The following is a 55734-nucleotide window of genomic DNA, read 5'->3' as shown; positions in this document are numbered from 1 at the left end:
GTCGACGGTTGTGGACGCTACAGACACCAGGCACTCCTAGCCTTCGGGCGAGAACAACGTGCTTCTCACTAGAACGTGTTCTAATGGTGACAGCGTTCGAACGTCAAGTCGACCGTCATCACACCAGGACACGCGGGTGTCCCGAGCGTCTGGAGGTGGGACATTACCGAGCTGTTTGCGTATCGTTTTCACCCACCGCGCTACACAAAGGAGCTGCTCGCCGCATGTCGACGCCAGCAAATCCCGGGTCCGATTCCGATTCTCGCCCCCGTGAGGTGATGACCGTGGCCGTACTTGCCGAGTCCGAACTGGGCTCAGAAGCTCAACGCGAGCGCCGTAAGCGCATCCTGGACGCTACCTTGGCCATCGCCTCGAAAGGCGGCTACGAGGCCGTCCAGATGCGAGCGGTCGCCGAGCGCGCCGATGTCGCCGTAGGCACCCTGTACCGGTACTTCCCGTCCAAGGTGCACCTACTGGTGTCGGCGCTGGGGCGCGAGTTCGAGCGGATCGAGGCCAAGACCGATCGGACCGCGATATCCGGTGGCACCCCATACCAGCGCCTGAATGCCATGGTGAGCAAGCTGAACCGCTCCATGCAGCGCAACCCGCTGCTGACCGAGGCCATGACCCGCGCGTTCGTCTTCGCCGACGCGTCGGCCGCCGGTGAGGTCGACCACGTCGGAAAGCTGATGGACTCGATGTTCGCCCGCGCCATGAGCGATGGCGAGCCGACCGAGGATCAGTACCACATTGCACGCGTCATCTCCGATGTGTGGCTGTCCAATCTGCTGGCCTGGCTGACCCGCCGGGCGTCGGCCACCGACGTCAGCAAGCGGCTGGAGCTGGCGGTGCGTCTGCTGATCGGCGAGGACGAGCAGCCTAATATCTGACCGGTGCTCCCGGCAGACCTCACCGCGGCTCTGAACACCGTCGCGGACACCGATCAACTTCTCGTGACGTCGGATTTCGACGGCACGCTGTCGCCTATCGTCAACAACCCTCTCGATGCCCGCCCGCTGCCTTCGGGGGCTGCCGCGCTGGTGGCGTTGGCAGACCTGAAGGCCACGGAGGTTGCGTTGATCTCCGGGCGCGCGCTGGCCGTCTTGCGGGAGATTTCCGGCATGCCGGCATCGGTCCATCTGGTCGGCAGTCACGGCGCTGAGTTCGACTCCGGCTTTTCACAACCCGTCGATACCGTGCTGCTGGGCCGAATCATCGCCGTACTCAACGGAATTGCTGCGCAGCATCCGGGAGTCGCGGTGGAGACCAAGCCGGCCAGTGTGGCCCTGCACGTGCGTAATGCGTCATCCGACGACGCCGCCGCGGCGCTGGCCGCGGCCTATCGCGCAGCTGACGAGTGGGATGCCGAAATCACCACGGGCAAGGCAGTTCTGGAGTTTGCGGTGATCTCTACCGACAAGGGGTCGGCCATCGATGTGTTGCGTGAGCGCGGTGCCGCGACCGCGGTGGTGTATCTCGGAGACGACGTCACCGACGAGAAAGCGTTCCTACGACTGCGAAATGGCGATGTCGGAGTGAAGGTCGGCCCTGGCCTGACCGCCGCGCAGTATCGCCTCGACTCCCCTGACGACGTCGCCGAGGCGTTGAACTATCTGGCGCAGCGCCGGGCACGTTAAGCAGCAGATCACGCGGGTGGACCCGCGGTGCGGCCGCGGTGCAGTCGGGTGTCCAGGACCTCGACAGCCGGGATGCCGGAGCGGGGCGGGTTGTTGACCAGATAACCGGCTCGTCGTCCTTTCTCAAGGCTGGGCTGGATCACCGTGGTCAGCCCGCGGGCCAGTGCGTCTGGCACCCCGTCGAATCCGGTGACCGTCATCTGGCCAGGCACATAGATGCCACGCGAGCGCAGGTGGTCCATCGCCGACAGTGCCAACACGTCTGCGGTACACATCAGGGCAGTGATCCGCGAATTGGCTTGCAGTGCAATCTCAGCTGCCGCACCACCCGAAGTCGCCAGGTGCTCATGGGTTTCCACCACGGTCAGCGAATCCGGGTTCAATCCACCATCTTTCATCGCGTCGCACACACCCAAGATGCGCTCGTGCTGCACATGGAAGTTCGGCGAGACGAGGCGCTGCTGGTCCACCACCGCCGACCTCGCGTCACCATGCGGCCAGTCGCGTCCGAGCCGCATGGTCAGCAGACCGATCTCGCGATGGCCAAGGCCGACAACGTATTCGGCAAGCTCTTGCATGGCGGCCCGGTCGTCGATACAGACGCGAGAGGCGCCGGGAAGGTCCTTCGGCTGATCGACGACCACCATCGGCAGCGCGCGTTGCTGCACCACCGCCAGATACGGATCGTCGTCGGAGGCTGCGTAGATCACGAACCCGTCGACCGCAGCAGACAGCACCGCGGCGATCCCGTCGTCCATCGACCGGTTCGGTCCGGCCGCCACCAGCAGCAGCCCCTGTCCCGCGTCCTCACACGATTCGGCAAGTCCGGCAACGAAATCCAGTGCCGCTGGGTCGCGGAACGAGTAGTTCAGCGCTTCGGTGATCATCAACCCGGCAGCCCCGGCCTTGCGAGTGCGCAGTGAGCGTGCCACCGGGTCCGGCCCGGGGTAGCCCATCTCCTTAGCCGCGGCCAGCACCTTGTCCCGCAGATCGGCGGACAACTGGTCGGGCCTGTTGTAGGCGTTGGAGATGGTGGTGCGGGAGACCTTGAGCTCGGCGGCCAATGAAGCCAGAGTGGCCCGACGCCGCGGCGTAGGACTCCTGGACATGCTCTGTGACGGTAGCCGATATCGGATTAGCGCTGATGGGTTCGGTGCACTAATGTTATTGCAAACGATTTTCATTAGTAATAAGGCTCACAGGAGACGACCATGAAATGGACCACCGCGGCCGTGCTGACCATTGCCGCCGTGCTGACCGCCTCCGCGTGCGGCTCGCATGACCAGTCCGGCACAGGTACCAAGGTCGTCGCCACCACCAGCGTGTGGGGCAGTGTCGCCTCCGCCGTCGCCGGCCAGCACGCCGACGTCAAGGCCATCCTCACCAGCCCGGTCGACGACCCGCACTCCTACGAGGCCACCCCGGCCGACGCCGCAGCCATCGCCGACGCCGCCCTGGTCATCTACAACGGCGGTGGCTACGACCATTGGGCCGACGATGTCCTGGCCGGACACAAGGACGTCACCACGGTGAACGCCTACTCCCTGCTGCCACCCCGCCCGGCCGGCGCGCCAGAGGCCAACGAGCACGTCTTCTATGACATGGCCACCACCAAGGCCGTCGCAGGCAAGATCGCCGACCAACTGGCCGCCAAGGATCCCGCCAACGCCGACTCCTACCGGGCCAACGCCGCCGACTTCGGCAAGCAGACCGATGCCATCGCCGATACCGAACGCGCCATCGGCCAGCGTCACCCCGGCGCCGCAATCGTCGCCACCGAGCCCGTCGCACACTACCTACTGGCCACCGCGGGAATCGCCGATAGCACGCCGCACGGTTTCGCCAGCGCAGCCGAGGACGGCCATGACCCGTCGCCGGCCGATCTGGCCGCGGTTCTGGACCTGATCAACGGCCACCATGTCTCAGCCCTGGTGGTCAACAAGCAGACCGAAACCCCCGTCACCAAGCAGCTACGTGAGGCCGCCGCCAAGGCTGCCCTGCCGATCGTGGAGGTCACCGAGACCCTGCCCGCCGGCCAGGACTACCTGACCTGGCAGCGGCAGACTGCCGAGGCGTTGGGCCACCAGTTGGATGGCGTCCCGGCCGCACCCCGATAATCATTAGTCGTGCGTCCAGATTCAACCGCGACCGCGATCGCGGAACTGACCGGCGCGCGGCTGGCATTCGGCGACCGCGTGCTGTGGGACAGGCTGGACCTGACTGTGCGCCGCGGTGAATTCATCGCCGTGCTCGGCCCCAATGGAACCGGTAAGACCTCACTGCTGAAGGTATTGCTGCGCCAGCAGCCACTGACTGCCGGCAGGATGACCACCACCGGTGCTATCGGCTATGTGCCACAACACCGTTCGCTGGATACCGGGCTGACGCTCCGCGGCCGGGACCTGGTCGGTCTCGGCTTCGACGGGCACCGGTGGGGTTTCGCCGGCCCACGCCAACGGGCCGCCCGGCGTGCTGTGGTGGCTCAGGCACTCGGCCAGGTCGACGGATCGGGGCTGGCCGACGTGCCGGTCTCGGTGATGTCCGGCGGCGAGTTGCAGCGGGTGCGGATCGCCCAAGCCCTGGCCTCCGACCCGACCCTGCTGCTGTGCGACGAGCCGCTGCTGAACCTCGACCCCGCCAACGCGCAACGAGTCTCCGCACTGATCGACCAGCGCCGCAAGGACACCGGCACCGCGGTGCTGTTCGTCACCCACGAGGTCAATCCGGTGCTGCCATATGTGGACCGGGTCCTGTACCTGGTCGACGGGCGGTTCCGGATCGGCGCGGTCGATGAGGTGATGACGTCGGAGACGCTGTCCGAGTTGTACCGCGCCGACATTCAGGTGGCCCGCGTCGGCGGCCAGTATGTGGTGGTCGGTGAGCACGGCACGGCCGTGGACAACTCCGAGCACGCGAGCGGACACAGCCATGACTAGGTACTCGGCCACCGCGTTCTTCGACCCCACCCTGACAGCGGACCTGTTAGGCCGCGACTTCGTCCAGCAGGCGGTTCTGGCCGCAGCTCTGCTCGCGGTGCTGGGCGGGCTGATCGGACCGTTCATCGTGATGCGGCAGATGTCGTTCGCGGTGCACGGCTCCAGTGAGCTGTCGCTGACCGGCGCCTCGTTCGCCCTGCTCACCGGGTTCAACGTCGGCCTCGGTGCCCTCGTCGGAAGTGCCCTGGCGGCAATACTTTTCGGCATCCTCGGACAGCGTTCGCGGGAACGCGACTCGGCGATCGGCGTGGTGCTGGCCTTCGGCCTGGGCCTGGCAGTGCTGTTCATCCATCTCTATCCGGGCCGTACCGGAACCAGTTTCGCGTTGCTCACCGGGCAGATCGTGGGTGTCGGATATTCCGGCCTGACGCTGCTCGCGGTGGTCACCGTGGCGGTCGTCGCGATCCTCGCGGCTTGCTACCGCCCGTTGCTGTTCTCCACCGCGGACCCGGAAGTGGCGGGCGCACACCGAGTTCCGGTACGTGCGCTGGGAATCGTGTTCGCCGCGCTGGTAGGTGTCGCGGCCGCCCAGGGCGTGCAGATCGTCGGTGCCCTGTTGGTGATGTCCCTGCTGATCACGCCAGCCGCGGCAGCCTCACGGGTGTTCAGCTCGCCGGTGACCACACTCGCCGCGTCGGTGGTGTTCGCCGAGATCGCCGCGGTCGGCGGCATCGTGCTGTCGCTGGCGCCCGGCGTGCCGGTGTCGGTGTTCGTGACATCGATATCGTTCGGCATCTACCTGGTGTGCTGGGCCGTCGGGCGTGCGCGAGGGGTCAGTCGCCGGTAGCCACCGGTCGCCCGGGTTCGTTGCTCCATTGCGACCACGAACCGGGGAACATCGCGACGTCCGTACCGGCAGCGGCCAGCGCGGCCACCGCCACCGAGGCTGTCACCCCGGAACCGCAGTACACCCCCCGCACTCCTGCAGCGTCGAGATCGTCGCGCACTGTTCCGTCGGCTGTCAGCAGGCTGGTGCTCGGCACATTCACCGCACCTGGGATGTGCCCGGCCACCGGATCCATCGGCTCGGTGTCGCCGCGAAAACGTTCCGGCGCCCGCACGTCAGCAAGGCCCGCGCCCAGCGCTGCGGCATCGTCGGCGGTCAGCGTCGCCATGGCACCGTGGTAGAGATCGTCGTGCCGGACGATCACATCGCCGGGTTCGGGGTGCACCTCGCCACGGTCCAACGGTCCGCCGTCGGCCTTCCACGTTGACAGTCCACCGTCCAGAATGCGGACATCGTCGATGCCCGCGGCCCGCAACACCCACCAGGCCCTCGCCGAGCCGGCCAGGTTCCAATCGTCGTAGACCACTGTTGGCACGTTCGCTCGCACTCCCCAGCGCCGTGCCGCGGCCTGCAGCGCGCTGCCCGAGGGCAGTGGATGCCGGCCCCTTCCGGTGACCGCATGATCCGACAGCTCGTCGTCGAGCGATACGTACACCGCATCGGGAATGTGTCCGGCCTGGTAGTCATCCCGGCCGTCGGGCTTGGCCAGTTGCCAGCGGACGTCCAGCAGAGTCACGGGACCGGCAGCGATCAGCTGTGCCAGGCTGAAAGCGGTGATCAGGATGTCGTCGCGAGTAGCCATTCTTGAAGCCTAGGCTGGCTGCCATGGCGGCGGTGGAGCGAAGCGACGGGAAAAACAGCACGGTCGACCTCAATGCGGATCTGGGTGAAGGCTTTGGGGTGTGGCGCCTCGGCGATGACGAGGCAATGCTCGATCTGGTCACCAGCGCCAACATCGCCTGCGGGTTTCACGCGGGCGACCCCGCCGGGCTGTTGCGGGTCTGCCGGGCCGCTGCCGAGAGAGGCGTGCGCATCGGTGCCCAGGTGGGCTATCGCGACCTCGCCGGCTTCGGCCGCCGCTACATCGAGGTCAGCCCTGAGGACCTGACGGCCGATGTCATCTACCAGATCGGTGCCCTGCAAGCTCTGGCGCACGCGGCCGGCACAGTGGTCAGTTACGTCAAACCCCATGGCGCCCTGTACAACACCATCGTGACCGACCACGCGCAGGCCGGAGCCGTCGCACGGGCCGTCCACGCCGTGGACCCGACGCTGCCGGTTCTCGGGCTGTCGCGGTCTTCCTTCTTCGCGGTCGCCGGCGAGCTTGGATTGCGCACAGTGCCAGAGGCTTTCGCCGACCGCTCATACCGCCCGGACGGCCAATTGGTGCCCCGCAACCAACGCAACGCCGTGCTGCACAACGTGACATCGATCGCCGACCGAGTGGCCTCCATGGTGACGGCAGGCCGAGTAGGAGCGGTCGACGGCTCGAACATCAAGATCACCGTGGAATCGGTGTGTGTACACGGTGATTCGCCAGGCGCGGTGAATATCGCCCGCGCGGTACGCGAGCGACTGGATGCCGAGAATGTGCAGATCAAGGCCTTCATCTGATGCGACTCAAACCCGGCCGGCCCGATCTGTCGACGTACGCAACCTATTTCGATGTACCCGACGCTCAGTCGCAGTCACCACTGACCGTCACCTGGGCCGGAGTCACCACCATCCTGCTCGACGACGGCGCCAGCGCCCTGATGACCGACGGGTTCTTCTCCCGCCCGAGCCTGCTGACGGTGGGCCTGGGCAAGCTGTCGCCGTCACTACCTCGCATCGACGGGTGCCTGCACCGCCTGGGCGTCGACCGCCTGGACGCGGTGCTGCCGGTGCACACCCATTACGACCATGCGATGGACTCGGCCGCGGTGGCCGCACGCACCGGCGCGCGGTTGGTTGGCGGCGCTTCTGCTGCGCATATCGGACGTGGTGGCGGACTGACCGAGGACCAGGTGCTGATTGCGACGCCCGGATCGGCAATCGCTCTGGGCGCCTTCGAGGTAACGCTGTTCGCCGGGCACCACTGCCCGCCGGACCGCTTTCCCGGGACCATCACCGCGCCGGTGACACCACCCGTGCGGGCGTCGGCCTACAAATGCGGCGAAGCCTGGTCAACGCTGATCCGACACCGCCCGACCGACCGCGGCCTGCTGGCTGTTGGCAGCGCCGGCTTCATTCCCGGCGCCCTGGCCGGCCACCGCGCCGAAGTCGTGTACCTCGGAGTCGGACAACTCGGCCTGCAACCCGAGCAATATCTGGTCGACTATTGGAACGAGACAGTCCGCACCGTCGGCGCCCGCCGCGTGGTGCTGACCCACTGGGATGATTTCTTCAGGCCGCTGGACCAGCCATTGCGCGCGCTGCCCTACGCCGGTGACGACCTGGATGTATCGATGCGGGTATTGAAGGCCCTGGCCGCTGAAGATGCTGTGCCACTGCATCTTCCGACCCTCTGGCAGCGCGCCGATCCCTGGCTGTGACGACCGCCCTACACGAGATCAACCGACTGCTTCCGGTCGTCGGGTTCCTGGCTGCTGTGCTGGTGTTGGCCAAGCTGTGCGACGACGAAGGCCTGTTCCATGCCGCCGGGGTCTACATGGCCCGGCACAGTCGCGACGCAGGGCATTGCGTGGCCCGGCGCTTGTTGACCACAGTGTTCGTCATCGCCGCGGCGACGACCGCGGTGCTGAGTCTGGATGCCACGGTCGTGCTGCTGACGCCCGTTGTGCTGGCCACCGCAGGCACGTTGGGCGTGCCGCCGCGCCCTCACGCGTATGCCTCTGCGCATCTGGCCAACACAGCCTCACTGCTGCTCCCGGTGTCGAATTTGACCAATCTGCTGGCCTTTTCGGCGGCAGGCCTGAGTTTCACCCGATTCACCGCGGCGATGACGTTGCCGTGGCTACTGGCGGTCGGCGCCGAGTATGTGTTGCTGCGCTGGGCTTTTCGACGTGAACTGCACCCGACGCCAGAGCCGCCGGAAACCCCTCCGCCACCGGAGATACCGGTGTTCGTGCTCGTCGTGCTGGTGATGACGTTGATCGGTTTCGGGGTGACCTCGCTGCTGGGTCTGGCACCTGCCTGGGCGGCATTCGCGGGCGCTGCGGTTCTTGCGGTGCGCGCGGTGGCCCGTGGTCATGAGACGGTCTTGGGCATCGTGCGGGCGGCCAACGTTCCGTTTGTGGCGTTCGTGCTGGCGCTCGGTGTGCTGGTGGCGGTCATATTGCATCTTGGTCTGGGCGACCTTTTGGCGCAGTTGCTACCCCGCGGCACGTCGCTGCCCGCGTTGCTGGGTGTCGCTGCGGTGGCCGCCCTTCTGTCCAATGTGATCAACAATCTGCCTGCGGTCCTGGTGCTGCTGCCAGTGGTTGCACCTTGGGGTCCGCTTGCAGTTCTGGCTGTACTCATCGGCGTGAACATTGGCCCCAACCTGACCTACCTGGGTTCGTTGTCGAACCTGTTGTGGCGCAGGGTCGTCCGCGGCTCCCTGGAGGCACCAGCAGGTGAGTTCACCCGGATCGGATTACTGACGACGCCGCCGACGCTGGCTATCGCAGTGCTCGGATTATGGCTGGGCGCTTCGCTTCTGGGCCTGCAGTGAGTCGGCTAGCCCGCGTCGGGATCGATCAAAGCGCGTAGTGCTGGGCTCGCCATCCGCACCAGATCATCCTGATGGAGATGGGCCAGTCCGAGTGTCGCGAGCATGGTCACTACGGTCGCTCCACGGCCGAGGAGCTTGCGGAGCGTATCGACCAACCACATCTCTGAGACAGGAGACGACCGATGGTTTCACCACCACCAATTGCGGTGCGCGTGCTATCCCTGGTGTCGGCTCGGCACAGAAGTCTTGGCACTCAATGCGTTCGTGTGCCTCATACTCATCCACATCAGAACCTATGAGGGAGAAGACACCACATGGCTGACAACTGGAATGAAAAAATCATCGCCGAATTCCGCGTCAACGGCGGCAAGGTCGGTGGCCCCTTCGAGGGCATGCCGCTACTGCTCCTGCACACCGTCGGTGCCAAGAGCGGCCAGCCGCGAATCAACCCGGTCGGCGCGTTCACCATCGACGGCAAGCTGTATGTCGTGGGATCGTTCGCCGGCGCGGACATCAGCCCGGCCTGGCTGCACAACCTGCGGGCCAACCCCGATGCGCGCATCGAAATCGGCACTGACGCCTACGACGTGACGGCCCGCGAACTGCCCCAGGCGGAACGCGACGCCGTTTACCCCCACATCGTCGAGCGGGCCCCAACGTTCGGTGAGTACCAGAAGAAGACGAACCGGGTCATCCCGGTCGTGGAGTTGCAGCGCCGCTGAAACTCAGCGCCGTTGCCGAGCAACTTCGGCCAGCACGACGCCGGCGGCCACCGACGCATTGAGCGACTCGGTGGGCCCGGCCATCGGGATCGACACGATGTGGTCGCAGTGCTCCCGCACCAAACGAGACAGCCCCTTGCCCTCGGAACCGACCACCACAACCATCGGACCGGAACCGTCGAGCTCGTCGAGCGTGGTGTCGCCGCCGGCATCCAAGCCGACGACCAACAACCCCGCGTCGGCCCAATCCTTCAATGTCCGATTGAGATTCGTCGCGCGGGCCACGGCCAGCCGGGCCGCCGCACCAGCGCTGGTACGCCACGCGACCGCAGTGACCGACGCCGAACGACGTTGCGGAATAACCACGCCGTGCCCACCGAACGCAGATACCGAACGCACAATGGCGCCCAGATTGCGTGGATCGGAGATGTTGTCCAGCGCCACCAGCAGCGCCGGGGCAGAGTCCGAGGTTGCCGACTTCAGCATGTCGTCGGGATGCGCGTACTGGTAGGGCGGGACCTGCAGGGCAATGCCCTGGTGCATCCCATTGCTGGTGATGCGGTCCAGATCGTGGCGCTGCACCTCCATGATGGCGATGCCGGAATCGGCAGCGCGCGTTACTGATTCGGTGAGCCGCTCGTCAGTGTCGGTGCCCAGCACAACGTAGAGCGCTGTGGCGGGGACCCCGGCCCGCAGACATTCCAGCACCGGGTTACGGCCGACGACAACCTCGACGTCATCGGTCTTTTTGTGCCGTCCCTGAGCTGAGCGGGCCACCTTGGCGGCCTGCTTGTAGGCCTTGTGATTGGGCCGCAGGTGCGCCGGTGGGGTGGCGCCTTTACCTTCCAGGCCGCGACGGCGCTGCCCACCTGAACCGACGGTCGGGCCCTTTTTGGTCCCTGTCTTACGAATTGCACCGCGGCGCTGCGAATTACCGGCCATCGTTAGACCCATCGGTCAGGGCCCACTGCGGGCCATCAGCGGTATCAGTGACCTCGACACCAGCGGCCTTGAGCCGATCGCGGATCGCGTCGGCGGCTGCCCAGTCCCTGTTCTCCCGAGCCTCGGTGCGGCTCTCGAGCGCCCAGTGCGCCAGCGCGTCGACGGCCGCCAATGCGGCAGTGGTCTCGTCGCGTGATGCCCAGCGCTCGTCGAGCGGGTCGCAACCCAGGATCGACATCATGGCCCGAATGGAAGATGCTGCGAGCATCGCCTTCTCGTGATCACCTGCATCGAGCGCGCGGTTTCCGTCGGCGCGGGTGGCGTGCACTTCAGCCAGCGCCATCGGCACCGCCAGGTCGTCATCGAGTGCGGCAGCGAACTTTTCGGTCCAGGTGCCAACCTCAACCGGGCCCACGCGATTGCGTACCCGGTGCAGGAAATCTTCAATCCCGGTGTAGGCCTTGGCTGCGTCCTGCAGCGACGCTTCGGAGAACTCCAGCATTGACCGGTAGTGCGCGCTGCCCAGGTAGTAGCGCAGCTCGGCAGCCCGAACTCTTCGCAGCACAGCGGGGATCGCCAGCACATTGCCCAGCGACTTGCTCATCTTCTCGCCGCCCATGGTCACCCAGCCGTTGTGCAGCCAGTACCGGGCGAATCCGTCGCCGGCGGCGTTGGCCTGGGCGATCTCGTTCTCGTGATGCGGGAAGACCAGATCCATACCGCCGGCGTGGATGTCGAAGTCGCCGCCGAGGTACTCCTCGCACATGGCCACGCATTCGGTGTGCCAGCCCGGTCGGCCTCGACCCCACGGCGTGGGCCAGGATGGCTCGCCCGGCTTGGCGGCCTTCCAGAGGGTGAAGTCGCGCGGATCGCGCTTGCCGGTTGCGACGCCCTCACCTTGGTGCACATCGTCGATGCGGTGCCCGGAAAGCCTGCCGTAGCCGGGCAGGCTCAGAACGTCGAAGTACACGTCGCCGGCCCCGGTGCCACTGCCGACATAGGCGTGCCCGCGGGATATCAGCCGCTCGATCAATTCGATGATCTGAGTGATGTGCCCGGTGGCACGCGGCTCTGCCGACGGCGGCAGCACTCCGAGCGCGTCGTAAGCCGAGGTGAAGGCTCGCTCGTAGGTCGCGGCCCATTCCCACCACGGCCGGCCGGCATCGGCGGCCTTGTTGAGGATTTTGTCGTCGATGTCCGTCACGTTGCGAATGAACGCGACGTCATAGCCTTTCGCGGTCAGCCAGCGCCGGAGCACGTCGAACGCGACGCCACTGCGGACGTGGCCGATGTGCGGCAGGCCCTGCACGGTGGCGCCACACAAGTAGATCGAAACGTGTCCAGGCCGCACCGGGATGAAATCCCGCACGGCACCGGTCATGGTGTCGTAGAGCCGCAGGCTCTCGGTGCGGAGTTCAGTCACGACGAGCCAGCTTACCGGGCTAACCCCCCGAGACCAGCAACGCCGTGGCTATCGCGGCCAAGCCCTCACCTCGTCCGGTCAAACCCAGACCGTCTGTGGTGGTCGCCGAAACCGATACCGGAGCCTCCAGCAAGGCCGACAGTACGCGCTGCGCCTCTTCGCGCCGGGGAGAGATTTTGGGCCGATTGCCGATCACCTGGACGGCGGCATTGCCGATCCGGAAACCCGCGTCGTGCACCAGTTGGTGCACATGACGAAGCATGTCGGCGCCGGTCACGCCCCGCCATTCCGGGCGGTCTGTGCCGAACACGCTGCCCAGATCACCAAGGCCCGCGGCACTGAGCAGCGCATCGCACAGCGCATGAGCGGCAACATCGCCGTCGGAGTGGCCGGCGCAGCCGTCAGCGTCATCGAAGGTCAGGCACAACAAACGACACGGCCGACCCGCTTCGATCGGGTGTACATCGGTACCGAGACCGACCCGCACATTCACAGTGATGTTCGGGACGGCGTTCAGGACGCCGCGGCGAGGACCTCGTCCAGGAGAGTCGTAGCCTTGGCGTCATCGGTGTTCTCGGCCAGCGCCAGCTCGCCCACCAGAATCTGCCGGGCCTTGGCCAGCATGCGCTTCTCGCCGGCCGACAACCCGCGCTCCTGATCGCGCCGCCAGAGGTCGCGCACAACCTCGGCCACCTTGTTCACATCGCCGGAAGCGAGCTTCTCCAAGTTGGCCTTGTACCGGCGGGACCAGTTGGTCGGCTCCTCGGTGTGCGGCGCGCGCAGCACCTGGAACACCTTGTCGAGACCTTCCTGGCCAACGACATCACGAACGCCGACGTATTCGGCGTTTTCTGCGGGTACTCGAACGGTCAGATCACCCTGAGCGACCTTCAGGACGAGATATTCCTTCTGTTCGCCTTTGATGGTTCGGGTTTCAATTGCCTCGATCAATGCAGCACCGTGGTGTGGGTAAACGACGGTGTCTCCGACCTTGAAAATCATCAGATTCGGGCCCCTTTCACACCCCAATGTTACCACGGGCGCACGACACGGGGGGACCAACTATGCAGGTCAGGGGCACCGCAGACGAATACTAGGGGTTGACAGGGTGTCGAATACATGCAGTGTCGGAGGCCACAGCGACGTCACCGGGGCAACCTCCCGGGGCCGCGGCGAGGCCTTTGCGACACCCCCCGTCAGGTCTCGAAACGCCCCGAAATCGCCACCGCGACACCGCCGGCCGTCTGCTGGCCGCGCCCATTCTGGGCCTCTGCTACCGCCCGCAACCGTCACCTACTACTCTGCATAGTCGAACGCCGGACGAGTCCGGACAGCACATCAAAAGCCGTCGCCGTGGGCGGCGAGCAGGAGGCTTGAGTGAACCGCTACGAATCGCGCACTTCTGCCGTCACGGCTTATCGGGCCGGGCTGGCCGCGTGCGGACTTGTCGCCGCCGTGACCCTCACCGGCTGTGCCGCGGGTCAGATTTCTCAAACCTCGAACGAGCTGCCTGCGATCAACGGCACCGCAGCGACCATCGGCACCACGTCTGCCGGCATCGATCTGCGCAACGTGCACCTGCGGGCGCCGCAGACCGGCGACTACGTCAAGCCCGGCAGCATGGTCGAGCTGATCTTCGTCGCCATCAACAAGTCGGCCGACAAGCCTGACAAGCTGCTCGGGGTCACATCCGACAGCGGCGAGGTGATGCTCAACGGCAACACCGCGGTGCCCGCGGGCGGCGTGCTGCTGGTTGGCACCCCCGATGGCCAGAAGCAGTCCCTGCCCCGGTCGGAGGACGCCAATACGTCTATGGCGATGGTGGCGCTGACCAGGCCCATCAGCAACGGCCTCAACTACAACTTCACCTTCACATTCCAGAACGCCGGCGAGAAGACCATCGCGGTCCCGGTCTCAGCCGGTGATGCGCCGCGTCGCTAGCTGACTGCGCCTGCGGACACTCGCAATTTCCTGCCGGGATATGTCGGTGCCAGCGACTACGGTCGCGGCATGGCCAGAACCGGTTCGAAAGTACGTTCGCAGTTTCGCTGCTCCGAGTGCCAACACATCACGGCCAAATGGGTTGGCCGCTGCCCTGACTGCGGCACCTGGGGCACAGTCAACGAAGCTCCGGTCCTGAGCTCTCTGGCCGCCGCCACCCAGCGGGCCGTGGCGCCCAGTTCCCCTGCGGTACCCATCAGCTCGATCGATCCCGGCAGCACCAGGCATTTCCACACCGGTATCAGCGAGCTGGACCGGGTTCTGGGCGGCGGTGTGGTCCCGGGCTCGGTGACGCTGCTGGCCGGCGATCCCGGCGTCGGCAAATCGACGCTGCTACTAGAAGTTGCACACCGCTGGGCCAGTTCCGGCCGTCGGGCGCTGTACCTGTCCGGCGAGGAGTCCGCCGGCCAGATCCGCATGCGCGCCGAGCGCACCGGGTGCAGCCACGACGAGGTCTACCTGGCAGCCGAATCCGATTTACAGACAGCCCTGGGCCACATCGAGGCGGTCCAGCCTTCGCTGGTGGTGGTGGACTCGGTGCAGACCATGTCGACCACCGAGGCCGACGGCGTCACCGGAGGGGTGACCCAGGTCCGTGCGGTCACCACCGCGCTGACCATGGCGGCAAAGAGCACCGGGGTGGCCATGGTCCTGGTGGGTCACGTCACGAAAGACGGTGCCATCGCCGGGCCGCGTGCGCTGGAGCACCTGGTGGACGTCGTGCTGCATTTCGAGGGCGACCGAGCATCAGCGCTGCGCATGGTCCGTGGGGTCAAGAACCGCTTCGGCGCCGCCGACGAAGTTGGCTGTTTCATGTTGCACGACAACGGAATTGAGTGCGTCGCCGATCCTTCCGGGCTCTTTCTCGACCAACGGCCGGCTCCGGTGTCCGGCACCGCGGTGACGGTCAGTCTGGACGGAAAGCGGCCATTGATCGGTGAGGTGCAGGCGTTGATCGGCTCGCCGTCGGCCGGCTCGCCGCGACGTGCAGTCAGCGGCATCGACTCCTCGCGCGCCGCGATGATCACAGCGGTTTTGGAGAAACGGGCTCACCTGCCGGTCGGCACCAACGACATCTACCTGTCCACAGTTGGCGGGATGCGGCTGACCGATCCGTCATCGGATCTGGCGGTGGCACTGGCCATCGCTTCCGCGTACACAGATCTGCCGTTGCCGGCCACTGCGATCGCCATCGGCGAGGTGGGGCTGGCCGGTGACCTCCGCCGCGTCACCGGCATGCAGCGCCGCCTCGCCGAAGCCGCTCGGCTCGGGTTCACCGTGGCGGTAGTGCCGGCCGGCCTCGAGTCCCCGCCGCCTCGCCTTCGGGTGTTTGCGGCCGAGAACATCACCTCGGCGTTGCGGGTGCTACGCAAGATCACAGAGAATGTGGACCGGGCCGGGTAGAACACCGGTCACGAGCCTTTTGAGGAGTGAGCTGATGTCGGTGAAACCGACAAGCAGGGCCGGGCGCGGCAACGTGGTGCACCTGGCCCGGCCAACACTGCGCGAGACGCTGGGACGGCTGGCGCCCGGCACCCCACTGCGTGATGGCCTGGAACGCATCCTGCGCGGCCGCACCGGCGGGCTGGTTGTGCTGGGCTACGACGACAGTGTCGAGGCCATCTGCGACGGCGGCTTTCCCCTTGACGTGCGCTTCGCGCCGACCAGGCTGCGCGAGCTGTCCAAGATGGACGGTGCGGTAGTGCTCTCCAGCGACCTCACCCGGATTCTGCGTGCCAACGTCCAGCTGGTGCCGGACCCATCAATCCCGACCGACGAATCCGGCACCCGGCACCGCTCGGCCGAACGCGCTGCCATCCAGACCGGCTTCCCCGTGGTGTCTGTCAGCCATTCGATGAGCATCGTGACCGTGTACGTCGCCGGTGAACGCCACGTCGTGCCCGACTCCGCGACCATCCTGTCGCGGGCCAACCAGACCATCGGCACCCTGGAGCGGTACAAGTCCCGGCTCGACGAGGTCAGCAAGCAGTTGTCCATGGCCGAGATCGAAGACTTCGTCACGCTGCGCGACGTGATGACCGTGGTTCAGCGTTTGGAGATGGTCCGGCGGATCAGCCTTGAGATCGACGCCCACGTGGTCGAGCTGGGCACCGACGGCCGCCAGCTCAAACTGCAGCTGGAAGAGCTGGTCGGCAACAACGACACCGCCCGCGAACTGATCGTGCGTGACTACCACGCCAACCCTGAGCCACCCACGCCCGCTCAGGTAAGTGCGACGCTCGACGAACTCGATGCGCTCAGCGACAACGAGCTGCTCGACTTCACAACGCTGGCAAGGGTTTACGGTTATCCGTCGACCTTGGAGGCGCAGGATTCGGCGATGAGCTCACGCGGCTACCGAGCCATGGCGGGCATTCCCCGACTGCAGTTCGCACACGTCGATCTGCTGGTGCGCTCGTTCGGATCACTGCAGGGACTGTTGGCGGCCAGCGCCGACGACCTGCAGTCGGTGGACGGTATCGGCTCCATGTGGGCACGCCACATCCGGGAAGGTCTGTCCCTGCTGGCCGAATCGACAATCGCCGACCGACTGGCCTGAGCTCAGTTGGTGGGCCCAGGTGGCGTCGGCTCACCAGGTGCCGGAGCAGCGGGAGCCGCAGGCGCATCACCGGGAGGCGGCCCTGGCGCCTCACCCTGACCTTGTTGCTTGGCCTCGGACAGGATGAACGGCACCGGTGCTGAGCGTAAGTTGCCCAGCTGAACCACCAGGTTGTAGGTGCCCGGGCCGATAGCCTGCCGTGGCAACGGGCAGTTGGGCGCCGAGCCCATACCGGTCCAGGTCACCTCGGTGGTCACCTGCTCCCCCGGCTTGAAGGTCCTGACCAATGTCTCGTTGGACGGTGCACAGTCCAGGTTGGACCACAGCCGGTTGTTGTCGAGCGAATACACATACGCGGCCAGTACGGCAGCCCCGACGTCACGCTTGCATTCGACCAGGCCGATGTTGGTGACCACCATGGTGAACTTGGGCTGATCACCGATCACATAGTTGGGCTGATTGGTGATGCCCTTGACTGCCAGCGTGTTGTCCGGGCAATCATCGCCGGCCTTCAGGACGGGTGGCGGGGTGACTGCGGGCGTCGGCGTCGGGGTTGGCGGCGGAGCCTGGTTGGGCGGCGGCGCGATCGGGCTCTTGACGCCCGGAGTCTCACCCGGGAGCGGAGTCGGACCAGCCGACGTCTTCGTGGCGGACTGGCTGGAATCTCCGGTGCTGTTGCCGAATACGACGAATCCGATGATGACGATCACAATGAGTGCGACCACGCCGACACCGATCGCCAGCATCCGCCGTCGCCAGTAAATCTGGGACGGGAGCGGGCCGTGCGGCTCTAGATCTGGCACATTGTCACGGTAAGGGCACCGATCGTGGTGCGCCCTGACCTGGTCCGGCGTGTCGCATGTGAACCAACCCTGGGTAGTCGGCGGGGCCGACTATTCGCCGATATCGCCTACGTGGTCGCGCTTGGCCACCCGGCCGTCGGCCAGGTGATAGGTAGCCCCCACGATTGCGACCTTGCCCTCCTTGAGCTTGTCGGCGATCACATTGGACCGGGTGCTCAGCAGGTGCACCGTCTCGTTGACGTGCCGGGCCTCCAGCTCGTCGACCTCGGTGAGTCCCTCGCGACGGCCGACCAGGATCGAGGGGGTAACCCGCTCGACGATGTCGCGCACATATCCGCCCGGCACCGCGCCGTCGTCCAGAGCCGTGATGGTGGCCTTCACCGCACCACAGCTGTCGTGGCCGAGCACCACAATCAGCGGCACTTCAAGGACGGCCACGGCGTACTCGATGGAGCCGATCACCGCGGAATCGAGGACGTGGCCGGCAGTGCGCACCACGAACACGTCGCCGAGACCCTGATCGAAGATGATCTCGGCGGCGACGCGACTGTCGGCACATCCGAACATCACAGCGGTCGGCTTCTGCCCGCCCGTCAATTCGGCGCGACGCTCGATGCTCTGGCTGGGGTGCGCGGGTTCACCGGCGACGAAACGCTCGTTACCCTCTCTCAGTGCTTTCCAGGCATTTATCGGGTTCGAGTTGGGCATGCCGCCCATTGTGCCTTGCCATGGTTGGGCGCACCCTGTGACCGTCGCAGCTGACGAATTATTGGGCTGGTTCGAGCAGGCGCGACGCGATCTGCCCTGGCGGGAACGGTCCGTCACGGCGTGGCAGGTCCTGGTCAGTGAGTTCATGCTGCAGCAGACACCCGTCGCGCGGGTGGAGCCGATCTGGCGGGACTGGATCGCCCGCTGGCCGACCCCATCGGCCACCGCCGCGGCAAGTCCGGCCGACGTGCTGCGGGCCTGGGGAAAGCTGGGCTATCCGCGCCGTGCCAAGAGGCTGCACGAATGCGCACAGGTGATCGCCGGCGAGCACGGTGACCAGGTGCCCGACGATGTGGAAACCCTGCTGACACTGCCCGGCGTCGGCGCGTATACGGCGCGTGCCGTCGCATGTTTCGCTTATCAGCAGGCCGTTCCCGTGGTGGACACCAATGTGCGACGGGTGGTGGCACGAGTGGTTCACGGTGTGGCCGACGCCCCAGCGCGCGCCCGCGACCTGACCGACGTCGCTGCATTGTTACCCAAAGACGGTACGGCACATGAGTTTTCGGCCGCGCTGATGGAGCTCGGCGCCATCGTGTGCACCGCGCGGGTACCAAAGTGCGGAGTGTGTCCGCTCAGCGAATGTGCCTGGCGCACTGCCGGTTACCCGGAATCCACAACGTCGGCACGGCCGGTGCAGAAGTACGCGGGTACCGACCGCCAGGTCCGCGGACGTCTGTTGGATGTGTTGCGCGGCAGCAGTTCTCCGGTGACACGCGCACACCTCGACGTCGCGTGGCTGTCAGACACCGCGCAACGCGACCGCGCATTGGACTCGCTGCTGGTGGATGGACTGGTCGAGCAGACCGCCGACGGGTTGTTCGCACTGGCCGGCGAGGGCGAGCGCTAGTTTCCGCTCGCTCGAGCGTTTACATGAGAACGGCATGAGTCGGGCCCTCAGACCCCAAAACCAGCCGAAGTCCCCGTAAAACGGAGTTATGACCAATTCAGAAACGCTTTCCAAACTCAAGATGAACTCTCGGCGATGTATGGTCGCGGCCGCATTCGCAGTTGCTGCCGTCGCGATAGCCCCGATGACCTCGGCATCGGCGATGCCCACCGGCGGCGGTTCGGCCACCGATACCGTCCATGACCTGCAGGCACGCGGCTACCACGTGCAACTGAACGCCAACACCACTGCACCGCTGTCCCAGTGCTCCGTGACCGACGTGCACGGGCTGAACTCCTCCAATGTGGACCACACCGGCCACCGGGTGAACCAAGACCAGTTCGACACCGTCTACGTCAACGTCTCCTGCCGCCCGCAGGGCTGACAGGTCAGACGCTGACCGGGCAACTGGGATCGACTTCTGCAAAATGCCGTCGGTAATCCGACGGCGAGACGCCGACAACGCGCCGGAAGTGATGCCGCAGCAACGTGGCATTGCCGAATCCGGCCTTGTCGGCAACGCGGTCGATATCGAGGTCGGTCGCTTCGAGCAGAGTCCTGGCATACAGCACCCGTTGGTCGGTGACCCACTGCATCGGGGTGCGACCGGTCTCTTCCACGAAACGCCGGGCAAACGTCCGCGCCGACATGCTGGCCCGTTTGGCCAGGCTGGCCACCGTATGCTGCTGGTGAAGGTTGGCCAGTATCCAATCCAGTTGCGGGGCAAAGCCTTCCGAGCAACGCATCGGAATCGGCTGCTCGATGAACTGGCGCTGCCCGCCATCACGCTGCGGCGGTACCAGCATGCGCCGTGCAATCTTGTTGGTCACCTCACCGCCCAGCTCGCGGCGCACCAGGTGCAGGCATGCATCAATGCCTGCCGCAGTGCCCGCGCTGGTGATCAGGTTGCCGTCATCGACGAACAGCACATCACGGTTCACCCGGGCCGTGGGGAACTGCCGGGCCAGCCGGTCAGCGTGGATCCAGTGCGTAGTGCAGGGCCGGCCGTCGAGCAACCCTGCTGCGCCCGCGACGAAGGCACCTGAGCAGATTGTCAGGATGATGGCTCCGGAGCTCGCGGCGGCACGCACGGCGTCCAGCGCAGCCTGCGGGTAGTCCGGACGGGCGATCGCCGGGATCACCACCAGATCTGCGGTGACCAAGTGATCAAACCCGTGTTCAGGCACTAAGGACGCGCCTACCGTGGTGCGCAGCGGGCGGCCCGGCTCGGGACCGCACACTTTGAAGTCGAAGTTGGGGACCCCCTCGCTCGAGCGATCGATCCCGAAAACCTCGCAGACGAGCCCGAATTCGAACGGCGCCACACTGTCGAGCACCAGCACCGAAACGCTGTTGATCATGGCGGTATTTTATCGCATGGCGTCAGTACTGCCACTGTTTATTCGGTTGCCGACAAACCGAGAATGGTTGGTATGAACGCACTGAACCTGCTCGAAATGGTCGGCATCATGCTCTCGCCGTTCACGCTGGCTTCGGTGCTGAGCTTGATCACCGGGAATCCGGGAAAGCGCAACGGTTTTGGGAACTACGACTGGACCGACGTCGGCGACAGCCGATATTTGTCCAACGTCGGCGACAGCCGTGACCGCCACCGTGCCGCGCACGACCTGGAGGCCGCCCGCTCCCGGTTCAATTAGCGGCCAGGAACTCGGTCACTGCCTGCCGATAGATCTCGGGGGCGTCGTCGTGCACCAGATGACCGGCCCCGGCAACCTGCAAATAGGTTGTCCGATAACCGATTTCCGCCATCTTGTACATCTGCCCCGCCGGAGCCACCGAATTGCCCGCTTCGATCAAGAGTGTCGGCACCCGCACATCGGCCCATTGTTGCCAGTAGTCGCGGGTGCCCCACTCCGCGGCGATCTGCACCCAACGTCCGGCCTGGCCGTGCAGCCGCCAACCAGTGGGCGTTCGGTCGAACGCGTCGAGGAAATACTGTCCGGCAATGGGCCCGAAGAGGTCGAAAACCTGCTGCGCCGAATCGAATTCGATCGGTAATGCGTGCGCCCATGGCTCCCACGCACCGGTGGTGAAGCCGACGAAGTCCGGCGCCATGTCCTCCACGACCAGGGCGCTCACCAGATCGGGCCGCGTCGCGGCCAGACACCAGCCGTGCAGCCCACCCATCGAATGTCCGACGATGCGGGCCGGACGCCCCAGCGATCCGACCGCGTCGGCCAGATCTGCGACGAAGCGCTCGGTACTGATGGGTTCGGCATCCTCGACGTCACGGCCTCGGTGCCACGGCGCGTCGTAGGTGTAGACCTCGCCCAGGTCGGTCAGCCATGGCAGCTGGCGGTCCCAGGTGCTGCCGCGGCCCATCAATCCGTGCACCAGCACGATCGGTTCACCGCGGCCGCCACGGGAGGTCAGCAGGTCGCTCGTCATGGTCTCATCCTGCCCTGCGTCTAGCGAGCGCCTCCGGCACAGTGGGCGGCGCGGTAACCTTAACCGCATGCCCGTGGTGAAGATCAACGCGATCGAGGTTCCCCCCAACGCCGGCCCTGAATTGGAGAAGCGGTTCGCAAACCGTGCCCATGCCGTCGACAACCAACCCGGCTTCCTCGGCTTCCAGTTGCTTCGCCCGGTCAAGGGCGAGAACCGCTACTTCGTGGTGACCACCTGGGAGTCCGACGAGGCGTTCCAGGCCTGGGCCAACGGCCCGGCGGTCGAGGCTCACGCAGGTCAGCGAGCCAACCCCGTCGCCACCGGTGCGTCACTTCTCGAATTTGAGGTTGTGTTGGACGTTGCTGGTTCCGACCAGCAGGCGTAGGACCCGCACTGCGCTGGCCGCAGCCAGCACAGTGACCGTCGTCCTCGGTGGCTGCAGTGCGCCCGTAGCCGCCCCCGCACCCATGACCAGCTCCGCCTATGGCGCGGTCATCGACATGAGCACTCCGCAGGGCATGCGGTCCAGGCAGACCATGGACATGCTCAACTCGAACTGGTCGCTCGAGCCGGCCGGAGTCAAGACGCTGGCGGCACCGTCCCAGGTCGACGACATCACCTACCGGCTCAAGTGGATCTGGTGGGACCGGCCGTTCAAACTCACCGGGATCGACATCGGGGCCGGCCAGTCCACCCTGCACGTCACCAACTCCTACGGCGTGAACCAAGACATCAATCTGCACGTCGACAAGGCCGGCACCGTTGACCGCCTGGAAGTGTCGCTTCGTCCGCCGCCGGTGAAGTCCTGGGCCGACGTCGATGCCCAGATCGCGAAATCCGGGGCCCGCTACTCCTACCAGGCGGCCAAGATTGTCGACGGGAAGTGCGTCAAGGTCGCAGGCACCAATGTCGACCAACCCATGCCGCTGGCGTCGATCATGAAACTGTATGTGCTGCTTGCGGTTGCGCATGCGGTCAGCGCTGGCACGCTCAGCTGGGATGACAAGGTGACGGTCACCGAGGAGGGCAAGAAGCTTGGCTCGGCGGGCCTGGATCACCTTTCTCCAGGCGCCCAGGTGACCATCCGCGATGCTGCCCAGCAGATGATCTCGGCCAGCGACAACATGGCCACCGACATGCTGATCAACAAGGTCGGTCCGACTGCCGTGGATCAAGCTCTGGTTGCGGCCGGACACCACGACCCGGCCAGCATGACGCCCTTCCCCACCATGCATGAGTTGTTCTCGATCGGATGGGGCGAACCGGACGTGCGCGACCAGTGGAAGAACGGCGACAAGACCCAGCGCACCGCGCTGCTGGAGCAGGCCAAAGACCGTCCGTACGACCCCGATCCATGGCGCACCCACACGCCCGCATCCAGCATCGGCGCCGAGTGGTACGGCACTGCTGCTGACATCTGCCGCGAGCACGTCGCGGTACAGACCGCTGCGGTGGGGCCGGCCGCACCGGTACGCGACATCATGTCGAAGGTGGCCGGTATCGATCTCGATCCGGCCAAGTGGCCCTATGTGGGCTCTAAGGGCGGCAACCTGCCCGGTGATGTGGGCTTCAGCTGGTACGCCATCGACCACACGGGCCAGCCTTGGGTGATGAACTTCCAGCTGACCTGGCCGGAGTTCCGAGGGCAGACCGCCGCGCAGTGGCTGCTCAGCATCGCCAAGCAGGCGTTCGATCTGCTTCCGGTGCAGTAGCTGCGCGGGTCAATTGAGCACGCAGTCCCCGCAGCAAGCAGCCCGGTCGTCGGCCAACCGATAGATCAGGCAACAGCTGGTGCGCCGGAAGTAGGGGCCTGACCGCAGCACTCCCCCGTCGATACGTGGGTCGGCCAGCATGGTGTCGGCTGCAGTCTGGGCGGCTGTCCGAAGTTCTGGCCTGACCCGGGCGACTTGCTGAGCCGCACTGTTGGCTGCCGATCCGACGTTGCCCCACAGGACTTTTGGGCTGACACCGAAGCGGCCGAAGGCTTCAGTGATGGCCTCGACTGCGGGCGGGCCCGATGCTTCAGGGGCTAGGCGGACCGACAGCGGGTAGGGCCCGCCCAGTTCGTCCTGCCAGGCCAGGTCGGTCAGCGCCCATGTCACCGAATGTCCCAGGGCGGCTGATCCGATCATCGGTGAAATCACCCGGGCCACCAGACCGAGGTGCGCGACCGAAGCGGCCACTCTTGCATCGATCTCCACGGGTTGACGGCGACCGCTGGCCGCAAGCGCTGCACGTACCCGCCCGACACGGGCTTCCAACACAACCGGCTGCTGGAGTAATTCCGTCATCGGCCGCCACGGCGATTCGGGTGAATCATCATGCACCGCAACGGAAAAGAAGGGCCCGAAACTCCCGAGTACCTCCCACTCCCGCGCAAACGGCATTCCAGCAGTAGAAGTTCGAGAACAGGTCTGCTGGAATGCCGTTTCGGCGCCGCGGTGAGAACTCAGTTCAGCCGCCGTAGCCGAGCTGCTGGGCGGTATAACGCGCCGCATCGGTCACCGGCACCGCTTGCACCGCAGTGCCGTACGCGCAGATCTCGCTCCACACATCACCGATCTCGGTGGTATCGAAACGCATCCCGATGATGGCGTTACCCCCGCGGTTACGGCACTCTTGGATCAGCCGGCCCATCGCTTCGTTGCGACTGTCCGCAAGGTTCTTGGTCATGCCTTGCAGCTCGCCGCCGAACATCGCCTTGAAGCCAGCTCCCATCTGCGAGAAGGCGTTCCGCGACCGGACGGTCAGCCCGAACACCTCGCCGCACACCCGCTGAATCTCCCAGCCAGGCAGGTCATTGGTGGTGACTACGAGCATGTTGGCGCCTTCCTATAGACCACGTTGCCCAAACTGTACGCAATGAAAGTCGCCCAGACTCTGGCACGAGTCTGGGCGACTTTGAACCTCGCGACTACGCGACGGCAGCAACCTCCTTGGCCGCGGCCGAGTCCGTGGCGCCGCTGAGGAAACGCTGTACCAGAGCGCCGAACACCACTCCGATGACAGACCAGATCAGCACCTGGTTGATCAGCGAGTACCAACGGAACTTCCACAGCAGATCGGCGTCGAACCCCGGGTAGACGATCTGGCCGGGCGCGTAGACCCTGCCATCGACCGTCACCGGTGTGGACAGGATGTTGATGATCGGCTGAGGCGTCTCGGTTGCGGCCCGGGCGAATCCGAATTCGTCGGTATGTGCGACGTTGGCCGACAGATCGCCCAACGACGGCAGCGCCGCCAGTAGACCGCCGTACACCACGAAGAACCCGACCACCGCGATGCCTACGGCCTTCGCCCAGCCGAGCTTGCCGACCAGCTTGTGCGCCGCGAACACCGCCAGACCCAGCAGGATCAGCGATGCCGCGACCATCCCCAGGTACAGCTCACCGCGGGTCTCGATGGTGAAGTCGTGACCGATGGCCGGTGGGTTGGCCGGGTATTTGACGAACGGCAGCAGATACACGCCCAGGAAACCGAAACCTGCGACTGCCCAGCCCAGCACCTTCGGCTTGACTCCGAAGCGGCCGTGCAGCACCAGATAGGCGACTGCTACAAGCGCGCCCATCGCGACCGAGAACACGATGATGCCAGTGGCGGCGCCGACAGTGGATTGGATCGACCGGCTGAACAGCTCCGGACCGTCCGCTTCTACCGGCCGGCCCGCCGCGGTATTGAGGGCCGACAGCACGTCCATGCGACCGGACTCATAGTCGATGGCTTTGTCGATGACGGGTTCAGCAAAAATCCGGGCAAACAGGAACCCCAGAATGCCGGCGATCAGACCGGCGAGGGCTCCGCGCCCGATGACGCGGATTTCCACGAATGTCCCCGCTCAGTGGCAGGGGAAGCCGAGGAAGTGCCGCGAGTCGTGTACCCACTCGTGCACCATCATGGTCTTGCCGAATACCGAGACCATGCCCTCGTCGACACCGACAAAGTAGTACGTCAGCAGCGCCAGAAAAATCGTCACGCCGAGCAGCACAGCCACCCGAGTGGCCGACAGCGCACGGTGCGCCTCAGCCGATACACCTGGCTTGGAAACCGAAATGCTTGTCATGGTCAAACCTCCTGCCGGGGTCACGCGCCCCTACCTATTGGGTTATGTAGGACGGTGAAAGGCCTGACTCGCCCAGAGGCTCACAGTGGCGCAACCGTGCCGGATTTACACCGGCTTCCATGCACCGTCATACGGGTCACAAAGATACACCGGCGAAGTTCCAGGTGAAACGGGTAACCGACCTTCGAACAAGCCCACTAGCGGCCAATAGTCACCTCAAGGACCTCGCCGACGGCTGGGCTTCGCGGATGTCGCCACCTCTAGATCCAGCCAAATGATGACAAATGCCATTGCATTAGTCGCAGCTGAACCTGCTTCGGTTCCCGCGTCACCAAAATTGACCAGAATTCGAAAGGTGTTGTGGCGCAATCATAAACAGTGCCGTCACAGCCCCTGGCAAAGCGCGCGCAGAAATGCTAGCTTGCCCAGTTATTGCCGTAGACGACGCGGAATCCGGTGTAAATCCGGTGCGGTCGCGCCACTGTTATCGCCACCGTTCGCCGTTGGTGTGAGTCAGACCCGCCCGTCTGCCTGGCCCAGATGGGGACGCGAGATCCCCGGGGAGGTGTTTTGAATGTCTGATTCGGTGGAATCTGCCGCCGGCGTGTTCCGTCGGATGGTGCGCGCCTGGGACCGCAAAGACTGGCGTGAGTTCGGCGCCCTGATGACTGTGATCGCCGTATTACACATCGTCGGATTCGGCTCGTTGGTGCTGCTGATCGCTCCGCACCACTACCAGGTCGGAGCCCAGGTGTTCGGGGTTGGTCTGGGCCTGACCGCATACACCTTCAGCCTACGGCACGCCTTCGATGCCGACCACATCGCCGCCATCGACAACACCACCCGCAAATTGACTGCGGACGGTAGCAAGCCAAAATCGGTCGGCTTCTGGTTCGCCATGGGGCATTCCGCGATGGTGCTGGTCATGGCGCTGTTGGTGGTCCTCGCAGCCAATGTCGCCAACGAACTGACCACCGACGGCTCTCCGGTCCGTCATGAGCTCGGGATAGCCGGGACCCTTGCTTCCGGGCTGTTCCTCTGGCTGATCGGGATCATCAACGTCATTGCACTGATCGGCATCTGGCAGGTGCTCACTGCTCTACGTCGCGGCGAGTTCAATGAACAGGACCTCGAAGCGCAGTTGGACAACCGTGGATTCCTGGCCCGCATCCTGCGACCGGTGATGAAGCGGATCAGGCGTCCGATCCAGATGTTCCCGGTCGGTGTGCTATTTGGCCTGGGCTTTGACACCGCCACCGAGGTCACCCTCCTGGCGCTCGCCGGCACCGGGGCCGCAGCGGGTCTCCCCTGGTTCGCCGTGCTGACGTTGCCGGTGCTGTTCGCCGCGGGAATGAGCCTGATGGATACCGCCGACGGGCTCTTCATGACCGTGGCCTACGACTGGGCTTTCGCCAAGCCGGTGCGCAAGATCTACTACAACCTGACCATCACCGGGCTGTCGATCGCGGTCGCCCTGTTGATCGGCACCATCGAATTGGTCGGCGTGCTGCACGACAACATGGATTGGGTCAATCCGTTCTCCGACTGGGTAAGCGGGATCGATCTGAACAACGTCGGATTCATCATCGTCGGCCTGTTCGTGGTCACCTGGCTGATCGCCGTCTCCTACTGGAAGATCAGCGGCATCGAGAAGCGCTGGGCAACGGGCGAGGCCTAGAACTAGCCGGCCAAGGGTTCAAAGTCGTCCCCGGCCTGACCACCCTGGTCAATCAGCGCAATTTCCGCACAAATTCGTGGAATGCTCTAATTTCGCGTCCATCGGACTGTCGACGGCGAGGAGAAGTAATTCATGAGGAACCCGTTGACGACAGTGACGGCCGGTCTGTGTGCCGCGACACTGAGCTTTGCCATCGTCGGCTGCGGCGGAGGCGCGCAGAAGGAAGTGACGCCGTCAACATCCGCTGCGACCTCAGCGGCGGCACCGCAGACCACGTCACCCACGATGTCCCCACTGCCTCCACCCCCGGCTCGGCCCGACGGCACCAAGAAGACGCTGCACGATTACATCGTCGAGCACAACATCGCCGAGGTGCCATATAAGGCGAAGTCACCAGGATCGCCGACTGTCGAGCTGGCCTTCCCTCCGGGCTGGAGCGAACTCGCGAAAGCCGATACTCCCGATTGGGCCTACGGCGGCATCATCTACGACACACCCAAGGATTCCGCCGACCCGCCGACCATGCTCGCGATCGCCAACAAGCTGACTGGTGACGTCGACCCCACCGACATTCTCCAGTACGCACCAGGCATGTTGCAGGACCTACCCGGATTCCAGCCGATCGGTGATCCGGTGCTGGGCAAATTCTCGGGCTTCGATGCCGTCACATACAAAGGCACCTATACCAACGGCGGAAAAAACATGGCCGTCGGCGAGAAGACAGTCGTCATTCCCGGAAAAGACAAGGACTTCTTTGTCCTGCAACTGCAGGCCACCGCACTCGAGGCGGAGCGGCAGGTGGTGACCGATGCTGTGGATTTCATCAACACGAACTCCAAAATCACCGCCCCATGACCCTGCTCATCACATCCAGCCTGGGACCGACAGGGAGCAAGCAACCATGAGCATCATTCGCACTTCCCTGTTAGTCGCGGTGCTCATGGGCGGAACCGTCGTGTCCATACCGGTTGTGCATCCGCCGGCGGCCGACGCAGCTCCCTGCAGGGCGAATGAGCAATTCGATCCCCGCACCGGGATCTGCTGGTCCAGCCAAGACCTGAGCAACCGCGGTAATCCGACGGGTATAGGCGGTACTGGACACTGCAGCCCGGGGCGACTCGGCACGTGCCTGGGCGCAGCGCAAAACGGAATACAACCTGGGGCAAATCTGCGCCCCCAGCCGCCGGCCGGCCCAGCGCCGCGGATCTGGCCGAGCCAGTAGGCGCCTGCCACCTGAATCGTCCTCGCGGGACAAAACGAAAATGCCCTCCCTTTTCCGGGGAGGGCATTTTCGTTTGAACGGTTATTCGGTCGCAGCCGCGCCGGCCTCGGCCAGATCGGCCTCAGCTGCCGCCTTCGGAGCACCGTGGAACGTGAACTTCGCGTTCTCGGTGTCGTTGCTCTCGCCGTCCCAGTTCTCGACGTCGACAGTCACCAGCTGGCCGGGGCCGACCTCGTCGAAGAGGATCTTCTCCGAGAGCTGGTCCTCGATCTCGCGCTGAATGGTGCGACGCAGCGGGCGTGCACCCAGCACCGGGTCGAAACCGCGACGAGCCAACAGCGCCTTGGCCTTCGGCGTCAGTTCCATCGCCATGTCCTTGGCCTTGAGCTGCTTGCCCACCCGGCCGATCATCAACTCCACCATCTGGACGATCTCGTCCTGAGTCAACTGGTGGAAGACGATGATGTCGTCGATACGGTTCAGGAACTCCGGGCGGAAGTGCTTCTTCAGCTCGTCGTGCACCTTGAGCTTCATCCGCTCGTAGTTGTTGTCGCCGCCACCCTGGGTGAAGCCGAGGCCAACTGCCTTGCTGATGTCGCTGGTGCCGAGGTTCGAGGTGAAGATCAGCACGGTGTTCTTGAAGTCGACCGTACGACCCTGACCGTCGGTGAGGCGGCCGTCTTCCAGGACCTGCAACAGGCTGTTGTAGATCTCCTGGTGCGCCTTCTCGATCTCGTCGAACAGCACCACGCTGAACGGCTTACGGCGCACCTTCTCGGTGAGCTGGCCGCCCTCTTCGTAGCCGACGTAGCCCGGAGGGGCACCGAACAGCCGCGACGCGGTGAAGCGGTCGTGGAACTCGCCCATGTCGATCTGGATCAGTGCGTCGTCGTCGCCGAACAGGAACTCGGCCAGCGCCTTGCTCAGCTCGGTCTTACCGACACCGGACGGGCCGGCGAAGATGAACGAACCGGACGGACGCTTCGGGTCCTTCAGGCCGGCGCGGGTGCGGCGGATCGCCTTCGACACTGCCTTGACAGCGTCGACCTGGCCGATGATCCGCTTGTGCAGCTCATCTTCCATGCGCAGCAGACGCGTGGTCTCGGCCTCGGTCAGCTTGAACACGGGGATGCCGGTCCAGTTGCCCAGAACCTCGGCGATCTGCTCGTCGTCAACCTCGGCCACGACGTCGAGATCACCTGAGCGCCACTGCTTTTCGCGCTCGGCGCGCTGAGCAACAAGGGTCTTCTCGGAGTCGCGCAGCCGCGCGGCCTTCTCGAAGTCCTGCGCGTCGATGGCCGATTCCTTCTCCCGGCGGGCGTCGGCGATCTTCTCGTCGAACTCGCGCAGGTCTGGCGGAGCGGTCATCCGGCGGATGCGCATCCGGGCACCGGCCTCGTCGATCAGGTCGATGGCCTTGTCCGGCAGGAACCGGTCGTTGATGTACCGGTCGGCCAGGGTGGCCGCGGCCACCAGTGCACCGTCGGTGATGGAGACGCGGTGGTGCGCCTCGTACCGATCGCGCAGACCCTTGAGGATCTCGATGGTGTGCTCGACGGTCGGCTCGCCCACCTGGACCGGCTGGAACCGGCGCTCCAGGGCGGCGTCCTTCTCGATGTACTTGCGGTACTCGTCGAGGGTGGTGGCACCGATGGTCTGCAGCTCACCACGAGCCAGCTTGGGCTTCAGGATCGAGGCCGCGTCGATGGCGCCTTCGGCAGCGCCTGCACCGACCAGCGTGTGCAGCTCGTCGATGAACAGGATGATGTCGCCGCGGGTGTTGATCTCCTTGAGCACCTTCTTCAGGCGCTCTTCGAAGTCACCGCGGTAGCGGCTGCCGGCCACCAGGGACCCGAGGTCCAGGGTGTACAGCTGCTTGTCCTTTAGCGTCTCGGGCACCTCGCCATGGACGATGGCCTGGGCCAGGCCCTCGACGACGGCGGTCTTACCGACGCCGGGCTCACCGATCAGCACCGGGTTGTTCTTGGTGCGACGGCTCAGCACCTGCATGACCCGCTCGATTTCCTTCTCGCGGCCGATGACCGGATCGAGCTTGCCTTCAGCGGCAGCGGCGGTCAGGTTACGACCGAACTGGTCGAGCACGAGCGACGTCGACGGGTTGCCCGTCTCGCCACCGCGGCCACCGGTACCGGCCTCGGCCGTCTCCTTGCCCTGGTAGCCGCTCAGCAACTGGATCACCTGCTGACGCACGCGCGTCAGCTCGGCGCCGAGCTTGACCAGCACCTGGGCCGCGACGCCCTCGCCCTCGCGAATCAGGCCGAGCAGAATGTGCTCGGTGCCGATGTAGTTGTGGCCGAGCTGCAGCGCCTCGCGCAGGGACAGCTCGAGAACCTTCTTGGCACGTGGAGTGAAGGGGATGTGGCCGGACGGTGCCTGCTGGCCCTGGCCGATGATCTCCTCGACCTGGCTGCGCACGCCTTCCAGCGAGATACCCAGCGACTCCAGTGACTTGGCGGCTACGCCTTCACCCTCGTGGATCAGGCCGAGCAGGATGTGCTCGGTCCCGATGTAGTTGTGGTTGAGCATCCGGGCTTCTTCTTGAGCCAGGACGACAACCCGACGGGCCCGGTCGGTGAATCTCTCGAACATCGGTGGTTACCTGCTCTCCATCAGATAGCGCAGCTCTTGCCACGTCACTACGCGTGTCGCCGCGCTCCGCGCCTACCGACCACTCTAATAGGCAGTGACGCCGACCGCCGCGCGGTGTCCCCGCATGTAGGAACTACCGCGCGACTGTCGAACGCAGCGAAAATAGCAACGTGCAGGGCTAACGAAACGATTCCGGAATTCAGAACCCCGGGCTACGCCTTGAGCGAACGGCGGGGCGGACCCCCGCAACCACGTTCAGAACAACGTCCGAATTACGCCGGAACTACGTGGGAATTTTTAGGTCGCGGCGTGGAATGCGTCGATCACCTCGGCCGGTATCCGGCCACGGCTGGAGACATTGTGACCATTGCGGCGGGCCCACTCGCGGATGGCGGCACTCTGCTCACGATCGATCGACGCCCGGCCACGAGCCGAACCGGTGGAACGGCCGCGACGGCGACCGCCGACGCGACGGCTTGCCTCGACCCACTTCTTCAAATCGCTGCGGAGTTTGGCGGCGTTCTTGGCAGTGAGATCGATCTCGTAGTTCACGCCGTCGAGCGCGAATTCGACCGTCTCATCCGCGGCACCTTCACCGTCGAAATCGTCGACGAGTGTGACGGTTACTTTCTTTGCCATTGGCCCACACTTACCCTTCTACCTGGGCGGAAATCACAGAATCAGCTCTGTGTTGGCTCAAGAGTGACATAAGACAGCAATTCCTTCAACAACCGCACCGAGACTACGGGAATCAGTCGCCTTGGCGCCGCACAATCGGAAACAAAACAGTCTCGCGAATTGTCAGTCCTGTCAGCGCCATCAACAAGCGATCGAGCCCCATTCCGGTACCTGTCGTCGGTGGCATCGCGTACTCCAATGCGATTAGGAAATCCTCATCGAGTCGCATTGCCTCGTCATCACCGGCGGCGGCCGCGCGGGCCTGAGCTTCGAAACGCTCGCGCTGAATCACCGGGTCCACCAACTCGGAGTAGCCGGTCGCCAGCTCGAACTTGCGGATGTAGAGATCCCATTTCTCAGTGACGCCCGGAATGCTGCGATGGGCCCGCGTCAACGGCGTGGTCTCGACCGGGAAGTCGCGGACGAACGTCGGTGCCCACAGGTGGTCACCGACGGTGTGTTCCCACAGCTCCTCGACCAATTTGCCGTGGCCGTAACCACGATCACGCGGGATCTCGGCCCCCAGGCGGTCGGCCAACTTCCAGAGGTACTCCGGCGAGGTCTCCGGTGTGATCTCCTCGCCGAGCGCCTCTGACAGTGACGGATACATTTCGAGGGTCGCCCATTCACCATCCAGGTCGTACGTCGAGCCGTCGGGCAGCGGCACCGACCGGGTGCCAATCGCCTCGTCGGCGACCTCCTGAATTAACTCACGCGTCACGATCGCGGAATCGTCATATGTGCCGTAGGCCTGATATGTCTCCAGCATGGCGAATTCCGGTGAATGTGTAGAATCGGCACCTTCGTTACGAAAGTTCCGATTCAGCTCGAACACCTTCTCGAAACCGCCGACCAGGCATCGCTTCAGGAACAACTCCGGCGCTATGCGCAGGTACAGATCCGAGTCCAGGGCGTTCGAGTGGGTCACGAATGGTCGGGCTGCGGCGCCGCCGGGAAGCGTCTGCAGCATCGGCGTCTCGACCTCCAAAAAGCCACGCCGTTCCAGTGCGGACCGCAACGCGCGCACTACCGCAATGCGTTGCCGCGCGATATTGCGTGCCTCAGGACGCACGATCAGGTCCACATATCGCTGCCGAACCCGAGTCTCTTCGTTCAGTTCCTTGTGCGCAACCGGAAGCGGACGAAGCGCTTTCGACACGATTTGCCAACTGTGAGCTAGCACCGATAATTCACCGCGGCGCGAGCTGATCACTTCGCCTTCGATGAATACGATGTCGCCCAGATCGACGTCGGCCTTCCACGCGTCCAGCGATTCCTGGCCGACTTTGTCCAGGCTCAACATGGCCTGCAACTGGGTGCCGTCGCCTTCCTGCAGTGTGGCGAAACACAATTTCCCTGAATTGCGGGCGAACACGACTCGGCCCGCAATACCGACGATCTGGCCGGTTGCCGTGTCGGCAGCAAGCTCTGGGTAGGCCGCCCGCAGCTCGGCGAGGGTATGCGTGCGCGGCACCTCGACCGGGTACGGATCGCGGCCCTCGGCCAGTAAGCGCTCGCGCTTGGCCTGGCGGATCCGGAACTGCTCGGGAATATCGGTACTGTCGGCTTCGCTCACGAAATGCCAGCTTAAATGAAGCCCATGGCTACCGGATTGGACCTATCCAGCGTCGACGCCTTACACGCCCAGACAATCTCCTGGAACCACAAGGGTCTGCCGTCGGCGTGGTGGGGTCAGACCGTCGCCGAAATCTGCCGCCGGGCGCCGGAACTATTCGCAGAGGGTGCGGTGTCACCGGTCTGCACGCTGCGGGCCCAGCCACTGGCGCACAACCTGGTGACCATGGCGCGCTGGTGCCGACGCCGCGGCGTCACGCTCGCACCGCACGGCAAGACCCACATGGCGCCGCAGCTGCTGGCCCGCCAATTGGGTGCCGGAGCGGTCGCAGTCACCCTCGCGACCATCAGCCAGGTACAGGTCTTCCGGGCGTTCGGCGCGCAGCGGATAATCCTGGCCAACGAACTGGTCGATGCCGCAGGGCTGCGCTGGCTGTCCGCCGAGTTGGATACCCACCCCGAGTTCGATCTGGTGTGCTGGGTGGACTCGGTACGCGGGGTGGAACTGATGACCGCTGCCCTCGCCGGCGGCCGACGTCCGGTGGACGTCTGCATCGAGATCGGCATGACCGGTGGGCGTACCGGCTGCCGGGATGACGCGACCGCGGCCGCGGTGGCCGCGGCGGTCGCCGCGTCGGACCGGTTGCGTCTGGTCGGCGTGGCCGGTTACGAGGCCGCCACGGGACACGATGTCGGCGCGCCGTCAATCGCGGCGGTAACTGCGTATCTGAAGGCATTGCGCGACAACACAATTCGACTTGCGCCGCTCTTCGAGTCGGAAGACATCCTGGTAACCGCAGGCGGCAGCACGTATTTCGACCTGGTCGCCGAACTGCTGACCGGCTGGCCGCAGCACATGACGGTGCGCACCGTGCTGCGCAGCGGGTGCTACCTGACCCACGACGATGGGCTGTACGCCCGCACCACACCGCTTGGCCGCACAGACGATTCGCACCTCGAACCCGCGCTGAGTGTGTGGGCTCAGGTGATTTCGCGCCCCGAACCAGATCTGGCCATCGTCAGCATGGGCCGCCGTGATGTCTCGTTCGACCAAGATCTGCCGGTGCCGTACGGCCTTGAGGACAGTCGAGTCGAGAAGCTCAACGACCAGCACGCCTACCTACGACTGGCGCCGGCCGACCAGAACATCGAAGTCGGCGACTGGCTGGAATTCGGGGTCTCGCACCCGTGCACGGTCTTCGACAAGTGGCAGATGATCCCGATGCTGGACGACGAGCGCCGCGTCGTCGAACTGATCCGCACGTTCTTCTGAGCGATTTGGTGCGGTCAGCGCCCAAACTTGTGCACAAATCACCGGGTGCGGTGGGCGTTGGAGCGGTTGCGCTCGAAGACCATCCGCAGGCCCTGCAGGGTCAGGTGTTCGTCGTAATGCTGCACGGTGCGCAGGTCGGGCAACACCAGCGGTGCAGTGTGACCGGTGGCGACCACCGTCACGTTGCTGCCGGAGAAACCGTCGACGTCCGCGCGAATCCGGTTGACCAGGCCGTCGACCAGAGCAGCGAACCCGAACACCGCGCCGGCCTGCATGCATTCGACGGTGTTCTTGCCGATAACCGACCGTGGCCTGGTCAGCTCAACCCTTCGCAGTGCCGCTGAGCGTGCGGCCGCCGCGTCCGACGACACCTGGATGCCTGGCGCGATCGCGCCGCCGAGGAACTCACCCTTCGCCGACACCACGTCCACGCAGATGGATGACCCGAAGTCGACGACGATGGCCGCGGTCCGGTACTTGTGGTATGCCGCAAGGCAATTGACGATGCGGTCGGCGCCGACCTCTTTCGGGTTGTCCACCAGCAGCGGAATGCCGGTGCGCACGCCGGGCTCGATCAGCACATGCGGCACCGACGGCCAGTACTGGTCCAGCATCACCCGGATTTCATGCAGGACCGACGGCACGGTGGACAAACCCGTTGCCCCAACCAGCCTTTCGGAGTCGTCACCGATCAGACCGTCGATGATCAGCGCGAGCTCATCGGCTGTCACCTCGGATTCAGTACGAATCCGCCAGTGCTGCACTACCTTTGCACTATCGCCGGTTCCCGCGACCAACCCCACGATGGTGTGGGTGTTGCGGACATCGATCGCGAGCAGCACCGCTGTTACCGCGGCGACAGCAGGCCGTCGACACCGTCCGGCACGTACGCGGCGTCATGGGACAAATCGATCTGGCGGTTCTGGCCGTCGACGAATATCACCCTCGGCTGGAAGCTGCGCGCCTCGGCATCCTCCATGGTTCCGTAGGCGATCAGGATGACCAGGTCACCGGGATGAATCAAATGCGCTGCGGCGCCGTTGATCCCGATGATGCCGGTGCCGCGGGTACCGGTGATGGCGTAGGTGACCAAGCGGTTGCCGTTGTCGATGTCGACGATAGTGACCTGTTCGCCTTCAAGCAGATCCGCAGCTTCCATCAGATCAGCGTCGATGGTCACCGATCCGACATAGTGCAGATCCGCCTGAGTCACCGTGGCACGGTGAATCTTCGACTTGAGCATGGTGCGTAACATCAATTCCTCCAGGGTAATTCGCCGGTTCCGTCCTGGCCCACGAGCGGATGCCCGTCGATCCCTGCGGAAGCGCCGATGTCTATGGCAATGTTGTCCAACAGCCTGGTCTCGCCCAGCCGGCCCACCACCAGCATTCTGGCTGGACCGGAGGCCGGTGCCGGACCCAGCCACGGGTCCCGCACCACCAGGTAGTCGACGTCGATGGCGGGCACCTCGTCGAGGACAGCCCGGGCGGCATCCAGCGCGGCCTCCACACCGCGCGGTGCCGAATACTTACCGGCCAACAGCGCGGCGGATAGCGCCCCGGCCTGCTCGCGCTGCTCGGTATCGAGGTAGCGGTTGCGCGACGACATGGCCAGCCCGTCGTTCTCCCGCACGATCGGCACAGCCGCGATCTGCACGTCGAGGTTGAGGTCGTCGACCATCTGCCGCACCAGAACCAGCTGCTGGTAATCCTTTTCGCCGAAGAACGCCCGGTCCGGCCGGACGATCTGCAGCAGCTTGAGTACGACGGTCAACATGCCCACGAAATGCGTTGGCCGGGAATCACCTTCGAGGTCGGCGCCCAATGGACCGGGCAGTACGGTGGTGCGCTGGCCGGCAGGGTACATGTCTGCCGCGGTCGGCGCGAACACCACCCCGACACCCTCGGCGCGCAATAGTTCGACGTCCGAGTCCAAGGTCCTGGGATAGGCATCCAAGTCCTCGCCCGCACCGAATTGCAAGGGGTTGACAAAGATCGACACCACGACGACCGCACCGGGCACCTTCTTGGCGGCGCGCACCAGTTCCAGATGGCCGTCGTGCAACGCACCCATGGTCGGCACCAGCATCACCCGGCGTCCCGTGGCACGCAGCGCTCGCGACAGGTCCGACACATCGGCCGGGTTGCTGTAGACATTCAGCTCATTCTTGGTGAACTGCGGCGGTTTTCGTTCCGTCACGGTTGCCTCCCTGAAGTTGACGTCAACGCGGTGAAGACCTCGGCCGGTGCGTGAGCGCGCTGGGCGGTACGCAGCGATAGGGCTCGATATGCTTCTGCCAGTTTGGGATTCACCTCATCGAGGGCGTGCAGATGCGCCACGACCGCGGCCGCGTCTCCGCGCGCCACCGGTCCGGTGAGGGCACTTTGGCCACGCTGCAAGGCGTTCTCCAGCGAGGCGCGGGCCAGTGGCGCGAGGATGCGTTCGGCGATACCGCCGGGGGCGTCGCCCACCAGTTCCTGGCCCAGCAACTCCTGCCCGGCCACTGCGGCGCGCAGCGCTTCCACCGCGTCGAGCACCACGGTGATGACGTGGTTTCCGGCATGTGCCAGCGCGGCGTGATACAGCGTGCGGGCGTCCTCACGGACCCGGAAGGGCTCGCCGCCGATCTCCAGCACCAGCGACTGCGCGATGGCATATCCGATCTCGTCGGCCGCTGTGATCCCGAAGCATGTCTCCGACAGTCGCGCGATGTCCTCGTCCGAGCCGGTGAAGGTCATGGCCGGGTGGATAGCCAGCGGTACACAACCCTGGTCTGTCAGCGGAGCCAGTACAGCTATGCCGTTGGCACCCGAGGTGTGCACCACGATGGTGCCCGGCCGCACCGATCCTGTGGCAGCCAGGCCCGTGACCACACCGGCAAGTTCGGCGTCTGGAACGGCGAGGATCAGCAACTCCACGCGGGCGGCGACGTCGGGTGCCGGCAACACCTGGCTATCCGGCAGACGGCGCACGGCGCGCTGCCGGGAGGCATGCGAGATTGCCGCGCACGCGACCACTACATGGTCGGCGCGTTCGAGCGCTACACCGAGTGCGCTACCTACCCTGCCTGCGGAAATGATCCCCACAGTGAGCCGGGCCGGGCGCAGTCCGTCGAGCTGCACCATTGCAGCGAACCTCGCAATTTGATGGTTTCAGGCGTTCCAGTCCTGCCTGGCAGGTACCGGACGGTCCAGAAGAGCGTAGCTCAATCCTCGCGACGACGCCGACGCCCGCCCCCGCCGGGGCTCGCCTGCAAACGCGCCAACAGCTCAGACGCGGGCTGTCCACCCGCGTGCTGACCGCTGGGTTGCTCGTCCTCGGTGCTGCGGTGCCGAGCAGCCTTGGCCGCCGGAGCTTCGGCGGGAGCTGGGGGTTCCGGAGCTGCGGGCGGTTCGGGGGCAGACGGCTCGGCATCAGGGGCCCAGTGCCGGGCTCGTCGGCGCGGTTCGCTCGGCGGGACCGGGCTGGATGCAGCCGGCGCGACCGGCACGGGCTGTGGCGCGGGGGCGGGTGGGACCGGCGCGGGGGCGGGAGCGGCGGGCGCCGGCTGCGGTTCAGGTTGCGGCGCAGGCTGCACCTTGACGGGCTGCGGCTCAGGCTGCACCGCGGTGGGTTGAGCCATCGGCTGCGCTGGCGCCGGCTCGGGTGCCGCAGGCTGAGGCACGGGCGGCACCTGGGTGGGCTGGGCCACCGGCAGTACCGGCGTGGGCTGGGCCGTGGGCTGGGCCGGCGGGAACAACGGCGGCAACAACACCGTCGGATCCGGGCCGCGGTTCTCCCACTTGGCACCCTGGTCACCCGGCGCGACCGGCGACACCCAGTTACTGCCAGGAGCCCCCGCTGGAATCCACTGCCCCTCCGCCTGCGTGGGCTTCCACTCGGCCGCCGGCCGCGCCGCAGGCTGAGCGGGTTGCTGTGGCTGGACGGGCTGCTGAGGTTTAGGTTGCGGCTGAGGTTGCGGCTGTGGCGGGGGTTGCGGTTGAGGTTGTTGCGGCTGAGCCATGTCAGCAGCCCGCCGATGCGCCCCACCCACGGCCGCCGGAGAACCCCAACGGTCCTCGGGCAAATGCGGTTCAGCGGCGACATCGATGATCGGGCTTTCCTCGGTGGCCGGCTCCACGCGCACCGGGGGCTTGTCCTCGGTGTCGATCCGGCTGGCAATCACCCGGCCGGCGCGAGCGCCTGCCCCACCGGTCCCGGCCCCGACTGCAGCACTCGCGGTGCCGGTTTCGATGGCCGGGCGGTGCTCCAGATCGGTGTCGAACAAGAACTCCAGGTTCGCTCGCAACGCTGCCAACTCAGCGCGCAGCGCAGCGACCTCGTCAGCCGACTGTGCCCGCAGTTCAGCCGCCAGCTCCCGACGCAGGTGCGACTCCAGCGACAGCTCGTATTCACGACGCGCCGAGATCTCGCGGTCCAGTTGCAAGTCGTAGACCAACTTGAGATCGCGAGCCCGGGCCTGATCCACATCAGACTGGCGCCGGTAGATGAATGACGCGAAAGCGGCGGCCGCAGCAGCCCATAACGCGATGACAACCGCGAGTTTGAGCAACTCGATCTTGTCGGTGAAGACCAGCACCGAACTCGCCACAATGGCGAGCACCAGCAACGTCGTCAGCAGAATCCAACCCGGCTTGCGGTTCGCACGACGGCCGCGCGCCACCCGGGTCGGATCAATCATGGGCTGACTGTACCGTTCAGCATTAAGATCATCTGTCGACCATCGCGGCGATTCTCTGCCCGCAAACGGATCGTTATTTATTCGGTTGTGCTGTCAGGGTTCTCCGGTGGCTCGGCTGGTGACTTACAGCAATGCTGCAGCCAGAGTGCCGTGATCACAAGAGCCAGCGCGCACATGGCCGCCACCACCGAGCCGGTGGTGTCTTGAGCGGCAACTCGCAGAACGTCGCGCCGCGGCAACAGGTACCCGAGCACCCCCAGCCACCAACCGAGCACCACCGCACCAACCCACGCAGACGCCTTCGCCACCACCAACGACCGCGCGACCGCCAGCGGGTGGACCCGGCCCGCGCCGACGCCGACCTCGCCGGCGCTGATCTTGGATCGCAGGTACCAGCCCCAACCGGCCTCGGCCACCGCAACTATCACCAGCGACAACCCTGTTCGTACCGTGATCGGCGGGAACCAGTGATACAGCAGCGTCACCATGAGATAAGCGGCGAGGCCCACTACCACGGTCGCGATGGTCAGGTCACGTTTGCGAGTCGGACCCATCAGCGGTCCAGCACAAGATCAGTGGGCCGCACGCCATCACGCTCGGCGGCGTCAAGCTCGGCCAACAGCTCACGCACCGACCGGGTCTCGCCGTCGACGGTCAGCACGGCCTCCTGGTCGACGGCAAGCCACGGCGCCAGCACGAACGCCCGCTGATGGGCGAACGGATGCGGCAGAGTCAAGACCGGGTCCGCGCTGCGAACGTCGTCACCGCCATCCCGACAGGTAACGATGTCGACGTCGAGAGTTCTTGGCCCCCAATGCTGTTCACGAATCCGCTGAGCGGCATCCTCCAGCTCATGGGCGCGTCGCAGCCAGCCGGGACCGTCCAATTCCGGATCGTCGGCCAGCACCACCGCATTCAGAAACGCACCCTGCTCGACGCCACCCCAGGCCTCGGTTTCGAATACCGGCGACACGGCGCGCACTGATCCGCCGAGGCCGTCGACCACCGACTGCAGATGCGCCAAGCGGTCCCCCAAGTTGGAACCGATGGACAGCACGACCGAACTCATCGACCGTCCCCACCTCGACGGGACCGTCGCGCCACCACCGCAACATCGTTGAACGACAGCGGAATCGGCGCGTTCGGCTTGTGCAGCACCACCTCCACCGCGTGCACCCGTCCATCGGACATCACGTCGTCAGCGATTTCGGCTGAGACCGTCTCGATCAGATTGCGCGGCGGCCCGGCGACGATCGCTGCTGCGCGCTGCGCCAGCGCGCCGTAATCCAGGGTGTCGGACAGTTCGTCACTGGCCGCCGCAGCCGCCAGGTCGATCCACACCGTGATGTCCACGACGAAGTCCTGCCCATCGACACGCTCGTGATCAAACACACCGTGATTGCCGCGAACAGTTAAGCCGCGCAACTCAATTCGGTCAGTCATTAGCACCTTCCCATGCTTCGACCACCTTCACCGCATCCACTGAGGCCTGCACGTCATGCACCCGAACGCCCCACGCGCCGTGTTGCGCTGCCAGTGCAGATATCACCGCAGTCGCCGTCTCCCGTCCGTCGGGCGGCCGCGGAGCACCGTCGGGGCCGGCCAGCAGAGCCCCGAGAAAACGCTTGCGCGACGCCCCGACCAGTACTGGCACCCCGGTTCCAACAAACTCCGGCAGCGCACGCAGCAATGCCCAATTGTGTTGTGCCGACTTGGCAAAACCCAAACCCGGATCGATGATCAGATTCTCCGGATCTACGCCGGCGGCCACGGCATCAGCCACCGCAGCGAGCAGTTCCGCTTTGACGTCGGCGACCACATCGGTGTAGCTGGGCACCCGGTGGTCCACATCGCGCCAATGCATCAGCACCCACGGCAACTTGACCTCGGCCAGCAGCGGCGCCATGTTCGGGTCCGCTCGGCCGCCGGACACGTCGTTGACGATGCGAGCGCCGTGCTCGAGTGCAGCCGCGGCCACATCAGCGTGCATGGTGTCGATACTGACCGTGATCCCTTGGGCGGCAAGGTCTCTGATGACCGGCAACACCCGATCACATTCGAGCCGCGAATCCAACCGGGTGGCACCGGGCCGAGTCGACTCGCCACCCACGTCGATGATCTGCGCACCCTGTGCCACCAGCTCCAGCCCGTGGGCAACCGCACGATCGCAGTCCAGAAACCGTCCGCCGTCGGAGAACGAGTCGGTGGTCACATTGACCACGCCCATCACCACTGGGGCGAGCGCAGCGCCGGGTTGAGAGGTCCTGCGCACAAGGTTCACCTGCGCAGGATAAGTTCCAGTGCCTCGGCCCGGGACGCCTTGTCGGTCTTGAATTGGCCGCGCACCGCCGAGGTGGTGGTCACCGCACCCGGCTTGCGCACCCCACGCATGGCCATGCACAGGTGCTCGGCCTCGACCACGACGATCACACCGCGTGGGTCGAGTTTGCGCATCAGCGCGTCGGCGATCTGGGCGGTCAACCGCTCCTGCACCTGTGGCCGCTTGGCGTACAGGTCGACCAGCCGGGCGATCTTGGACAGCCCGGTCACCCGGCCGTCCTCGCCGGGTATGTACCCGACGTGCGCGACCCCGTGGAACGACACCAAGTGGTGCTCGCAGGTCGAGTACATCGGGATGTCCTTGATCAGCACCAGTTCGTCGTGGTCCTCGTCGAACGTGGTGTTCAGCACCGCATCCGGGTCGGTGTACAACCCGCCGAAGATTTCCTGGAACGCCCGGGCGACGCGGGCCGGGGTGTCCCGCAGCCCATCACGCTCCGGGTTTTCGCCAACCGCAAGCAGCAGCTCACGAACGGCTGCTTCGGCCCGCTCCTGATCAAACTTCGCGACAGTGAGCGTGGCCGTATGGTTCTGCGACCGCGTCATGTATGGACTCCGTTCGGGTCAGCCGTGAGAGCCCTGCGCCGGCGGCGCCTGGTCGTCGTTCGGTTGCGGCGGCGGCGCCGGTTGCTGCGGATACGGTCGGTAACCGCCCTGCGGGCCGGGCTGACCAGGCTGACCTTGCTGGCCGGGGTGGCCCCAGCCCTGCTGCGGGTACCACTGCCCCTGCGGCACGTAGCGGTCCGACTGGGGCGCCTGCGGAGCGTACCGGCCGGGCTGGGGCGCCTGCGGAGCGTACCGGCCGGGCTGGGGTGCCTGCGGCGCGTACCGGCCGGGCTGGGGTGCCTGCGGCGCGTACCGGTCCGGCGGCGGCGCCTGCTGCGGGTGACCCTGCGGTGGCCAGCCCGGGGCATGCCAGCCCGCGGGCGCGCCGTATGCGCCGTTCACGAGTCCGCCGTGGCCGTTGGCCCCGTTGACCCCATTGGTGCCGGCTGCAGCCTGATTGGCCGCTGCCACAGCAGCAGCTTGATTTGCCGCAGCCGCGGCGGCTGCCTGAGTTGCCGCTGCCGCAGCAGCCGCCTGATCCGCAGCTGCCGCAGCGATGGCAGCCTTGAAGGCCGGCTCCTCAACCGGCGGCGGCCACGGCTCACCCCGCTCGATGGCCAACTCACCCGGAGTCTTGATCGGCGGCTTTTCGGACGGGATACGCCCACCGAAGTCGTCGAACATGGTCAGCCGCGGACGCTTCTTGACGTCAGCAAGGATGACCTCGAGTTCGGCGCGGTGCAGAGTCTCCTTCTCCAGGAGCTCACCGGCCAGGGTGTCCAACACATCGCGGTATTCGGTCAGCACATCCCAGGCCTCGGTGTGCGCTGCCTCGATGAGCTTGCGGACCTCGTCGTCGATATCGCGGGCCACCTCGTGGCTGTAGTCGGCCTGAGTGCCCATGCTGCGGCCCAGGAACGGGTCGCCGTGCTCGGTGCCGTAACGGACCGCACCCAGCTTGGCGCTCATGCCGAACTCGGTGACCATGGCGCGCGCGACCTTGGTGGCGTTCTCGATGTCGGACACCGCGCCGGTGGTGGGCTCACGGAAGATCAACTCTTCGGCGGCACGGCCACCGATAGCCATGACCAGCCGGGCGACCAGCTCGGAGCGGGTCTGCATGCCCTTGTCGTCCTCGGGCACCGCGACGGCGTGGCCGCCGGTGCGACCGCGGGCCAGGATGGTCACCTTGTACACCGGGTCCAGGTGTGGCATGGCCCAACCGGCCAGGGTGTGCCCGGCCTCGTGGTAGGCGGTGATCTTCTTTTCCTGCTCGCTGATGATCCGGCCCTTGCGCCGGGGGCCACCGACGACCCGGTCGACGGCCTCTTCCAGGGCCGGGCCGGTGATGATGGTGGCGTTCTCACGGGCGGTGAGCAGCGCGGCCTCGTTGATGACGTTGGCCAGGTCCGCGCCGGACATGCCGACGGTGCGCTTGGCGAGGCCGTCGAGATCGGCGTCGGGGGCGATAGGCTTGCCGGCTGAGTGCACCCGCAGCACCGCCTTGCGGCCGGCCAGGTCCGGGCTGGACACCGGGATCTGACGGTCGAAGCGGCCGGGGCGCAGCAGCGCCGGGTCCAGGATGTCGGGCCGGTTGGTGGCCGCGATCAGGATGACACCCTGACGGTCCCCGAAGCCGTCCATCTCGACCAGCAGCTGGTTCAGCGTCTGCTCGCGCTCGTCGTGCCCGCCGCCCAAGCCGGCGCCACGCTGGCGGCCCACGGCGTCGATCTCGTCGACGAAGATGATGCAGGGGCTGTTCTGTTTGGCCTGCTCGAACAGGTCACGCACCCGGGAGGCGCCAACGCCGACGAACATCTCGACGAAGTCAGAACCCGAAATGGTGAAGAACGGCACCCCGGCTTCACCCGCCACGGCGCGGGCCAGCAGCGTCTTGCCGGTACCGGGCGGGCCGTAGAGCAGCACGCCCTTGGGGATCTTGGCGCCCAGGGCCTGGTAGCGGCTGGGGTTCTGCAGGAAGTCCTTGATCTCGTAGAGCTCTTCGACAGCCTCGTCGACGCCTGCGACATCGGCGAAGGTGGTCTTGGGCATGTCTTTGCCCAGCATCTTGGCGCGGGACTTGCCGAAGCCGAAGCCCATCCGGCCGCCGCCCTGCATCCGGGAGAACATGAAGAACAGGCCGACCAGCAGCAGCAGCGGCAGCAGATAGACCAGCAGCGAACCCAGGATGCTGCCCTGGTTGACCACTGTCCTGGTCTTGACGTTCTTCCCGTTCAGCGCGTCGAACAGCGGCACCGCGTAACCGGTCGGGTACGACGTGATGATCTTGGTGCTGTTGTCGGTGTCGGCCGCGACGCTCTTGAGGTCCAGCCGAAGCTGCTGCTCGCGGTCATCGATCTGAGCACTCGTGACATTGCCTGCGTTGATCTGAGCCAGCGCCACCGAGGTGTCGACCTGGTGATAGCCGCGGGTGTCGTCACTGAAATAGAAGAAAGACCAGCCCAATAGCAACACAACCGCAACGACGGTCAGGGTGCGTAGAAGATTTTTTCGCTTCATCGACATGTTTCGGCCGACGGGTTCACGTCGGCCAGGTCCTTCCGATACACAAATGGCGGATGCTTCACAGGTTACCGCTAGAGCAACGATTGGCAGTTCCCGACGGTGCCTAGCCCCTGGGAGCCGGGCCTGCTTGGCTGAGAACGTGCTCAGTTCAACCCGACGGTCAGTCGATACCAACGGCGTGACTTTGAACGTCACAGAGGCCGGCGAACGTGGTGCCCCGGTCGTGGTGCTCGCCCACGGATTCCCCGAATTGGCGTACTCGTGGCGGCGCCAGATCCCGGCGCTGGCTGCGGCCGGCTATCACGTGCTGGCGCCCGATCAGCGCGGCTACGGCGGCTCGTCCCGGCCGGACACCATCGAGGACTACGACATCGTCAACCTCACCGGAGACATCGCCGGGTTGCTCGACGACGTCGGGGCACAGCGCGCAGTCATTGTCGGGCACGACTGGGGCTCCACGGTGGCCACCAACTTTCCGCTGTTCCACCCCGACCGGGTACACGCGGTGGTGGCGTTGAGCGTGCCGCCGGTTCCGCGGCCCACCGCGCCGCCGACCCAGATCTGGCGGCGGAAGTTCGGCGACAACTTCTTCTACATGCTGCATTTCCAGGAGCCCGGGGTAGCTGATGCGGAGTTCGAGCGCGATACCCGGGCCGCCATGCGCCGCCTGCTCACGTTCGAGGGCTTCGCCGGGCCCGCCGAGACGATGGCCGACCGACCGCTACCCGAACCGCCGGACTGGATGTCCGAGGACGAATTCGAAACATACGTGACGGCCTTCACCAAGACCGGCTTCACCGGCCCACTGAACTGGTATCGCAATTTCGACCGTAACTGGGAGCTGACCTCAACCAGCCCGGCATCAACCATCACCGTTCCGACGCTGTTTGTGGCCGGTACCGCCGACCCGGTACTCGGCTTCACTCCGCGCAATCGGGTCCGGGACGTGGTGACCGGGGAGTATCGCGAAATCATGGTCGAAGGCGCCGGCCACTGGCTACAACAGGAGCGGGCCGAAGAAGTCAACGCGGCCCTCATCGAATTCATCGACGGATTGGGATTGAAGCTATGAGCAACCCGCCACTGGACTTCGGCGTTTTCATCACCCCGTTTCATCCGGTCGGCCAATCCCCCACTACGGCATTGGAATACGACCTGGACCGCACTGTCGCACTGGACCGGCTCGGCTACGACGAGGTGTGGTTCGGCGAACACCACTCCGGCGGATACGAACTGATCGCCTGCCCGGAGGTATTCATCGCCGCCGCGGCCGAACGCACCAAACACATCCGATTCGGCACGGGCGTGGTGTCCCTGCCGTATCACCACCCGCTCATGGTGGCCGACCGCTGGGTGCTGCTGGACCATCTGACCCGCGGCCGCGTGATGTTCGGCACCGGTCCCGGCGCTCTGCCGTCAGACGCCTACATGATGGGCATCGACCCCGTCGACCAACGCCGGATGCAGCAGGAGTCACTGGAGGCCATCCTGGCGTTGTTCCGGGCCGGCCCCGACGAGCGCATCAGCCGCGAAACCGACTGGTTCACCCTGCGCGACGCCGCGCTGCACATCCGCCCGTACACCTGGCCGTACCCGGAAATCTCTACCGCGGCAATGGTTTCCCCGTCGGGTCCACGACTGGCCGGACAGCTGGGGACGTCATTGCTGTCGTTGTCGATGTCGGTACCCGGCGGATATGCCGCGCTGGAGTCCACCTGGGACATCGTGAACGACCAGGCTGCCAAATCGGGCCAGCCGCAACCGGATCGACGTAGCTGGCGGGTGCTGGGCATCGTGCACCTGGCCGACACTCGCGAGCAGGCCATCGAGGACTGCACCTACGGGCTGGAGGACTTCTCCAACTACTTCGGCGCCGCCGGGTTCGTCCCGCTGGGCAGCGAAACCGGGCCGGCTCCGACGTCCAGGCAATTCGTCGAAAACTATGCGGCCAAAGGCAATTGCTGTATCGGTACTCCCGAGGATGCGATCGCCTACATCCAGGACCTGTTGGACCGCTCAGGCGGCTTCGGCACCCTACTGCTGCTGGGTCACGACTGGGCGCCGCCGGATGCCACGTTCCATTCGTACGAGTTGTTCGCCCGCGAGGTCATTCCGCATTTCAAAGGGCAGCTCACCGCACCGAGGGCGTCGCACGACTGGGCCAAGGGCATGCGCGACCAGTTGTTCGGCCGGGTGGGCGAGGCCGTGGTCAAAGCCATCACCGAACACACGACCGAAGGAGCCAAGTGATGCGTGCGTCAGTACTACGCGGCGGACGGATGGTCGTCCGCGACGACGTGCCCGAACCCGTACCCGAGTCCGGACAGGTACTGGTCGCCGTAAAGGCTTGCGGTATCTGCGGATCGGACCTGCACTTCGCCAGCCACGGCTCGGAGATCGTGGCGCTGACCGCCGAGATCGAAGGCCTGCCCAAGGGATCCGATGAACTGAATCTGGACAGCGACGTCTTCATGGGCCACGAGTTCAGCGCCGAGATCCTCGACGCCGGGCCGGCCACCGAGACACATCCACCGGGCACCCTGGTGACCTCGATGCCGATACTGCTCTCGTCGACGGGCGTCGAGATGATCGTCTACAGCAACAGCACGGTCGGCGGATACGCCGAGAAGATGCTGCTGTCGGCACCTCTGCTGCTGCCGGTGCCCAACGGGCTGGACGCCAAGCGCGCTGCCCTGACCGAGCCGATGGCGGTCGGCCTACACGCCGTCAACTCTTCGCGGATCGAGCAGGGAAACACCGCACTGGTGATCGGCTGCGGCCCGATCGGGATCGCGATCATCGCCGCGCTGCGCCATCGCGGTGTGGAAACCATTGTCGCGTCGGACTTTTCACCAGCCCGCCGGGCACTGGCGGTCACCATGGGCGCGCACGTCACCGTGGACCCCGCCGACGGGTCACCATTCGGTCAGTGCACTCCTGCGGTGATCTTCGACGCGGTCGGTGCGCCCGGCATCATCGACGACGTGCTGCGCCGGGCCCCGATGGCCTCCCAACTGGTGGTCGCGGGGGTCTGCATGCCGCCCGACACCGTCCACCCGCTGTACGCATCAGCCAAACAGATCAACGTGCAGTTCGTATTTGCCTACAGTCCAAAGGAATTCGCTCACACGCTGCGCGCCATCGCCGAAGGCGAGATCGATGTCGCGCCGATGATCACCGGCGAGGTGGGGCTGGACGGTCTGCAGGGCGCATTCGAAGAACTCGGCAACCCCGAGACGCACTGCAAGATTATGGTGACCCCATGAGCTCTCCCAAAAACACCGCTCTGACCCTCGCCGGACTGGCTGTGGCAGCTGCCATCGGTGTCACCGGATGTGGCTCGGATTCCGATCACCACGGTCCCCGCCAGGTCACCGTGGTCGGCACCGGCAAAGTGCAGGGCGCTCCGGACACCCTGACCATCGACGCGGGTATCGAGGCGACGGCTCCTGACGTGACCGCTGCAATGAATCAGACCAGCGGCCGCCAGCAGGCCCTTCTGGACGCGCTGACCGGCGCCGGCGTCGACAAGAAGGACATCAGCACCAAGCAGGTGAGTCTGCAGCCTGAGTACGGGCCCAACTCGACCATCAACGGGTATCGGGCCAGCAACACGATTCAGGTGAAGATTCGCAAAGTGGACACGGCCTCGAAGATGCTGGCTCTGATCGTCGACGCCGGCGGGAACCAGACCCGGATCAACTCGGTGAGTTACGCGATCGATGACGACTCGCAGCTGGTCAAGGATGCCCGCGCCCGAGCCTTCAACGACGCCAAGGACCGCGCCCAGCAGTACGCGCAGCTGTCCGGACTGCAGCTGGGCAAGGTGATCTCGATTTCCGAGACGGCCGATGGTTCCACCCCGCCGAGCCCCACGCCGATGCCTCGCATGGCCATGGCCGCGCCGGTCCCGCTGGAACCCGGTCAGCAGACCGTCGGCTTTTCGGTGACCGTGGCCTGGGAGCTGGGCTAACCAGCCGAGCCCGCCGGCGAGATATCGACCGGGATGCCGTTGAGTACCGCGGTCCCGGACAGTGGATCCAGATGCGTGCCGTCGTTGAGCTGGTTGACGTTGACGCCCGGGTGGCTGGCCGCGAGCTCCTGACCGGTGCCGCCGCGGTCGTGACCCCAGCCGTGCGGCAGCGAGACCACGCCGCGCCGAATGCCGTCGGTCGTTTCGATCGGCGCCAGCAGCTCACCGCCCGGACCCTTGATGATCGCGATGTCGGTCAGACCGAGATCGGCCGCATCGTCCGGGTGAATCTGCAGGGTGCATCGGTTTGACCCACCGGACAGCGCCGGCAGGTTGTGCATCCAGCTGTTGTTGGACCGCAGATGCCGTCGGCCGATCAGCAGGAACCCGCCGGCCGTGCGGCCGAGTGCGTCGCGCAGCCGGGCCACATCGGCGACGATCGGCTCCGGAGCGAGTTCGATTGTCCCGCTTGGAGTTCGCAGTACCTCGGGGATCCGCGGCTGCAGCGGCCCGAGGTCGATGCCGTGCGGGTTGGCCTTCAGGCGTTCTAGCGTGAGCCCATCTGGTTTGGTGCCGAACGCGTCGCCGTAGGGCCCCAGCCGGAGCATCATGTCGAGGCGACGTTCGTAGCCCGGCCCCGGATACAGCATCGCGGTGAGCTCGTCGACGTCGCGACCCGCCACCGGTGAGTGGGGATCGTGGGCTTCCTTGGTCAGCGTCGTCGTGATCACCTGCGCATCGACCAGAGCCGGATCCCCTTCCCATATCCCGTCGCTTCGCTCGCCCGGACGGGCCCCAATGCCATACAAAATCAACGCCAGCCGCGACAGAATCTCGGGCTCGTCAGGCCGGCCATCCAGCGGTAGCACCGGCGACGAGTACCGCACGTTGTTGCGCACCGCGAGGTTGTTCAGCGCGAAATCGAAGTGCGCGCTGTGGGCCGGTGGAGGCGGCGGCAGGATGACGTCGGCATGGCGGGTGGTCTCGTTGAGATAGGGGTCGACGGAAAGCATGAACTCAACGCCTCCGCCTTCTCGCTCCTCACGTCCGCGGCCGAGCGCCCGGTCGAGGCGGTCGCCGTCGGGCGCAGACAGCACCGGGTTTCCGGCGATGGTGATCATCGCCTTGATCCGACCCTCACCCGCGGTGTCAATCTCCTCGGCGATCGCAGCCGCCGGCAGCTCGGACAGCACCTCGGGGTAACCGGACACCCGGCTGACCCATCGCCCGGTCTTGAACCCACGGCCCGGTTTCGGCGGACGCGGCGCGGGGACCGCCGCACCGAGCGGGAACATCGCCCCGCCGGGTCGGTCGAGATTGCCGGTCAGCACGTTGATCACATCGACGAGCCAGCTGCCGATAGTGCCGAACTCGACCGTGGAGGTACCGATCCGGCCGTAGACAGCCGCCGTCGGAGCTGCCGCGAGTTCGCGGGCCAGTTCCCGGATCTCCTCGGCGTCCACGCCACACGCCGGAGCGACGGCATCGGGCGAGAAATCATCGGCCAGCGCGCGGACCTGCTCGACGGCGCTGACGTGCTCGGCTAGCCCCCCGAGATCAACCAAATCCTCGTCGAACAGCACGTGCACGACGGCGAACAGCAGCGCAGCGTCGGTACCGGGTCGCGGGGCGAGGTGGCGGTCGGCCAGTTTGGCGGTCTGAGTGCGGGCGGGGTCGATGACGACGAGCTTGCCGCCGCGTTTCCGCAGCGCCCGCAGCTTTCCGGGGAAATCGGCGGCGGTGGCCAGGCTGCCGTTGGACACCAGAGGGTTTGCGCCGATGATCACCAGATAGTCGGTGCGGTCGAGGTCGGGCACAGTGAACGCGCCCGGGCTGCCGAACATCAGGCCCAGCGCGACGTGCTTGGGCATCTGGTCGAGTGTGCTGGCGCTGAACACCTGCCGGCTACCCAGGCCTTTGATGATCAGCGGTGCGTACAGGGCACCCGAGATGGTGTGCGCGTTCGGATTGCCGAGGTACACCCCGACCGACTTGCCTCCGTGCTCAGCGATCACCGCGCCGAGTCGCTCGGCGATGACGGCGTACGCCTCATCCCAGGTGGCCTCGGTCAGCACGCCGTCGCGGCGGACCAATGGGTGCGCCAGCCGATCTGGATCGTTGTCGAGCTCGCCGAAGCTGGCGCCTTTAGGGCAGATGAACCCCGCGCTGAACACGTCGTCATGGTCACCGCGGGCACCGGTCACCCGGCCGTCGGAGATGGTGAGCGTCAGGCCGCAGGTGGCCTCACAGAACGGGCAGATCCGTAGCGCAGTGCTGGTCTCAGCCATGCGTGCGATTCTGCGCCAATCAGTGGTTTTCGTACACCCGCGGATGCAGGGTGCCGATGTAAGGCAGGTCGCGGTAGCGCTCGTCGTAGTCCAGGCCATAGCCGACGACGAACTCGTCGGGAATGTCAAAGCCGATATGCGCGACGTCGATGTCGGCGCGCACCGCGTCGGGCTTGCGCAGCAGGGTGCAGACCCGCAGTGAGCGCGGCCCCCGCGTGGCCAGGTTGCGCAGCAGCCACGACAGCGTCAGGCCTGAGTCGATGATGTCCTCGACGATCAGCACGTCGCGGCCGTTGATGTCGCGGTCCAGGTCCTTGAGGATGCGCACCACGCCCGATGACGAGGTCGACGAGCCGTAGGAGCTGACCGCCATGAACTCCAGCTGCGTGGGCAGCGGGATGGCCCGGGCCAGATCTGTGACGAACATGACCGCGCCCTTTAACACCGTAATCAGGAGCAGATCCTGGTCGCCGGAGTCGGCGCGGTAGTGCTCGGCGATGCTCTCGGCCATCTGCGCGATGCGCTCTTGCAGCTGTTCCTGGGACAGTAAAACCGATTTGATGTCGTCCTGGTACAGCTCCGATTGCGTCGGCACGGCAACAGCGTGCCACGACACCAGGGCTTGATCCAAGCTAGACGGGTCGGGTGGTGACGAATAGGGCGCCTGCTCGCCGGCCGACGATCAACCGCTGGTACCGCAGCGGTGACCCGACCGCGACTCCGCCCTGGCCACGCCAGGCTGCCACCAGCGCGTCGACTGATCGCAATTGCACGTCGGTGAGCGTGGTCGCCCCGCAGCCCAGCAACCACCCGCGGATGACTCGGCGGCGCAGCGCGGCGGGCAGGTCTTCGAGACCCGCGACGGTCAGCCCGTCATCTGTGCGCAACCGCGCCAGCTGCGTCTCGGCCAGGGCATCGAGTGCGTCGTTGTCCTCTCGCAACGCGGCTGCGGTACGGGCCAGGGCCGGGGCCACTCCGCCGGCAAGTACGTCCTCCAGCAGCGGCAGTACCTCGGTGCGCAGCCGGACCCGGGTAAATCGGGGGTCGGCGTTATGCGGATCCTGCCACGGTTGCAGACCCAGCTCGTAGCACGCCACGACGGTGTCGGCTCGGCGCACGCCCAGCAGCGGACGACCCCACGGCGGGTCCCAATCACGCATGCCCGCAATGGATCTGGCGCCAGAGCCGCGGCCCAGCCCCAACAGCACCGTCTCGGCCTGGTCGTCCAGAGTATGCGCCAACAGCACCGGCATGCCGCCACGTGCGCCGTCCAACGCTGCGTAGCGGGCTGACCGCGCCGCCGACTCGGGCCCGCCTTCAGCCCCGACCTGCACGCAAATCACCTGGGCATCAACGCAGCCCAACTTCAGCGCCTGCGCCAGCGCGGTCTCGGCGACGTGCGCCGAACCGTCCTGCAGACCGTGGTCGACGATGAGCGCAACAGTCGGCTTGATAGCGGCGGCCACGGCAGTCAGTGCGAGCGAATCGGCTCCGCCGGACAACCCGACGCACCACCGGTCGGCGGGATACGCCGCGGCGAACCCTGCCAACGCGGCACGGAGTGCGGCTACAGCACTCGATCGATCCATTGCCGTGGCTCATCGATTTCGGTTGGCAACGGCAAGGTTTCGGCATCCGTCCAGATGGTGTTGAACCGCGTCATCCCGACGGTGGACACCACCTCGTCGACAAATTTCTTGCCGCGGGTGTACTGCGCGATCTTGGCGTCGAAGCCGAGCAGAGCTCGGATAATCCGTTGCAGCGGAGAGTGTTTGCGCTGCCGCCGCGCGTCGAAGCGATCCCGGATGGTCGCCACCGACGGCACCACAGCCGGACCCACCGCATCCATCACGTGGTCGGCGTGACCTTCCAGCAGGGTGCCCAGCACCAGCAGTTGATCGAGGGCACGGCGCTGCTCGTCGGACTGCAGGATGCGCACAATGCCCAGGATGCCTTGCGAATTCGGGTCTGCGTCGCCGTTACGGTGGTTCCGGACATACTCGGCTAGCCGGCCGGTGATGTCTCCGATGTCCAGATTTGCGTCGTCGGTCAACACCGCCAACGCCTGCGACATGTGATCCCTCAACCACGGGTTTGCCCGGAACTGCACCCGGTGGGTCACCTCGTGCAGACACACCCAGAGCCGGAATTCAGCCGGGGTGACCCGCAATTGCCGTTCAGTAGCAACAACATTCGGGTACACCAGCAGCAATTCGCCGCCATTGACACCGAAGGGGTCATACTGCCCCAGGATGCCCGAGGACACGAACGCCAGCACCGCGCCGGTCTGCGCTCCGGTGAGCCGGCCGGTCAACATGGCGGCAAGCCCTGCGGTACTTGAGCTTTGGCCACCGGTCATGATCCGCATCGACTCGGTTGCGGCCCGCACCCACTGCTTTCGATCCACGATGCGGGCCTCGGGAATCTCGGCACCCTCGTTCAGCAGGGTCACCTCGCGAACCGGCAGTTCAGCGCGACGCGATGCCTCGGCCAGCTGCTCACGCACCTGGTCGCGGGTGTAGTCGGTGATGGGCGGTTCCGGTCGGGTCAGCTTGGCCCCGACGGTGGCCGCGAAACTCCAGTCCACAGCGCGGCCCACCGTCAGGGACTGACGATCGGGCTGCGCCGCGGATTGGCTCACGCGTCGCACCCACAGGACCGCAGCGCCGCAGCCACCGCATCGAGCGCGGTTCGACCTTCTGGCCCGGCACTGTTGGAGATCAACGCGAAGGTCAGCACCCGCCCGCTGCGGTCGGTGACAACACCGGCGAGCGCATTGGTGCCGGTCAGCGAGCCGGTCTTGGCCCGCAGGTATCCGGCGGCGGCCCGGCCCGCGTCGGTATCCAGGTACCGGTTGGACAGCGTGCCGCTACCGCCGGCAATCGGAATGACGTCCAGCAGAGGACGCAGCTTGGGCTGGTCGTTGCCGGCCGCGGCGTTGACCACACCGTCCAGGATGGTGGCGGTCAGGCGGTCGTTGACCGACAGTCCACTGGAGTCGAAGAGCGTGGCGCCGGAAGTGTCCAGCCCCACCTTGGACAGCTGGCCGAGTACCGCATGCACAGCGCCGTCGAAGCTCTGCGGCTCGTTGACCGCGGCGGCGACCTCACGCCCGATGGACTCGGCCATGACGTTGTCCGATTCGCCCATCATCTCGCGCAGTCGCTCCATCAACGGTGCCGAGTGCACTGCCGCGAGCTGCCGGCCGGCCGCTGGAGTGGACCGGACGGTGACGGTTGCCGGGTCCGCTCCCAGTGCCACGGCCAGTGCCTTGCCGGCATCGAGGGCCGGGGTGGTGGACCGTTTGGAGTCGACGGTGGTCGGCTGAATTCGGCCCGCGTCGAGCATCACCGACTCGATCGGCGAGAAGTCGCCGCCCTCGATGTCTGCGGTGTCCCAGCCCGGCGCCATGGTCGGACCGGTGAAGGCACCGGTGTCGACCTGTACCGACTTGACCACCGTGCCGGTCTTGCGGATCTGATCGGCCAGGTCGGAGATGCGGCCGGCGTCGCGGTACCAGGTCTGAGTGCCGACCGGCGCCGCCGACAGTGTCGGGTCACCACCGCCCTTGAGCACGACCTGTCCTGGGGTGTCCCCGGCGACCACAATCGTGGTGAGGCGGGCCGCACGATCCAAGGTGAACAGCGCCGCAGCGGTGGTCAGCACCTTGTTTGTGGACGCGGGCTGCAACGGCGTGTTCTCGCCTTGCGCCCAGATTTGCGCGCCGGTCGCGGCGTCGGTAACGCGGCCGCCCAGTTGGCCGAGGTTCGGGTTGGCCACCAGTGGACCCAGCATCGCGGCCAGCTGAGCGGGACTCGGCTGCGGCGCGGAATCAGACAGCGGCTGCACACCAGGGTTGGCCGAGGCGGCCGCCGGTTGTGGCTTGACGCTGGGGTCGGCGGCCGGGGCGGGCTTGTTGCGCGCCATCACCGCGGCGGCCGCAACCACTGCGGCAACCAACACCAGAACTCCCACACCGATCAACATGTGAGTCGACCGGCGCCACCGGGTGGGCCGCATATTTCTCCTGATCTCGTACCGGTCTCGCACTCTATTGACGAGCAGTCGGTACTGAGCAGGGTATCGCTCGTCTATGGTGTAGCCGGTTATCAGCACTCAGCGAAGGAGCCTCCGGGTGGAGCACGACATCGTCATCGAGATCCCCAAGGGTTCACGCAACAAGTACGAAGTGGACCACGTGACTGGCCGGGTCAAGCTCGACCGTTACCTGTTCACCCCCATGGGCTACCCCACCGACTACGGATTCTTCGAAAACACTCTGGGCGAGGACGGCGACCCGCTGGACGCGCTGGTTCTGCTGACCGAGTCCGTGTTCCCCGGCTGCGCTGTCGAGGCCCGTCCGGTCGCGATGTTCAAGATGACCGACGAAGCCGGCGGCGACGACAAGCTGCTCTGCGTGCCGGCCGGCGACCCGCGGTGGGACCACATTCAGGACGTCAACGACATCTCGCAGTTCGATCTGGACGCCATCAAGCACTTTTTCGTCCACTACAAGGATCTTGAGCCGGGCAAGTACGTGAAGGCCGCCGACTGGGTTGGTCGCGCGGAGGCCGAAGAGGAACTGGCTCGCTCGATCGCCCGTTTCGAGACCCAAGAGCACTAGTTTTCGCTGCCGAGGCTGCGGTTTTGGCGGATTTCACCCGATTTTCGTCATAACCGCAGCCTCGACGC

Annotated in this window: 59 protein-coding genes, 1 pseudogene and 2 riboswitches (1 of these 62 cut by a window edge); of the genes and pseudogenes, 25 read left to right on the top strand and 35 right to left on the bottom strand. The window is 65.7% G+C overall.

Translation table 11 applies throughout. The features are described from left to right. Positions 1-30, bottom strand: the beginning of a protein-coding gene (locus tag M2432_RS06645; RefSeq protein ID WP_280826176.1) for an acyl-CoA dehydrogenase. It extends 2112 nt beyond the left edge of the window; the window shows 30 of its 2142 coding nt (coding positions 1-30); it begins with the start codon at positions 28-30; the stop codon falls past the left edge of the window. A gap of 254 nt (positions 31-284) precedes the next feature. On the opposite strand from M2432_RS06645, the gene kstR reads away from it, so the two are divergent. Next, positions 285-890, top strand: a complete 606-nt coding sequence (kstR, locus tag M2432_RS06640) for a cholesterol catabolism transcriptional regulator KstR (protein WP_280826175.1) — start codon at positions 285-287, stop codon at positions 888-890. 3 nt (positions 891-893) lie between these two features. Continuing rightward, positions 894-1637, top strand: a complete 744-nt coding sequence (gene otsB, locus M2432_RS06635; RefSeq protein ID WP_280825966.1) for a trehalose-phosphatase — start codon at positions 894-896, stop codon at positions 1635-1637. Between the two features lie 8 nt (positions 1638-1645). Here otsB and M2432_RS06630 read toward each other — a convergent pair whose 3' ends face one another. Further along, positions 1646-2746, bottom strand: coding sequence for a substrate-binding domain-containing protein (locus M2432_RS06630; RefSeq protein ID WP_280825965.1), 1101 nt, complete (start codon positions 2744-2746; stop codon positions 1646-1648). 102 nt (positions 2747-2848) lie between these two features. Between M2432_RS06630 and M2432_RS06625 the strand changes: the two genes are divergently transcribed. The 3 genes from M2432_RS06625 to M2432_RS06615 are packed head-to-tail and all read left to right on the top strand — an operon-like array spanning position 2849 to position 5420. Then, positions 2849-3754, top strand: a complete 906-nt coding sequence (locus tag M2432_RS06625) for a zinc ABC transporter substrate-binding protein (protein WP_280825964.1) — start codon at positions 2849-2851, stop codon at positions 3752-3754. Between the two features lie 9 nt (positions 3755-3763). Continuing rightward, positions 3764-4573 carry a metal ABC transporter ATP-binding protein gene (locus M2432_RS06620; RefSeq protein ID WP_280825963.1) on the top strand — a complete coding sequence of 270 codons (810 nt, stop codon included), beginning with the start codon at positions 3764-3766 and terminating at the stop codon, positions 4571-4573. Then, positions 4566-5420, top strand: coding sequence for a metal ABC transporter permease (locus M2432_RS06615; RefSeq protein ID WP_280825962.1), 855 nt, complete (start codon positions 4566-4568; stop codon positions 5418-5420). Before M2432_RS06620 ends, M2432_RS06615 begins: the two co-directional genes overlap by 8 nt. Here the strand turns inward: M2432_RS06615 and M2432_RS06610 are convergent. Then, positions 5407-6222: a sulfurtransferase gene (locus tag M2432_RS06610; RefSeq protein ID WP_280825961.1), complete on the bottom strand. Its 816-nt coding sequence runs from the start codon at positions 6220-6222 to the stop codon at positions 5407-5409. The genes M2432_RS06615 and M2432_RS06610 overlap by 14 nt on opposite strands. Before the next feature lie 23 nt (positions 6223-6245). On the opposite strand from M2432_RS06610, the gene M2432_RS06605 reads away from it, so the two are divergent. From M2432_RS06605 to M2432_RS06595, 3 genes and pseudogenes are all read left to right on the top strand, one after another. Continuing rightward, the gene (locus M2432_RS06605; RefSeq protein ID WP_280825960.1) at positions 6246-7034 is read left to right on the top strand and encodes a 5-oxoprolinase subunit PxpA; all 789 of its coding nucleotides are present in this window, start codon (positions 6246-6248) and stop codon (positions 7032-7034) included. Beyond that, complete coding sequence (locus M2432_RS06600; protein WP_280825959.1) at positions 7034-7954, top strand: MBL fold metallo-hydrolase; 921 nt, start codon at positions 7034-7036, stop codon at positions 7952-7954. The genes M2432_RS06605 and M2432_RS06600 overlap by 1 nt, the downstream gene beginning before the upstream one ends. After that, positions 7945-9075: pseudogene (locus tag M2432_RS06595) on the top strand (SLC13 family permease); the annotation flags it as partial. The gene M2432_RS06600 and the pseudogene M2432_RS06595, both read left to right, overlap by 10 nt. 5 nt (positions 9076-9080) lie before the next feature. On the opposite strand, the gene M2432_RS06590 reads toward M2432_RS06595, so the two are convergent. Then, positions 9081-9236, bottom strand: coding sequence for a hypothetical protein (locus tag M2432_RS06590; RefSeq protein WP_280825958.1), 156 nt, complete (start codon positions 9234-9236; stop codon positions 9081-9083). A gap of 153 nt (positions 9237-9389) precedes the next feature. On the opposite strand from M2432_RS06590, the gene M2432_RS06585 reads away from it, so the two are divergent. After that, entirely contained in the window at positions 9390-9797 is a 408-nt protein-coding gene (locus M2432_RS06585; RefSeq protein WP_280825957.1) for a nitroreductase family deazaflavin-dependent oxidoreductase, read from the top strand. 3 nt (positions 9798-9800) lie between these two features. Here the strand turns inward: M2432_RS06585 and rlmB are convergent, their stop codons facing one another. Genes rlmB through carD form a run of 4 tightly spaced genes read right to left on the bottom strand, consistent with a single transcriptional unit; the run spans position 9801 to position 13164 of the window. Next, complete coding sequence (gene rlmB / locus M2432_RS06580; RefSeq protein WP_280825956.1) at positions 9801-10739, bottom strand: 23S rRNA (guanosine(2251)-2'-O)-methyltransferase RlmB; 939 nt, start codon at positions 10737-10739, stop codon at positions 9801-9803. Continuing rightward, complete coding sequence (gene cysS, locus M2432_RS06575; RefSeq protein WP_280825955.1) at positions 10729-12162, bottom strand: cysteine--tRNA ligase; 1434 nt, start codon at positions 12160-12162, stop codon at positions 10729-10731. The genes rlmB and cysS overlap by 11 nt, the downstream gene beginning before the upstream one ends. Positions 12163-12181: 19 nt before the next feature. Further along, a complete protein-coding gene (ispF, locus tag M2432_RS06570) occupies positions 12182-12661 on the bottom strand; it encodes a 2-C-methyl-D-erythritol 2,4-cyclodiphosphate synthase (RefSeq protein ID WP_280826174.1) in 480 nt (159 codons plus the stop codon). 14 nt (positions 12662-12675) lie between these two features. Continuing rightward, complete coding sequence (gene carD / locus M2432_RS06565) at positions 12676-13164, bottom strand: RNA polymerase-binding transcription factor CarD (RefSeq protein ID WP_280825954.1); 489 nt, start codon at positions 13162-13164, stop codon at positions 12676-12678. A gap of 375 nt (positions 13165-13539) precedes the next feature. On the opposite strand from carD, the gene M2432_RS06560 reads away from it, so the two are divergent. The 3 genes from M2432_RS06560 to disA all read left to right on the top strand — a co-directional run bounded on the left by M2432_RS06560 (position 13540) and on the right by disA (position 16723). Continuing rightward, positions 13540-14103: a hypothetical protein gene (locus M2432_RS06560; RefSeq protein ID WP_280825953.1), complete on the top strand. Its 564-nt coding sequence runs from the start codon at positions 13540-13542 to the stop codon at positions 14101-14103. 69 nt (positions 14104-14172) lie between these two features. Then, positions 14173-15567 (top strand): DNA repair protein RadA, encoded by a 1395-nt coding sequence (gene radA / locus M2432_RS06555; protein ID WP_280825952.1) that lies wholly within the window; start codon positions 14173-14175, stop codon positions 15565-15567. Positions 15568-15643: 76 nt separating this feature from the next. Further along, the gene (gene disA / locus M2432_RS06550; protein ID WP_280826173.1) at positions 15644-16723 is read left to right on the top strand and encodes a DNA integrity scanning diadenylate cyclase DisA; all 1080 of its coding nucleotides are present in this window, start codon (positions 15644-15646) and stop codon (positions 16721-16723) included. A 2-nt stretch (positions 16724-16725) separates the two neighbouring features. Here the strand turns inward: disA and M2432_RS06545 are convergent, their stop codons facing one another. Together M2432_RS06545 and M2432_RS06540 are read right to left on the bottom strand one after the other, a co-directional pair. After that, positions 16726-17526: a hypothetical protein gene (locus M2432_RS06545; RefSeq protein WP_280825951.1), complete on the bottom strand. Its 801-nt coding sequence runs from the start codon at positions 17524-17526 to the stop codon at positions 16726-16728. 90 nt (positions 17527-17616) lie between these two features. Then, positions 17617-18234, bottom strand: coding sequence for a carbonic anhydrase (locus M2432_RS06540; protein WP_280825950.1), 618 nt, complete (start codon positions 18232-18234; stop codon positions 17617-17619). Between the two features lie 37 nt (positions 18235-18271). Here M2432_RS06540 and M2432_RS06535 point away from each other — a divergent pair, with 37 nt between their 5' ends. Together M2432_RS06535 and M2432_RS06530 are read left to right on the top strand one after the other, a co-directional pair. Further along, positions 18272-19144, top strand: coding sequence for an A/G-specific adenine glycosylase (locus M2432_RS06535; RefSeq protein ID WP_280825949.1), 873 nt, complete (start codon positions 18272-18274; stop codon positions 19142-19144). Positions 19145-19265: 121 nt separating this feature from the next. Next, positions 19266-19568: a hypothetical protein gene (locus tag M2432_RS06530; protein WP_348536296.1), complete on the top strand. Its 303-nt coding sequence runs from the start codon at positions 19266-19268 to the stop codon at positions 19566-19568. A gap of 4 nt (positions 19569-19572) precedes the next feature. On the opposite strand, the gene M2432_RS06525 is transcribed toward M2432_RS06530, so the two are convergent. Next, entirely contained in the window at positions 19573-20544 is a 972-nt protein-coding gene (locus M2432_RS06525; protein ID WP_280825947.1) for a helix-turn-helix domain-containing protein, read from the bottom strand. A 72-nt stretch (positions 20545-20616) separates the two neighbouring features. Here M2432_RS06525 and M2432_RS06520 point away from each other — a divergent pair, with 72 nt between their 5' ends. After that, on the top strand, positions 20617-20841 hold the full coding sequence (locus M2432_RS06520) for a hypothetical protein (RefSeq protein ID WP_280825946.1): 225 nt from the start codon (positions 20617-20619) through the stop codon (positions 20839-20841). On the opposite strand, the gene M2432_RS06515 is transcribed toward M2432_RS06520, so the two are convergent. Next, positions 20834-21592 carry an alpha/beta hydrolase gene (locus M2432_RS06515; RefSeq protein ID WP_280825945.1) on the bottom strand — a complete coding sequence of 253 codons (759 nt, stop codon included), beginning with the start codon at positions 21590-21592 and terminating at the stop codon, positions 20834-20836. The two genes, M2432_RS06520 and M2432_RS06515, sit on opposite strands and share 8 nt — an antisense overlap. 67 nt (positions 21593-21659) lie before the next feature. Here M2432_RS06515 and mhuD point away from each other — a divergent pair, with 67 nt between their 5' ends. Together mhuD and M2432_RS06505 are read left to right on the top strand one after the other, a co-directional pair. After that, positions 21660-21977, top strand: coding sequence for a mycobilin-forming heme oxygenase MhuD (gene mhuD / locus M2432_RS06510; protein ID WP_280825944.1), 318 nt, complete (start codon positions 21660-21662; stop codon positions 21975-21977). Positions 21978-22008: 31 nt separating this feature from the next. Continuing rightward, positions 22009-23304 (top strand): serine hydrolase, encoded by a 1296-nt coding sequence (locus tag M2432_RS06505; protein WP_280826172.1) that lies wholly within the window; start codon positions 22009-22011, stop codon positions 23302-23304. Between the two features lie 9 nt (positions 23305-23313). Here M2432_RS06505 and M2432_RS06500 read toward each other — a convergent pair whose 3' ends face one another. From M2432_RS06500 to M2432_RS06485, 4 genes are all read right to left on the bottom strand, one after another. Continuing rightward, on the bottom strand, positions 23314-23979 hold the full coding sequence (locus M2432_RS06500) for a (2Fe-2S)-binding protein (protein ID WP_280825943.1): 666 nt from the start codon (positions 23977-23979) through the stop codon (positions 23314-23316). A gap of 67 nt (positions 23980-24046) precedes the next feature. Continuing rightward, positions 24047-24412: a YbjQ family protein gene (locus tag M2432_RS06495; protein WP_280825942.1), complete on the bottom strand. Its 366-nt coding sequence runs from the start codon at positions 24410-24412 to the stop codon at positions 24047-24049. 94 nt (positions 24413-24506) lie between these two features. Further along, positions 24507-25415, bottom strand: a complete 909-nt coding sequence (locus M2432_RS06490) for a CbtA family protein (RefSeq protein ID WP_280825941.1) — start codon at positions 25413-25415, stop codon at positions 24507-24509. Positions 25416-25427: 12 nt separating this feature from the next. Next, positions 25428-25652: a CbtB-domain containing protein gene (locus tag M2432_RS06485; RefSeq protein WP_280825940.1), complete on the bottom strand. Its 225-nt coding sequence runs from the start codon at positions 25650-25652 to the stop codon at positions 25428-25430. 35 nt (positions 25653-25687) lie between these two features. Continuing rightward, a riboswitch (adenosylcobalamin (AdoCbl) riboswitch) is annotated at positions 25688-25799 on the bottom strand. A 253-nt stretch (positions 25800-26052) separates the two neighbouring features. Next, positions 26053-26194, top strand: a riboswitch (cobalamin riboswitch). Between the two features lie 32 nt (positions 26195-26226). Here M2432_RS06485 and M2432_RS06480 point away from each other — a divergent pair. After that, positions 26227-27330, top strand: a complete 1104-nt coding sequence (locus M2432_RS06480; RefSeq protein WP_280825939.1) for a HoxN/HupN/NixA family nickel/cobalt transporter — start codon at positions 26227-26229, stop codon at positions 27328-27330. A gap of 132 nt (positions 27331-27462) precedes the next feature. Then, positions 27463-28185 carry an LpqN/LpqT family lipoprotein gene (locus M2432_RS06475; protein ID WP_280825938.1) on the top strand — a complete coding sequence of 241 codons (723 nt, stop codon included), beginning with the start codon at positions 27463-27465 and terminating at the stop codon, positions 28183-28185. A 448-nt stretch (positions 28186-28633) separates the two neighbouring features. Here M2432_RS06475 and clpC1 read toward each other — a convergent pair whose 3' ends face one another. From clpC1 to lysS, 3 genes are all read right to left on the bottom strand, one after another. After that, a complete protein-coding gene (gene clpC1 / locus M2432_RS06470) occupies positions 28634-31162 on the bottom strand; it encodes an ATP-dependent protease ATP-binding subunit ClpC (protein ID WP_280825937.1) in 2529 nt (842 codons plus the stop codon). Between the two features lie 297 nt (positions 31163-31459). Continuing rightward, positions 31460-31801 (bottom strand): histone-like nucleoid-structuring protein Lsr2, encoded by a 342-nt coding sequence (gene lsr2 / locus M2432_RS06465; protein ID WP_280825936.1) that lies wholly within the window; start codon positions 31799-31801, stop codon positions 31460-31462. A 112-nt stretch (positions 31802-31913) separates the two neighbouring features. After that, on the bottom strand, positions 31914-33416 hold the full coding sequence (gene lysS, locus M2432_RS06460; protein ID WP_280825935.1) for a lysine--tRNA ligase: 1503 nt from the start codon (positions 33414-33416) through the stop codon (positions 31914-31916). A 24-nt stretch (positions 33417-33440) separates the two neighbouring features. Here lysS and M2432_RS06455 point away from each other — a divergent pair, with 24 nt between their 5' ends. Further along, positions 33441-34688, top strand: a complete 1248-nt coding sequence (locus M2432_RS06455; RefSeq protein WP_280825934.1) for an alanine racemase — start codon at positions 33441-33443, stop codon at positions 34686-34688. 38 nt (positions 34689-34726) lie between these two features. On the opposite strand, the gene M2432_RS06450 is transcribed toward M2432_RS06455, so the two are convergent. The 11 genes from M2432_RS06450 to ftsH form a co-directional block, all read right to left on the bottom strand. Continuing rightward, positions 34727-35530 (bottom strand): type III pantothenate kinase, encoded by an 804-nt coding sequence (locus tag M2432_RS06450; RefSeq protein WP_280825933.1) that lies wholly within the window; start codon positions 35528-35530, stop codon positions 34727-34729. Positions 35531-35535: 5 nt separating this feature from the next. Next, complete coding sequence (gene panD / locus M2432_RS06445; RefSeq protein WP_280826171.1) at positions 35536-35943, bottom strand: aspartate 1-decarboxylase; 408 nt, start codon at positions 35941-35943, stop codon at positions 35536-35538. Beyond that, positions 35943-36887 carry a pantoate--beta-alanine ligase gene (panC, locus tag M2432_RS06440; RefSeq protein WP_280825932.1) on the bottom strand — a complete coding sequence of 315 codons (945 nt, stop codon included), beginning with the start codon at positions 36885-36887 and terminating at the stop codon, positions 35943-35945. Before panC ends, panD begins: the two co-directional genes overlap by 1 nt. Beyond that, on the bottom strand, positions 36884-37813 hold the full coding sequence (locus tag M2432_RS06435; RefSeq protein ID WP_280825931.1) for a DUF2520 domain-containing protein: 930 nt from the start codon (positions 37811-37813) through the stop codon (positions 36884-36886). The genes panC and M2432_RS06435 overlap by 4 nt, the downstream gene beginning before the upstream one ends. 80 nt (positions 37814-37893) lie before the next feature. Continuing rightward, complete coding sequence (locus M2432_RS06430) at positions 37894-39369, bottom strand: DUF6779 domain-containing protein (protein ID WP_280825930.1); 1476 nt, start codon at positions 39367-39369, stop codon at positions 37894-37896. A 77-nt stretch (positions 39370-39446) separates the two neighbouring features. Continuing rightward, a complete protein-coding gene (locus M2432_RS06425) occupies positions 39447-39923 on the bottom strand; it encodes a DUF3180 domain-containing protein (protein ID WP_280825929.1) in 477 nt (158 codons plus the stop codon). Further along, the gene (folK, locus tag M2432_RS06420) at positions 39923-40438 is read right to left on the bottom strand and encodes a 2-amino-4-hydroxy-6-hydroxymethyldihydropteridine diphosphokinase (RefSeq protein ID WP_280825928.1); all 516 of its coding nucleotides are present in this window, start codon (positions 40436-40438) and stop codon (positions 39923-39925) included. Before folK ends, M2432_RS06425 begins: the two co-directional genes overlap by 1 nt. After that, positions 40435-40812, bottom strand: a complete 378-nt coding sequence (folB, locus tag M2432_RS06415) for a dihydroneopterin aldolase (protein WP_280825927.1) — start codon at positions 40810-40812, stop codon at positions 40435-40437. Before folB ends, folK begins: the two co-directional genes overlap by 4 nt. After that, positions 40805-41596, bottom strand: coding sequence for a dihydropteroate synthase (folP, locus tag M2432_RS06410; protein WP_280826170.1), 792 nt, complete (start codon positions 41594-41596; stop codon positions 40805-40807). Before folP ends, folB begins: the two co-directional genes overlap by 8 nt. A 50-nt stretch (positions 41597-41646) precedes the next feature. Further along, positions 41647-42255, bottom strand: a complete 609-nt coding sequence (gene folE / locus M2432_RS06405) for a GTP cyclohydrolase I FolE (protein WP_280825926.1) — start codon at positions 42253-42255, stop codon at positions 41647-41649. An 18-nt stretch (positions 42256-42273) separates the two neighbouring features. Then, positions 42274-44775, bottom strand: coding sequence for an ATP-dependent zinc metalloprotease FtsH (gene ftsH, locus M2432_RS06400; RefSeq protein ID WP_280825925.1), 2502 nt, complete (start codon positions 44773-44775; stop codon positions 42274-42276). 145 nt (positions 44776-44920) lie between these two features. Between ftsH and M2432_RS06395 the strand changes: the two genes are divergently transcribed. The 4 genes from M2432_RS06395 to M2432_RS06380 are packed head-to-tail and all read left to right on the top strand — an operon-like array spanning position 44921 to position 48754. Next, on the top strand, positions 44921-45853 hold the full coding sequence (locus tag M2432_RS06395; protein WP_280825924.1) for an alpha/beta hydrolase: 933 nt from the start codon (positions 44921-44923) through the stop codon (positions 45851-45853). Next, positions 45850-47031, top strand: a complete 1182-nt coding sequence (locus M2432_RS06390) for an LLM class flavin-dependent oxidoreductase (protein WP_280825923.1) — start codon at positions 45850-45852, stop codon at positions 47029-47031. Before M2432_RS06395 ends, M2432_RS06390 begins: the two co-directional genes overlap by 4 nt. After that, complete coding sequence (locus M2432_RS06385) at positions 47031-48047, top strand: zinc-binding dehydrogenase (protein ID WP_280825922.1); 1017 nt, start codon at positions 47031-47033, stop codon at positions 48045-48047. Before M2432_RS06390 ends, M2432_RS06385 begins: the two co-directional genes overlap by 1 nt. Further along, positions 48044-48754, top strand: coding sequence for an SIMPL domain-containing protein (locus M2432_RS06380; protein WP_280825921.1), 711 nt, complete (start codon positions 48044-48046; stop codon positions 48752-48754). The genes M2432_RS06385 and M2432_RS06380 overlap by 4 nt, the downstream gene beginning before the upstream one ends. Here M2432_RS06380 and M2432_RS06375 read toward each other — a convergent pair. From M2432_RS06375 to dacB, 5 genes are read right to left on the bottom strand one after another with little or no spacing between them, the layout of a single operon-like run. Beyond that, complete coding sequence (locus M2432_RS06375; RefSeq protein ID WP_280825920.1) at positions 48751-51042, bottom strand: molybdopterin-dependent oxidoreductase; 2292 nt, start codon at positions 51040-51042, stop codon at positions 48751-48753. The genes M2432_RS06380 and M2432_RS06375 overlap by 4 nt on opposite strands. A 19-nt stretch (positions 51043-51061) precedes the next feature. Beyond that, positions 51062-51673, bottom strand: coding sequence for a hypoxanthine phosphoribosyltransferase (gene hpt / locus M2432_RS06370; protein ID WP_280825919.1), 612 nt, complete (start codon positions 51671-51673; stop codon positions 51062-51064). 1 nt (position 51674) lies between these two features. Continuing rightward, on the bottom strand, positions 51675-52631 hold the full coding sequence (gene tilS, locus M2432_RS06365; RefSeq protein ID WP_280825918.1) for a tRNA lysidine(34) synthetase TilS: 957 nt from the start codon (positions 52629-52631) through the stop codon (positions 51675-51677). After that, positions 52610-53683 carry a zinc-dependent metalloprotease gene (locus M2432_RS06360; protein ID WP_280825917.1) on the bottom strand — a complete coding sequence of 358 codons (1074 nt, stop codon included), beginning with the start codon at positions 53681-53683 and terminating at the stop codon, positions 52610-52612. The genes tilS and M2432_RS06360 overlap by 22 nt, the downstream gene beginning before the upstream one ends. Further along, positions 53680-55062, bottom strand: a complete 1383-nt coding sequence (gene dacB, locus M2432_RS06355) for a D-alanyl-D-alanine carboxypeptidase/D-alanyl-D-alanine-endopeptidase (RefSeq protein ID WP_280825916.1) — start codon at positions 55060-55062, stop codon at positions 53680-53682. Before dacB ends, M2432_RS06360 begins: the two co-directional genes overlap by 4 nt. 115 nt (positions 55063-55177) lie before the next feature. On the opposite strand from dacB, the gene M2432_RS06350 reads away from it, so the two are divergent. Beyond that, entirely contained in the window at positions 55178-55666 is a 489-nt protein-coding gene (locus M2432_RS06350; protein WP_280825915.1) for an inorganic diphosphatase, read from the top strand. The last annotated feature ends 68 nt before the right edge of the window (positions 55667-55734 follow it).

This window comes from Mycobacterium sp. OTB74 (assembly GCF_029892685.1).
In the GTDB taxonomy this organism is placed as follows: Bacteria; Actinomycetota; Actinomycetes; order Mycobacteriales; family Mycobacteriaceae; genus Mycobacterium.
This window is presented reverse-complemented; position numbering and strand designations above follow the sequence as displayed.

What these genes read in the sequence shown, in the direction of transcription:
- M2432_RS06455 (WP_280825934.1), top strand. Translation starts at nt 33,441, where the DNA reads ATGGCTACCGGATTGGACCTATCCAGCGTCGACGCCTTACACGCCCAG.
- folK (WP_280825928.1), bottom strand. Translation starts at nt 40,438, where the DNA reads ATGAGTTCGGTCGTGCTGTCCATCGGTTCCAACTTGGGGGACCGCTTG.
- lsr2 (WP_280825936.1), bottom strand. Translation starts at nt 31,801, where the DNA reads ATGGCAAAGAAAGTAACCGTCACACTCGTCGACGATTTCGACGGTGAA.
- folB (WP_280825927.1), bottom strand. Translation starts at nt 40,812, where the DNA reads ATGACTGACCGAATTGAGTTGCGCGGCTTAACTGTTCGCGGCAATCAC.
- M2432_RS06585 (WP_280825957.1), top strand. Translation starts at nt 9,390, where the DNA reads ATGGCTGACAACTGGAATGAAAAAATCATCGCCGAATTCCGCGTCAAC.
- M2432_RS06525 (WP_280825947.1), bottom strand. Translation starts at nt 20,544, where the DNA reads ATGATCAACAGCGTTTCGGTGCTGGTGCTCGACAGTGTGGCGCCGTTC.
- M2432_RS06590 (WP_280825958.1), bottom strand. Translation starts at nt 9,236, where the DNA reads ATGTGGTTGGTCGATACGCTCCGCAAGCTCCTCGGCCGTGGAGCGACC.
- M2432_RS06425 (WP_280825929.1), bottom strand. Translation starts at nt 39,923, where the DNA reads ATGGGTCCGACTCGCAAACGTGACCTGACCATCGCGACCGTGGTAGTG.
- dacB (WP_280825916.1), bottom strand. Translation starts at nt 55,062, where the DNA reads ATGCGGCCCACCCGGTGGCGCCGGTCGACTCACATGTTGATCGGTGTG.
- ftsH (WP_280825925.1), bottom strand. Translation starts at nt 44,775, where the DNA reads ATGAAGCGAAAAAATCTTCTACGCACCCTGACCGTCGTTGCGGTTGTG.
- folE (WP_280825926.1), bottom strand. Translation starts at nt 42,255, where the DNA reads ATGACGCGGTCGCAGAACCATACGGCCACGCTCACTGTCGCGAAGTTT.
- M2432_RS06615 (WP_280825962.1), top strand. Translation starts at nt 4,566, where the DNA reads ATGACTAGGTACTCGGCCACCGCGTTCTTCGACCCCACCCTGACAGCG.
- rlmB (WP_280825956.1), bottom strand. Translation starts at nt 10,739, where the DNA reads ATGGCCGGTAATTCGCAGCGCCGCGGTGCAATTCGTAAGACAGGGACC.
- carD (WP_280825954.1), bottom strand. Translation starts at nt 13,164, where the DNA reads ATGATTTTCAAGGTCGGAGACACCGTCGTTTACCCACACCACGGTGCT.
- M2432_RS06495 (WP_280825942.1), bottom strand. Translation starts at nt 24,412, where the DNA reads ATGCTCGTAGTCACCACCAATGACCTGCCTGGCTGGGAGATTCAGCGG.
- clpC1 (WP_280825937.1), bottom strand. Translation starts at nt 31,162, where the DNA reads ATGTTCGAGAGATTCACCGACCGGGCCCGTCGGGTTGTCGTCCTGGCT.
- M2432_RS06475 (WP_280825938.1), top strand. Translation starts at nt 27,463, where the DNA reads ATGAGGAACCCGTTGACGACAGTGACGGCCGGTCTGTGTGCCGCGACA.
- M2432_RS06515 (WP_280825945.1), bottom strand. Translation starts at nt 21,592, where the DNA reads ATGACGAGCGACCTGCTGACCTCCCGTGGCGGCCGCGGTGAACCGATC.
- M2432_RS06480 (WP_280825939.1), top strand. Translation starts at nt 26,227, where the DNA reads ATGTCTGATTCGGTGGAATCTGCCGCCGGCGTGTTCCGTCGGATGGTG.
- radA (WP_280825952.1), top strand. Translation starts at nt 14,173, where the DNA reads ATGGCCAGAACCGGTTCGAAAGTACGTTCGCAGTTTCGCTGCTCCGAG.
- panD (WP_280826171.1), bottom strand. Translation starts at nt 35,943, where the DNA reads ATGTTACGCACCATGCTCAAGTCGAAGATTCACCGTGCCACGGTGACT.
- M2432_RS06600 (WP_280825959.1), top strand. Translation starts at nt 7,034, where the DNA reads ATGCGACTCAAACCCGGCCGGCCCGATCTGTCGACGTACGCAACCTAT.
- M2432_RS06485 (WP_280825940.1), bottom strand. Translation starts at nt 25,652, where the DNA reads ATGACAAGCATTTCGGTTTCCAAGCCAGGTGTATCGGCTGAGGCGCAC.
- mhuD (WP_280825944.1), top strand. Translation starts at nt 21,660, where the DNA reads ATGCCCGTGGTGAAGATCAACGCGATCGAGGTTCCCCCCAACGCCGGC.
- M2432_RS06625 (WP_280825964.1), top strand. Translation starts at nt 2,849, where the DNA reads ATGAAATGGACCACCGCGGCCGTGCTGACCATTGCCGCCGTGCTGACC.
- tilS (WP_280825918.1), bottom strand. Translation starts at nt 52,631, where the DNA reads ATGGATCGATCGAGTGCTGTAGCCGCACTCCGTGCCGCGTTGGCAGGG.
- M2432_RS06530 (WP_348536296.1), top strand. Translation starts at nt 19,266, where the DNA reads ATGAACTCTCGGCGATGTATGGTCGCGGCCGCATTCGCAGTTGCTGCC.
- M2432_RS06385 (WP_280825922.1), top strand. Translation starts at nt 47,031, where the DNA reads ATGCGTGCGTCAGTACTACGCGGCGGACGGATGGTCGTCCGCGACGAC.
- M2432_RS06430 (WP_280825930.1), bottom strand. Translation starts at nt 39,369, where the DNA reads ATGATTGATCCGACCCGGGTGGCGCGCGGCCGTCGTGCGAACCGCAAG.
- M2432_RS06630 (WP_280825965.1), bottom strand. Translation starts at nt 2,746, where the DNA reads ATGTCCAGGAGTCCTACGCCGCGGCGTCGGGCCACTCTGGCTTCATTG.
- M2432_RS06520 (WP_280825946.1), top strand. Translation starts at nt 20,617, where the DNA reads ATGAACGCACTGAACCTGCTCGAAATGGTCGGCATCATGCTCTCGCCG.
- M2432_RS06380 (WP_280825921.1), top strand. Translation starts at nt 48,044, where the DNA reads ATGAGCTCTCCCAAAAACACCGCTCTGACCCTCGCCGGACTGGCTGTG.
- folP (WP_280826170.1), bottom strand. Translation starts at nt 41,596, where the DNA reads ATGGGCGTGGTCAATGTGACCACCGACTCGTTCTCCGACGGCGGACGG.
- M2432_RS06435 (WP_280825931.1), bottom strand. Translation starts at nt 37,813, where the DNA reads ATGGTGCAGCTCGACGGACTGCGCCCGGCCCGGCTCACTGTGGGGATC.
- M2432_RS06390 (WP_280825923.1), top strand. Translation starts at nt 45,850, where the DNA reads ATGAGCAACCCGCCACTGGACTTCGGCGTTTTCATCACCCCGTTTCAT.
- M2432_RS06605 (WP_280825960.1), top strand. Translation starts at nt 6,246, where the DNA reads ATGGCGGCGGTGGAGCGAAGCGACGGGAAAAACAGCACGGTCGACCTC.
- M2432_RS06610 (WP_280825961.1), bottom strand. Translation starts at nt 6,222, where the DNA reads ATGGCTACTCGCGACGACATCCTGATCACCGCTTTCAGCCTGGCACAG.
- M2432_RS06375 (WP_280825920.1), bottom strand. Translation starts at nt 51,042, where the DNA reads ATGGCTGAGACCAGCACTGCGCTACGGATCTGCCCGTTCTGTGAGGCC.
- M2432_RS06500 (WP_280825943.1), bottom strand. Translation starts at nt 23,979, where the DNA reads ATGCCGTTTGCGCGGGAGTGGGAGGTACTCGGGAGTTTCGGGCCCTTC.
- M2432_RS06540 (WP_280825950.1), bottom strand. Translation starts at nt 18,234, where the DNA reads ATGCCCAACTCGAACCCGATAAATGCCTGGAAAGCACTGAGAGAGGGT.